52 protein-coding genes and 1 riboswitch are annotated in these 46,672 nt (G+C 71.8%); of the genes, 28 read left to right on the top strand and 24 right to left on the bottom strand.

The genetic code is table 11. The features are described 5' to 3' along the window. Positions 1-82: 82 nt before the first annotated feature. Positions 83-880 (bottom strand): helix-turn-helix domain-containing protein, encoded by a 798-nt coding sequence (locus DLJ59_RS08670; RefSeq protein WP_158630809.1) that lies wholly within the window; start codon positions 878-880, stop codon positions 83-85. A 97-nt stretch (positions 881-977) separates the two neighbouring features. On the opposite strand from DLJ59_RS08670, the gene DLJ59_RS08665 reads away from it, so the two are divergent. From DLJ59_RS08665 to DLJ59_RS08650, 3 genes are all read left to right on the top strand, one after another. Then, positions 978-1,205 carry a hypothetical protein gene (locus DLJ59_RS08665; RefSeq protein ID WP_244235911.1) on the top strand — a complete coding sequence of 76 codons (228 nt, stop codon included), beginning with the start codon at positions 978-980 and terminating at the stop codon, positions 1,203-1,205. After that, positions 1,202-1,381, top strand: a complete 180-nt coding sequence (locus DLJ59_RS08660; RefSeq protein WP_124771979.1) for a hypothetical protein — start codon at positions 1,202-1,204, stop codon at positions 1,379-1,381. The genes DLJ59_RS08665 and DLJ59_RS08660 overlap by 4 nt, the downstream gene beginning before the upstream one ends. A gap of 211 nt (positions 1,382-1,592) precedes the next feature. Continuing rightward, the gene (locus tag DLJ59_RS08650; protein ID WP_124771977.1) at positions 1,593-1,775 is read left to right on the top strand and encodes a hypothetical protein; all 183 of its coding nucleotides are present in this window, start codon (positions 1,593-1,595) and stop codon (positions 1,773-1,775) included. A gap of 52 nt (positions 1,776-1,827) precedes the next feature. Here the strand turns inward: DLJ59_RS08650 and DLJ59_RS08645 are convergent, their stop codons facing one another. Beyond that, the gene (locus DLJ59_RS08645) at positions 1,828-2,727 is read right to left on the bottom strand and encodes a bifunctional 5,10-methylenetetrahydrofolate dehydrogenase/5,10-methenyltetrahydrofolate cyclohydrolase (RefSeq protein WP_124771976.1); all 900 of its coding nucleotides are present in this window, start codon (positions 2,725-2,727) and stop codon (positions 1,828-1,830) included. A 13-nt stretch (positions 2,728-2,740) separates the two neighbouring features. Further along, positions 2,741-2,822: riboswitch (ZMP/ZTP riboswitch) on the bottom strand. 151 nt (positions 2,823-2,973) lie between these two features. On the opposite strand from DLJ59_RS08645, the gene DLJ59_RS08640 reads away from it, so the two are divergent. After that, positions 2,974-3,549, top strand: a complete 576-nt coding sequence (locus DLJ59_RS08640; protein WP_208648599.1) for an RNA polymerase sigma factor — start codon at positions 2,974-2,976, stop codon at positions 3,547-3,549. A gap of 16 nt (positions 3,550-3,565) precedes the next feature. Continuing rightward, positions 3,566-4,531 (top strand): CU044_5270 family protein, encoded by a 966-nt coding sequence (locus DLJ59_RS08635; protein WP_124771975.1) that lies wholly within the window; start codon positions 3,566-3,568, stop codon positions 4,529-4,531. A gap of 35 nt (positions 4,532-4,566) precedes the next feature. On the opposite strand, the gene DLJ59_RS08630 is transcribed toward DLJ59_RS08635, so the two are convergent. Next, positions 4,567-5,679: an FAD-dependent monooxygenase gene (locus DLJ59_RS08630; RefSeq protein ID WP_244235910.1), complete on the bottom strand. Its 1,113-nt coding sequence runs from the start codon at positions 5,677-5,679 to the stop codon at positions 4,567-4,569. A 143-nt stretch (positions 5,680-5,822) separates the two neighbouring features. On the opposite strand from DLJ59_RS08630, the gene DLJ59_RS08625 reads away from it, so the two are divergent. Continuing rightward, the gene (locus DLJ59_RS08625; protein ID WP_124771974.1) at positions 5,823-6,758 is read left to right on the top strand and encodes a DUF2332 domain-containing protein; all 936 of its coding nucleotides are present in this window, start codon (positions 5,823-5,825) and stop codon (positions 6,756-6,758) included. A 13-nt stretch (positions 6,759-6,771) separates the two neighbouring features. On the opposite strand, the gene DLJ59_RS08620 is transcribed toward DLJ59_RS08625, so the two are convergent. From DLJ59_RS08620 to DLJ59_RS08610, 3 genes are read right to left on the bottom strand one after another with little or no spacing between them, the layout of a single operon-like run. Next, positions 6,772-7,713, bottom strand: coding sequence for a MerR family transcriptional regulator (locus tag DLJ59_RS08620; protein WP_124771973.1), 942 nt, complete (start codon positions 7,711-7,713; stop codon positions 6,772-6,774). A gap of 34 nt (positions 7,714-7,747) precedes the next feature. Further along, positions 7,748-8,602 (bottom strand): alpha/beta fold hydrolase, encoded by an 855-nt coding sequence (locus DLJ59_RS08615; RefSeq protein WP_124771972.1) that lies wholly within the window; start codon positions 8,600-8,602, stop codon positions 7,748-7,750. Between the two features lie 3 nt (positions 8,603-8,605). Then, positions 8,606-9,169, bottom strand: coding sequence for a dihydrofolate reductase family protein (locus DLJ59_RS08610; RefSeq protein WP_124771971.1), 564 nt, complete (start codon positions 9,167-9,169; stop codon positions 8,606-8,608). 168 nt (positions 9,170-9,337) lie between these two features. Here DLJ59_RS08610 and DLJ59_RS08605 point away from each other — a divergent pair, with 168 nt between their 5' ends. The 3 genes from DLJ59_RS08605 (at position 9,338) to DLJ59_RS08595 (ending at position 11,262) form a co-directional block, all read left to right on the top strand. Then, on the top strand, positions 9,338-10,327 hold the full coding sequence (locus DLJ59_RS08605) for an asparaginase (protein ID WP_124771970.1): 990 nt from the start codon (positions 9,338-9,340) through the stop codon (positions 10,325-10,327). A 33-nt stretch (positions 10,328-10,360) separates the two neighbouring features. Further along, positions 10,361-10,615, top strand: coding sequence for a DUF5522 domain-containing protein (locus DLJ59_RS08600; protein WP_124771969.1), 255 nt, complete (start codon positions 10,361-10,363; stop codon positions 10,613-10,615). A gap of 98 nt (positions 10,616-10,713) precedes the next feature. Beyond that, positions 10,714-11,262 (top strand): hypothetical protein, encoded by a 549-nt coding sequence (locus tag DLJ59_RS08595; RefSeq protein ID WP_124771968.1) that lies wholly within the window; start codon positions 10,714-10,716, stop codon positions 11,260-11,262. A 19-nt stretch (positions 11,263-11,281) separates the two neighbouring features. Here DLJ59_RS08595 and DLJ59_RS08590 read toward each other — a convergent pair whose 3' ends face one another. Next, positions 11,282-11,971, bottom strand: a complete 690-nt coding sequence (locus DLJ59_RS08590; protein WP_124771967.1) for an iron-dependent transcriptional repressor DtxR — start codon at positions 11,969-11,971, stop codon at positions 11,282-11,284. A 100-nt stretch (positions 11,972-12,071) separates the two neighbouring features. Between DLJ59_RS08590 and DLJ59_RS08585 the strand changes: the two genes are divergently transcribed. The 3 genes from DLJ59_RS08585 to DLJ59_RS08575 are packed head-to-tail and all read left to right on the top strand — an operon-like array spanning position 12,072 to position 16,732. Next, positions 12,072-12,932, top strand: a complete 861-nt coding sequence (locus DLJ59_RS08585; protein WP_124771966.1) for a sulfurtransferase — start codon at positions 12,072-12,074, stop codon at positions 12,930-12,932. A gap of 48 nt (positions 12,933-12,980) precedes the next feature. Beyond that, entirely contained in the window at positions 12,981-14,162 is a 1,182-nt protein-coding gene (locus tag DLJ59_RS08580) for an acetoin utilization protein AcuC (protein WP_124771965.1), read from the top strand. A gap of 14 nt (positions 14,163-14,176) precedes the next feature. Then, positions 14,177-16,732, top strand: coding sequence for a bifunctional acetate--CoA ligase family protein/GNAT family N-acetyltransferase (locus tag DLJ59_RS08575; RefSeq protein ID WP_124771964.1), 2,556 nt, complete (start codon positions 14,177-14,179; stop codon positions 16,730-16,732). Positions 16,733-16,742: 10 nt separating this feature from the next. On the opposite strand, the gene DLJ59_RS08570 is transcribed toward DLJ59_RS08575, so the two are convergent. From DLJ59_RS08570 to sigB, 4 genes are all read right to left on the bottom strand, one after another. Beyond that, a complete protein-coding gene (locus tag DLJ59_RS08570) occupies positions 16,743-17,150 on the bottom strand; it encodes a VOC family protein (protein ID WP_124771963.1) in 408 nt (135 codons plus the stop codon). Between the two features lie 11 nt (positions 17,151-17,161). After that, positions 17,162-17,653 carry an SRPBCC domain-containing protein gene (locus DLJ59_RS08565; protein ID WP_425271402.1) on the bottom strand — a complete coding sequence of 164 codons (492 nt, stop codon included), beginning with the start codon at positions 17,651-17,653 and terminating at the stop codon, positions 17,162-17,164. Then, a complete protein-coding gene (locus tag DLJ59_RS08560; protein WP_425271403.1) occupies positions 17,650-18,066 on the bottom strand; it encodes an ArsR/SmtB family transcription factor in 417 nt (138 codons plus the stop codon). The genes DLJ59_RS08565 and DLJ59_RS08560 overlap by 4 nt, the downstream gene beginning before the upstream one ends. Positions 18,067-18,150: 84 nt before the next feature. Continuing rightward, the gene (gene sigB / locus DLJ59_RS08555; RefSeq protein ID WP_124771961.1) at positions 18,151-19,167 is read right to left on the bottom strand and encodes an RNA polymerase sigma factor SigB; all 1,017 of its coding nucleotides are present in this window, start codon (positions 19,165-19,167) and stop codon (positions 18,151-18,153) included. A 232-nt stretch (positions 19,168-19,399) separates the two neighbouring features. Between sigB and DLJ59_RS08550 the strand changes: the two genes are divergently transcribed. After that, positions 19,400-20,188 carry a sporulation protein gene (locus DLJ59_RS08550; protein WP_124771985.1) on the top strand — a complete coding sequence of 263 codons (789 nt, stop codon included), beginning with the start codon at positions 19,400-19,402 and terminating at the stop codon, positions 20,186-20,188. Between the two features lie 95 nt (positions 20,189-20,283). Here DLJ59_RS08550 and dtd read toward each other — a convergent pair whose 3' ends face one another. Then, positions 20,284-20,706, bottom strand: a complete 423-nt coding sequence (gene dtd / locus DLJ59_RS08545) for a D-aminoacyl-tRNA deacylase (RefSeq protein WP_124771960.1) — start codon at positions 20,704-20,706, stop codon at positions 20,284-20,286. Further along, positions 20,706-22,190 (bottom strand): DUF7782 domain-containing protein, encoded by a 1,485-nt coding sequence (locus DLJ59_RS08540; RefSeq protein ID WP_208648598.1) that lies wholly within the window; start codon positions 22,188-22,190, stop codon positions 20,706-20,708. Before DLJ59_RS08540 ends, dtd begins: the two co-directional genes overlap by 1 nt. A gap of 95 nt (positions 22,191-22,285) precedes the next feature. On the opposite strand from DLJ59_RS08540, the gene DLJ59_RS08535 reads away from it, so the two are divergent. Next, the gene (locus DLJ59_RS08535; RefSeq protein ID WP_124771983.1) at positions 22,286-22,876 is read left to right on the top strand and encodes an HhH-GPD-type base excision DNA repair protein; all 591 of its coding nucleotides are present in this window, start codon (positions 22,286-22,288) and stop codon (positions 22,874-22,876) included. Positions 22,877-22,891: 15 nt separating this feature from the next. Here DLJ59_RS08535 and DLJ59_RS08530 read toward each other — a convergent pair whose 3' ends face one another. Together DLJ59_RS08530 and DLJ59_RS08525 are read right to left on the bottom strand one after the other, a co-directional pair. Next, the gene (locus DLJ59_RS08530) at positions 22,892-23,203 is read right to left on the bottom strand and encodes a hypothetical protein (protein ID WP_124771984.1); all 312 of its coding nucleotides are present in this window, start codon (positions 23,201-23,203) and stop codon (positions 22,892-22,894) included. 14 nt (positions 23,204-23,217) lie between these two features. Then, positions 23,218-23,505, bottom strand: a complete 288-nt coding sequence (locus DLJ59_RS08525; RefSeq protein ID WP_124771959.1) for a hypothetical protein — start codon at positions 23,503-23,505, stop codon at positions 23,218-23,220. Between the two features lie 104 nt (positions 23,506-23,609). Between DLJ59_RS08525 and DLJ59_RS08520 the strand changes: the two genes are divergently transcribed. Then, on the top strand, positions 23,610-23,969 hold the full coding sequence (locus tag DLJ59_RS08520) for a DUF3099 domain-containing protein (RefSeq protein ID WP_030337423.1): 360 nt from the start codon (positions 23,610-23,612) through the stop codon (positions 23,967-23,969). 38 nt (positions 23,970-24,007) lie between these two features. Here the strand turns inward: DLJ59_RS08520 and DLJ59_RS08515 are convergent, their stop codons facing one another. Together DLJ59_RS08515 and DLJ59_RS08510 are read right to left on the bottom strand one after the other, a co-directional pair. Further along, positions 24,008-24,907, bottom strand: a complete 900-nt coding sequence (locus tag DLJ59_RS08515; protein WP_124771958.1) for a carbohydrate kinase family protein — start codon at positions 24,905-24,907, stop codon at positions 24,008-24,010. Further along, positions 24,904-25,839, bottom strand: coding sequence for a pseudouridine-5'-phosphate glycosidase (locus DLJ59_RS08510; RefSeq protein ID WP_124771957.1), 936 nt, complete (start codon positions 25,837-25,839; stop codon positions 24,904-24,906). Before DLJ59_RS08510 ends, DLJ59_RS08515 begins: the two co-directional genes overlap by 4 nt. A gap of 88 nt (positions 25,840-25,927) precedes the next feature. On the opposite strand from DLJ59_RS08510, the gene DLJ59_RS08505 reads away from it, so the two are divergent. The 3 genes from DLJ59_RS08505 (at position 25,928) to DLJ59_RS08495 (ending at position 28,752) form a co-directional block, all read left to right on the top strand. Further along, on the top strand, positions 25,928-26,146 hold the full coding sequence (locus tag DLJ59_RS08505; RefSeq protein WP_007456912.1) for a DUF3039 domain-containing protein: 219 nt from the start codon (positions 25,928-25,930) through the stop codon (positions 26,144-26,146). A gap of 40 nt (positions 26,147-26,186) precedes the next feature. Then, positions 26,187-26,849: a trimeric intracellular cation channel family protein gene (locus tag DLJ59_RS08500; protein WP_124771956.1), complete on the top strand. Its 663-nt coding sequence runs from the start codon at positions 26,187-26,189 to the stop codon at positions 26,847-26,849. Between the two features lie 169 nt (positions 26,850-27,018). Continuing rightward, positions 27,019-28,752: a DEAD/DEAH box helicase gene (locus DLJ59_RS08495; protein WP_124771955.1), complete on the top strand. Its 1,734-nt coding sequence runs from the start codon at positions 27,019-27,021 to the stop codon at positions 28,750-28,752. Positions 28,753-28,938: 186 nt separating this feature from the next. Here DLJ59_RS08495 and DLJ59_RS08490 read toward each other — a convergent pair whose 3' ends face one another. Further along, positions 28,939-29,172, bottom strand: coding sequence for a DUF7455 domain-containing protein (locus DLJ59_RS08490; protein ID WP_030337431.1), 234 nt, complete (start codon positions 29,170-29,172; stop codon positions 28,939-28,941). Between the two features lie 245 nt (positions 29,173-29,417). Beyond that, positions 29,418-31,013 (bottom strand): RNA polymerase sigma factor, encoded by a 1,596-nt coding sequence (locus tag DLJ59_RS08485; protein ID WP_124771954.1) that lies wholly within the window; start codon positions 31,011-31,013, stop codon positions 29,418-29,420. A gap of 662 nt (positions 31,014-31,675) precedes the next feature. Between DLJ59_RS08485 and DLJ59_RS08480 the strand changes: the two genes are divergently transcribed. Further along, complete coding sequence (locus DLJ59_RS08480; protein ID WP_124771953.1) at positions 31,676-32,494, top strand: inositol monophosphatase family protein; 819 nt, start codon at positions 31,676-31,678, stop codon at positions 32,492-32,494. A 60-nt stretch (positions 32,495-32,554) separates the two neighbouring features. Here DLJ59_RS08480 and DLJ59_RS08475 read toward each other — a convergent pair whose 3' ends face one another. Continuing rightward, complete coding sequence (locus DLJ59_RS08475; RefSeq protein ID WP_208648600.1) at positions 32,555-33,067, bottom strand: LytR C-terminal domain-containing protein; 513 nt, start codon at positions 33,065-33,067, stop codon at positions 32,555-32,557. A 433-nt stretch (positions 33,068-33,500) separates the two neighbouring features. Between DLJ59_RS08475 and DLJ59_RS08470 the strand changes: the two genes are divergently transcribed. Both DLJ59_RS08470 and DLJ59_RS08465 read left to right on the top strand, forming a co-directional pair. Next, positions 33,501-33,797 carry a DUF4193 domain-containing protein gene (locus tag DLJ59_RS08470; protein WP_007075406.1) on the top strand — a complete coding sequence of 99 codons (297 nt, stop codon included), beginning with the start codon at positions 33,501-33,503 and terminating at the stop codon, positions 33,795-33,797. A 115-nt stretch (positions 33,798-33,912) separates the two neighbouring features. Further along, a complete protein-coding gene (locus DLJ59_RS08465) occupies positions 33,913-34,764 on the top strand; it encodes a hypothetical protein (protein WP_124771951.1) in 852 nt (283 codons plus the stop codon). A 60-nt stretch (positions 34,765-34,824) separates the two neighbouring features. Here DLJ59_RS08465 and DLJ59_RS08460 read toward each other — a convergent pair whose 3' ends face one another. Next, complete coding sequence (locus DLJ59_RS08460; protein WP_208648597.1) at positions 34,825-35,352, bottom strand: DUF3093 domain-containing protein; 528 nt, start codon at positions 35,350-35,352, stop codon at positions 34,825-34,827. A gap of 90 nt (positions 35,353-35,442) precedes the next feature. On the opposite strand from DLJ59_RS08460, the gene dut reads away from it, so the two are divergent. The 4 genes from dut (at position 35,443) to DLJ59_RS08440 (ending at position 37,871) form a co-directional block, all read left to right on the top strand. Further along, complete coding sequence (gene dut, locus DLJ59_RS08455) at positions 35,443-35,979, top strand: dUTP diphosphatase (RefSeq protein WP_124771949.1); 537 nt, start codon at positions 35,443-35,445, stop codon at positions 35,977-35,979. Positions 35,980-36,004: 25 nt separating this feature from the next. Next, positions 36,005-36,667 carry a DUF3710 domain-containing protein gene (locus tag DLJ59_RS08450; protein ID WP_124771948.1) on the top strand — a complete coding sequence of 221 codons (663 nt, stop codon included), beginning with the start codon at positions 36,005-36,007 and terminating at the stop codon, positions 36,665-36,667. 114 nt (positions 36,668-36,781) lie between these two features. After that, on the top strand, positions 36,782-37,162 hold the full coding sequence (locus tag DLJ59_RS08445) for an OB-fold nucleic acid binding domain-containing protein (RefSeq protein ID WP_124771947.1): 381 nt from the start codon (positions 36,782-36,784) through the stop codon (positions 37,160-37,162). A gap of 25 nt (positions 37,163-37,187) precedes the next feature. Continuing rightward, positions 37,188-37,871 carry a DUF3159 domain-containing protein gene (locus tag DLJ59_RS08440; protein ID WP_124771946.1) on the top strand — a complete coding sequence of 228 codons (684 nt, stop codon included), beginning with the start codon at positions 37,188-37,190 and terminating at the stop codon, positions 37,869-37,871. A gap of 40 nt (positions 37,872-37,911) precedes the next feature. Here DLJ59_RS08440 and DLJ59_RS08435 read toward each other — a convergent pair whose 3' ends face one another. Together DLJ59_RS08435 and DLJ59_RS08430 are read right to left on the bottom strand one after the other, a co-directional pair. Next, entirely contained in the window at positions 37,912-38,601 is a 690-nt protein-coding gene (locus tag DLJ59_RS08435; RefSeq protein WP_124771945.1) for a potassium channel family protein, read from the bottom strand. A gap of 2 nt (positions 38,602-38,603) precedes the next feature. Further along, positions 38,604-39,269 (bottom strand): potassium channel family protein, encoded by a 666-nt coding sequence (locus tag DLJ59_RS08430; protein WP_124771944.1) that lies wholly within the window; start codon positions 39,267-39,269, stop codon positions 38,604-38,606. Positions 39,270-39,433: 164 nt separating this feature from the next. On the opposite strand from DLJ59_RS08430, the gene DLJ59_RS08425 reads away from it, so the two are divergent. Both DLJ59_RS08425 and DLJ59_RS08420 read left to right on the top strand, forming a co-directional pair. Next, complete coding sequence (locus DLJ59_RS08425) at positions 39,434-41,539, top strand: APC family permease (protein ID WP_124771943.1); 2,106 nt, start codon at positions 39,434-39,436, stop codon at positions 41,537-41,539. 88 nt (positions 41,540-41,627) lie between these two features. Beyond that, a complete protein-coding gene (locus tag DLJ59_RS08420; protein WP_124771981.1) occupies positions 41,628-42,869 on the top strand; it encodes a class I SAM-dependent RNA methyltransferase in 1,242 nt (413 codons plus the stop codon). Here DLJ59_RS08420 and DLJ59_RS08415 read toward each other — a convergent pair. Next, complete coding sequence (locus DLJ59_RS08415) at positions 42,866-44,212, bottom strand: hypothetical protein (RefSeq protein ID WP_124771942.1); 1,347 nt, start codon at positions 44,210-44,212, stop codon at positions 42,866-42,868. The genes DLJ59_RS08420 and DLJ59_RS08415 overlap by 4 nt on opposite strands. Positions 44,213-44,664: 452 nt before the next feature. On the opposite strand from DLJ59_RS08415, the gene dxs reads away from it, so the two are divergent. Continuing rightward, positions 44,665-46,611 carry a 1-deoxy-D-xylulose-5-phosphate synthase gene (dxs, locus tag DLJ59_RS08410; protein ID WP_124771941.1) on the top strand — a complete coding sequence of 649 codons (1,947 nt, stop codon included), beginning with the start codon at positions 44,665-44,667 and terminating at the stop codon, positions 46,609-46,611. Positions 46,612-46,672 lie beyond the last annotated feature (61 nt).

Raw genomic sequence — 46,672 nt, 5'->3', positions numbered from 1 at the left:
CCTACCACCGCCGCCGACGCCAACGATCCCTGTCCCGGTTGACCCCTATCGAGTACGAGACCATCATGACCCCATCGGCCAGTCAGGCCGCGTGACTGAAACTGTCACCTATCGGTGCAGCAGACCCCACCGTACAACGCCTCACGTCTTCGCCCTCCGCGTAGAGGTCGCCCGTGAGGCCCTCGATGTAGACCACGCCGGGTCCGTCCGCGAAGTTGAGGATGTGGAAGCTCGTCAGCATCGAGGCGTAGGCGCCCTCGCGGAACGGGATTACCTGAACGCTGACGTTCCAGCGCTTGCTGGCATCCAGCAGGGCGGTGAGCTGATCGGCCATGATGGCAGGCCCGCCGATCTGACGGTGAAGAACTGCCTCGTCGAGCACGGCAACGAGTCGTAGCTTGCCGGCGGCGATCAGCTCTTGCCGCTGCATCCGCACCGCGACCCGTCGCTCCACCGCCTCTGGCGAAGGCTCGAAGGCGTCCTCGCTGGTCATTGCTCGGGCGTAATCCGCAGTTTGGAGCAGCCCCGGGACCACCAAGGTCTCGAAGTTCTGCACCTCCTCGGCTGCCGACTCCAAGCCGATGTACTGGCGGTACGACGACGGTAGGTCGCCGTACTTCGCCCACCAGCCGCGCTGTTTGCCGGTCTTCGCCATCGACAGCAGCGTGTCGCGCAACTCGGCATCGGTGACGCCGTACCGGTCAAGTAGAGCATTCAGCGCTGGGGCCTTGATGCCCACGCGTCCGGCCTCGATACGCCGGAGCGTGCTCGCCGAAACCTCGATGACGTCGGCAGCCTGCTCGGCCGTGACGCTGGCCTCCTCCCGGACCCGGCGGAGCTGTGCGCCGAGCTGGAAGCGAACGAAGGTCGGACTCTCCATGGCCGTCATTGTGCCGCTAGCACCTGGAGCAGGATCACCGAACACGCCCAGGCCTTATGACTGGTCTTCGTTGACTATCTAAAAATGCGCGCGCAAAATGGACGCGCAAGCAGCCGAGTGGAACGGCGGGAAGTCCATGAAGGACCGGGTGCCGTACGACGACTACCTGCTGGCGGTGGCGATGACTCTGGCTCGGCGGCATCGGCCGGTCTGGTCGTGGCAGCGGTGGCGGTGGATCTGCCGATGTGGGGCCGACCTGCCGTGCCGAGCCCAGCACCGCATCCCGATCCGGCGAGGCCACTGGCCAGGGGAGGAGCAGGAGTGACCAAGGATCAGGTCGGACGAATCCTGTCCGTGCACCTGCCCGGTGTCGACGGGCTGTGCGTGGGCTGTCGCTGGTGGTGGGCGCGGCTGTCCCCGTACCCCTGTTATCAGGCGGAATGGGCGGCCCGCTGGCACGCCCGGTCGGTCACCCGGCGCTTCCTGGATGGTCTGCCGTGACCACCCACGGCCCGGTCCTTCCGGTGTGGACCTGCGGTGGCTGCAGTGCCCCTTGGCCCTGCCGGACCCGGCGCACGGAGCTGCGTGCCGAGTTCGAGGGCGCACCCGTGTCGTTGGCCCTCTACATGGGGTCCTACCTGGTCTGGGCGGCCGAGGATCTGACCTGGGTACCCGCCGGGCTGCTGCACCGGCGCTTCCTGGGCTGGGTCCGGTGAGTCTGATCCGGCGGGGAGACGAGCGGTTCCACTACAGCGACAACTCGCACAAGTGGATCCCGCCGGACCCCGACTACGACCAGGAGGTCTGGGACGAGATGGTCCGGCAGCACCAGCTCCAGCACCTGGAGGAGATCTCCAGCCGCAGGAAGCCGGCCCGATCACTTGATGCTGAGTAGTTGTAGACGAGCCGCTCTGACTACTCAGCATCAAGTGATCTTGGTGACCGGGCTACTGGTTCGCTCGTTCGGCGGCGCGTACGGCGTTGCGGAACAGCATCGCGACTGTGGTCGGGCCGACCCCGCCGACCCGGGGGGTAATCGCGCCGGCGACCTCGGCGCACGCTTCGTCCACGTCCGGTAGGAGGCGCCGCCCGTCGTAGCGGACGCCGGCGCCGATGACGACGCCGCCGGGCTTGACGTGCTCAGGCTGCACGATCCCGGGTACGCCGGCGGCGGCGACGAGGATGTCGGCGCGGCGGGTGTAGCGGGCCCAGTCGGGCACGCCGGTGTGTACGACGGTGACGGCCGCGTTGGCGGTCGGGCGCTTCTGGGCGAGCAGCATCGCCAGGGGACGGCCAAGGGTGGCGCCGCGGCCGAGGATGACGACCTCACGACCGGCGACGGGGATCTCGTAGTACGCCAGGAGGGCTTCGATGCCGGCGGGGGTGCACGGCAGCGGGCCGGGCAGGCCGACGGCGAGACGCCCCATGTTGAGCGGGTGCATGCCGTCGACGTCCTTGTCCGGGTCGATGGTCTGCAGCGCCGCGTCGTAGTCCAGGTGCCCCGGAACGGGGTACTGCACGAGCAGTCCGTGCACGGCCGGATCGTTGTTGAACCGGGCGATGGCCTGGTGCAGATCGGCCTGGGTGGCGGTGGCGGGCAGGTGCACGTGCGGGGAGGCGAACCCGAGTGCGGCGGCCTGACGCTGTTTGATGGCGATGTAACCGGCGCTGGCGTCGTCGTCGCCGACGAGGATGGTGGCGAGGCTCGGTGTGATGCCGCGGTCGCGCAGGCGGGTGGCCGCGGCGGCGGTTTCGGCCAGGACGGCTTCGGCCACTGGTGCACCCGGCAGGAGTCGGGCCGTGCCCGACGGGGCGTGGCTCTCGACGGATGGGCTGGTTGTGGTCATGACGGTCCCTCGACGCAGGCGCCCAGGCGGTCGACGCCCGCGAGAGGCTCCCCGATGGTTCCACCATCCCCGTGCCGCCAGTCGCCGGTGCTTCGATAATGCCCCATCACCAGGGCGGTTGCCCACTTGGACCAGCATCGTCGCGTTCAACGCCGGGCAGGAAGCGGCCGTGGTGCGGATGGTTCGGTAACACCGCTGATCCGCCGTACGAAGAAGGGGTGTGAAGGCTACGAGGGGGGACGGCCTGTGAACGAGCCGAGCCGAGCCGATGACGACGACGATATTTCCGGCATCGGGGCCGATCCGGTGGCCTTCGAGGTCTTCTACCGGCGGCACCTGGAGGCGGTGGGCCGGTTCGTGGCGCGACGGGTCGACGATCCGCACCTCGCCGCCGACCTGACCGCCGACGTGTTCCTGGCGGTGATCGAGTCGGCGGCCGGCTACCGGCCGGACCGGGGGAGCCAGATCGGCTGGCTGTACGGGGTGGCCCGCAACGTCATCGGCGACGAGCGGCGTCGGGCGGCCCAACGACTGCGGGTGACCGGCCGACTGGCCGGACGACGTGACCTGGGCCCCGATGACATCGCCCGCATCGAGGAGCGGATCGACGCCGAATCGGCGGCCCGCCGCACCCACTGGGCAATGAGCGAGTTGCCCGAGGGCACCCGAACGCTTGTCGAACTCGTCGCCGTGGACGGCCTCACCGTCGCGGACGCGGCGGCAGTGCTCGCGATGTCACCTGTCGCCGCTCGGGTCCGCCTGCATCGTGCCCGCCGCGTCCTCCGCGCCGTGCTCGCCCGCCCGGTCACCACCCTCGCCTGATGAGACGGAGATGACGATGAACGAGACCGAACGGTCGCCGCAGGGTTTCGAGGAGCAGCTCCTCAGGGATCTGACCGCACACGTCGCCCGGCGGGCCGAGACGGCTTCGGTGGCCCGTCCGGCCGGACGTCGTACCCGGTTCCTGCGCGGTTGGCGCCTCGCCGGGGCGTTCGGGTTGGCGGTCACGCTGACCGCCGGTGCGCTGGCCGTGCAGACCATGAGGCTGGGTGATCAGCCGCCGCCCACGGCCAGCGCCTCGGAGATCTTCCATCTGGCGGCCGACGCGGCCCGGCAGCAGCCGGAGCTAACCGCTCGGCCCGACCAGTACGTCTTCACGGAATCCCTGGCGACGATCCGGGATTTGCCGGACAGCGGCCCGTATCAGACCATTCGGAACCAACTGTGGCAGTCGGCCGGCGGAGTCGCGTACACGCAGGGACGCTACCGACCGGAGACCGATCCGAACGGGTGGGGCGAGCTGAGGGTGCTCCGGATGGGCGATGCCGCCGATCCCACGAAGGAGCTCGACGCGTTCCAGCCGCCCGCGTACCACGGGGACCTGCCCACCGATCCGGACGAACTGCTTCGATACCTTCGGGAACACCCGGTCGACCTGCATCTCCCCGAAGGCGCCGACGAGGAGGCCGTGTACGGGGGCGAGAGCATGGCGTACACCACCGCGTGGTCGATGCTCGACGGCTACCTGCCGCCCCGAGCGCTGGCGGCTCTGTTCCAAGTGCTGGCACGGGAGCCCGGGGCGGTCGTCATATCGGGCGACGTGGTGGACGTCGCCGGCCGGCACGGGGTGGCGATTCGTATGCCCGGCGTGATCGGCGGCAACCTGGATCTCATCTTCGATCGGGACTCCCACGTCTACCTTGGCACCCGTAATTCGGTGGTGCGTAACGGCAAGGAGTCCTTGTACCACGCTGTCGCGCTACTCCGCATCGCCATCGTCGACAGGCCGGGCCAGCTGCCGTGAGCGGCGATGGGCTCGTCCCGGCTGCTTTCGGCCGGTCAGGGCTGGGCGAACAACGGGCCGTAGTTCGAGCGGAACATCTGCTCGCCGAAGCGGCGCATCACCACGTCGCGCAGCGCGGGCGGGAGCCCGGTGGCCTTGTCGCGGCGGTGCGTCTGGCTGAGCACCCAGTCGGTACGCGGGCGGCGTCGCTCCTCGTACCCGCGCAGGGCCTCGGCGATGGATCCGGCGGCGGCCAACGAGGAAGCGAGCACGACCGCGTCCTCCAGGGCCATCGCCGCGCCCTGGGCCATGTTCGGCGAGGTGGCGTGGGCGGCGTCGCCGATCAGCAGCACCGGCCCCCGGGCCCAGGAGTCGAGCACGACCTCCTGGTTCGGCCCCGCGTGCAGGGTGCTGTCGTCGTAGTCGAGGGCCTTGAGCATGGTGGCCACCGGCTCGGTGAACGCCGCGCTCACCTCGTCGCGCCAGCCGGGCCGGTTGGCCACCGGGCCGTCGTTGTAGTAGCAGTACGTCTGCTCGGCGCTGATCGGAATGGTCAGGAACTGCCGACCGCGCCCCAACTGCACCGACCAGACCGGCTCGTCGTCGACGCGGGGGGCGACCCACCGGTACGCGTACTGGCCGAGGTCGCGGGCCGCCTGGTCGTCGAAGGCGAGCCGGCGGACCGTCGAGTGCACCCCGTCCGCGCCGAGCACCAGGTCGTACCGTCCGGTGCTGTTGTCGTCGAACTCGACGGCGACCCGGTCGCCCTCCCGCCGGAGCGCGACCGGCTGGCGGCCCCAGCGGATCGGGGCGTCGCCGACGCCGTCGAGCAGTGCCCGGTGCAGCTGTGCCCGGGGCAACGACACGCACGGCCCGACGCCCTGCCAGAGCGCGGCCACGTCGATGTCGAAGAGGCGACGTCCGCGCTGGTTGGCGCTGCGCTGCCGGGTGATCTCGACGGCGACGTCGGCGACCGGCTCCCGCAGACCGAGAACGTCGAGCATCCGGGTCGCGTTGCCGGTGAGGTAGATCCCGGTGCCGGAGTCGGTCGGCCCGGACGCCCGCTCGACCACGTCGACCGTCGCGCCCCACTCTCGCAGCGCGGCCACCGTCGCCAGTCCGGCGACACCTCCGCCGACGATCAGTACCCGGACACCGTCACCCCGCACGACACGTACCTCCCCGTTGCCCCTGCTCGACCCTGTTGAGCTGCTGCTCAACGCTTCGGCCGCCGCCGCACTCTACGAGCGGGTGAGTCAGCGCACGGGAATGGGGGCTGAATTACCGAGGAATGGGCTGCGACGATGAGGGCATGACGACCGCTGAGGCGTACGCCAAGTTCGGCAGCCGCGAGGCGCGCGGGGTGTCACCCACGTACGAGCGCCTGTCGCAGGCAGTCGCCCACGACGACGACCTGCTGGCCCTGCTGGACGGGCTCCCACCGGCCAAGCGGCAGCCGAATCTGCTGCTCGGCGTCGTCCGCTGGCTCGGTGGCCCGGTCGACGACCCGGTCGCCTTCCACGACTACGTGCTGACGCACTGGCCCGCCATCGAGGCGCAAATGCTCACCCGGGCCACCCAGACGAACGAGGCGGGCCGGTGCGCCGTCCTGCTGCCGGTCCTCGCCGCGCTGCCGCAGCCCCTCGCCCTGCTGGAGGTCGGCGCGTCGGCCGGGCTCTGCCTCTACCCCGACCGGTACGGGTACCGCTACGGCGATCATCAGGTCGGTTCCGGTGAGCCGGTCCTCGACTGCGCGGCCACCGGGTTGGTGCCGCCGGCACGCGTACCCCGGGTGGTGTGGCGCGCCGGCCTGGACCTCAACCCGCTCGACGTGACCGACCCCGACGACGTGTCCTGGTTGGACGCCCTGATCTGGCCGGAACAGGCCCACCGGCGGGCCCGGCTGCGGGCCGCGGCGGCGGTCGCCGCGGCCGACCCGCCGCTGCTGGTCCGCGGCGACCTGGTGGACGACCTGCCGGCGCTGGCCGCGCGGGCGCCGGCCGACGCGACGCTGGTGGTCTTCCACACGTCCGTGCTCTACCAGGTGCCGCGCCCGCGCCGGGACGCGTTCGTCCGGTTGGTCCGCGAGCTGCCGGGACACTGGGTGGCGAACGAGGGGTCGGAGGTGCTGCGGTACGACGCGTTGCCCGAGCCGCCGAACGACGCGCATCACAACGTTCTCGCGCTCGACGGGAAGCCGCTGGCCTGGGCCAGAGGCCACGGCCAGGAGATGACCTGGTTCGGCTGACCGGTCCCTCAGCTCAGGTGGTGGGTTGGGGCATCCGGGCGCGCAGGGCCCGGATGAACCAGTCCACCGCCGGCGCGGTCGCCTCGCCGGTCGACCAGCCGTTGACCACCGCCAACAGGTCGAGGTAGCGGTCCCGGCGGGGATCGTTGGCCGGAACGAGCCGGTCGAGCAACCGCTGGCGCAGGTCGGCGTCGTCCGAGTGACAGTGCAGGCTCGCGTACCGACCGGTGACGGCCGCGACCACCGGGTCGGCGTCCGGGCTGGTCGGGTCGAGACCGGCCGTCAAGGCGGGGGCCACCGCATCCCGGACCACCGCGACGGCGTCCGGGCGGGGCAGCCCCGGGACGTCGTTGTCGGCGGCGTGCTGCCGCGCCAGCAGCCGCATCCGCGCCCGGAATTCGGGGTCCCGGCACACCTCGGCCAGCTCCAGCCACGCCTCGATCTGCCCGGTGGTGGGATCGTCGGGAAGCTCCGGTGTCATCGAGACGATCACCCCCGGGTACGCGGGCTGGTCGCCGAGGCCGGCGAAGACGCTGCCGAGGAAATCCGACACCAGTTGCCCGCGCTCGTGACTGGTGAGCTGGGCCAGCCGATGCAGCTCGTCCACCTCGGTCGGGCCCGACCCGTGCCTCGCCGCCACGGTGAGCACCGCCTGGCGCAGTCGCAGCACCCGGATCTGCACCGCCAACGCCTCGGCGTGCGCGGCGGCCACCTCGGGCAGCGACACCTCCTGGTTCACCACCCGCCGGATGGTGGCCAGGTCCAAACCCAGCTCACGCAACGTGCGGACCAGTTCCAACCGGGCCACGGCCGCCGGGCCGTACCGTCGGTAGCCGGCCGGGCTGCGGTCCGTTGGCGGCACGATCCCGCTGTCGGCGTAGTACCTGATGGTCTTGACACTCAGGCCGGTCCGTCGCGCCAGCTCGCCGATCGTGTGTCGTGTCTCCTCGCTCATGCCCTCACCCTCGCGTCTCCCCCCCGCTGGAGACTCAAGCACCATCCGAGCCGGTGAGGAACGCCGCGACCGTCGCGGTGAACGCCTCGGCGTCGTCGAGCCACGGGTAGTGCCCGGCGCCCGGCTGAACGACCAGCTCCGCGCTGGGGCTCAGCTCGGCGAACCGGGCCACCAGGCCGGGCGGTGCGGCCAGGTCGACAGCACCTGCGAGCAGCAGCACCGGGCCTCGATGTGCGGCGAGCGCCGCACGGGTGGCCGGCGGGTCGAAGGCGCCTTCGGAGCTGAAGATCGCCGCCAGCTCCTCGTTGTGCTGACCGGCCTCAGCGGCCTGGTGGACCTGGGCGGCAGTGTCCCACCGGCCGTACAGGAACGGAGCGATCTCCTGCTGGGAGGTGGGCCCGGCCCGGCCCGCGAGGATGGACTCCACCGCCGCGGCTGCCACCGGAAACCATGGCTCGCCGGCCCGGGCATCGGTGACCTCCTGACGCTGCGCGTCGGTCACCTCCAGCCCGACCGCTCGGATGCTCGGGGTGACCAGCGCGAGTCGGCCCACCCGATCGGGGTGTCGGGTCAGATATCGCAGAGCCAGGTTGGTACCGGCTGAGTGCCCGAGCAGATCCAGCCGGTCGAGGCCCAGGTGGCCGCGCAGCGCCTCCACATCGTCGACCATGCGGTCGCAGCGGCAGGTCGAGACGTCCGCCGGGACCGCCGAGCGGCCGGTGCCCCGCGGGTCGAGGATGACAAGCGTCCGGTGCGCGCCCAGACCGCCGAGGTCACCGAGGTACGCGGAGTCGCGCATCGGCCCGCCCGGCAGGCAGACCAGTGGGTCTCCAACCCCAACTGTCCGATACGCGAGGGTGGTCCCGTCGATCGCGTCGAAGGTGGTCATCGGTCACCGGGCCCGCTCGTGACGGAGCAGGACCACGCCGTTGCCGAAGACGCGGCTCTCCACCAGTCGCAGAGCGGCTGGAGTCTCGGCGTCGGGAAAGAGCCGGCGGCCCCGACCCACCAGCACCGGGTGGACGTAGATCCGGTACTCGTCGATCAGGTCGTGCCGGGCGAACGTCGCGGCCAGGTCAGCCCCGCCGAGTGCCAGGTCGCCGCCCGGTTCGGCGGTGAGCTTGCGGACCTGCTCGACGTCGACCTCGCGCACGATGGTGGCGTTCCAGTCGGCGTGGTCGAGGGTGCGCGAGTAGACGATCTTCGGCATGTCCCGCCAGATGCGGGCGAACTCGCGTTCCGGGCCGCTGGCGCTCGGGTCCTGGTCGGCGGTCGGCCAGTAGGCGGCCATCAACTCGTGGCTGACCCGGCCGCTGAGGAACCCGCCCATCGGGGCGATCACGTCGTTGAAGTGCTGGTGCAACTCCTCGTCGACCTGGTGCCAGCCGATGTCGCCCTCCGGGCCCTCGAAGAACCCGTCCAACGACAGGCTCATCTGCACAACGATCTTCCGCATCGTGTCCCCTCCGTATGCGTCGATGGATGTCGAACCCGATCGTCGTCGGACCGTACGACGAAACGACCGCCCACCGCGACGACGCAGGGGGCATGTTGTCGGATCCCCTGCGGCGGGTACGGTCCCGGGGGCCGCTGCACCGAGCGGCCGAACGGAGGCTCGAAACCCGTGTTCATCGCCCTGATCACCCTCGGCGGCACGATCGCGATGGGCGGCATCGACGCCGGTCGTCCCGGTGTGGTCACCCGGCTCACCGGCGCGGACCTCACCGCCGCCGTGCCCGGCCTGGCCGATCTGGGGGTTCCCGTGGACGTGCGGGACACCCACGCCGTGCCCAGCGCCCACCTCACCGGCCGGCAGCTACTCGCCGTGGTCGACGAGGCGTCCCGAGCGGTGTCCGGCGGCGCGACCGGTGTCGTGGTCACCCAGGGCACCGACACCCTGGAGGAGACGGCGTTCCTGGCCGACATGGTCTGGCCGCACGCCGCCCCGCTGGTCTTCACGGGAGCGATGCGCAACCCCACGCTGGCGGGCGCGGACGGGCCGGCGAATCTGCTCGCGGCGCTGCGGGTGGCCGCCGCCCCGGCCGCCCGTGACCTGGGCGTGCTGGTCGCGGTCAACGACGAGGTGCACGCCGCCCGCTGGCTACGCAAGACGCACAGCACCAGCACCAGCACCTTCGCCTCACCCAACACCGGCCCGCTCGGGCAGGTGATCGAGGGGGAGGTGCGGGTGTTGACCCGGCCGGTACGGCACGAGCCGCTGCCGCCCGTGGACCCGGACCGGCTCGACACGACCCGGGTGGCCCTGTACGTGGTGAGCATGGACGACGACGGGCTGCTGCTGAACGACCTGGACGACACCCACCACGCCCTGGTGGTGGCGGGGTTTGGTGTCGGGCACGTTCCCGCCGTGCTCGCCCCGGTGCTCGAGGGCCTGGCCGAGCGGATGCCGGTCGTGCTCACCTCCCGATCCGGGGCCGGGTCGGTGCTGCGGCACACGTACGGGGCGGTCGGCTCGGAGACCGACCTGCAACGACGCGGCCTGCTCAACGGGGGGCTGCTCGACCCGTACAAGGCCCGGGTGCTGCTGCGCCTGCTGCTCGCCGCGGGTGCCGGCCGAGACGAGGTGGCCGCCGTGCTGGCCCGGCACGGATGAGCCTGGCGGCGGCACCGTCCCTAGACTGCTGCGGTGACCGGAGAGCGACGACCCCTGGCCGACCGGCCGCTCACCGAGCCGCACCCGTGCCGGCTGCCGCCGGAGCACCCCGACCGGGCCCGGATCCTCGCGGCGCACGCCGTCGCGTTGGCCGCCGGTGAGGCCGGTTACCTCGACCCGGCGAGCGGGTTGTTCGTGCTGAGCGCCGCTTTTCTGGCCCGCCGTGGCACGTGCTGCGGACGCGGCTGCCGGCACTGCCCGTACGTGGACGACCCACCGTCGGAATAGGCGTCAGTGGGGGCTTTCGCGCGGCACCGGCACCCCGTACGGTGTCCGACGGACAACTGGCGGGTACCTTCCGCCGTCGGTCGGCGAGAGGGTGGAATGTGCGCGGGCGGATCGTGGTCGCCGGGCTGGCCGGGCTGCTGGTGAGTGGCTGTGCCGACGAGGCGGAACCGGTGACGGCACCGCCACCGGTGCCGAGCGCGGTGGACGTGGCGGCGGCCTCCTCGGGCGGCGCCTGTCGGTTGCTGGACTTCACAGTGATCGAGCAGGTGGTGAAGGCGCGCTTCGACGTGGCGGCGTCCAGCGAACAGGGCGACACCCACACCTGTGTGGTCCGGGCAGCGGGTGCGACCTTGCCGGAGTTGACGCTCAGCGTGACCGAAACCACGATCGACAAGACCAGCTTCGGCGCGGACATGGTGCCGGACAAGGCCGCGAAGGTCACCGGGCTGGGTCAGCAGGCGTACAAGCGGACCACCGCTGCGGCCAGCGGGCGCGGGCCGGTCGCCGAGGTGGGCTGGCTGGCCAGCGACGGACGGCTCGCCACGGTGAGCTGGACCGCAGCCCGTGGCAGTGAGCGTTCGGCGGTGGAGAAGCTCACCGGCGACCTTGTCGTACTGGCCAAGAAGGTGGACACCCGGGCGCTGTGACGCCCGGGCCCACGCCCGGTCAGCTGGCGGCGACGAAGACCCGGGAGGCGACCTCGCGGGGCAGGCGCACCCGGTCGCCGGAGCGGTCGATCGACACCCCGTCGCGCTCCTGGGCCACGGTCACCGTGGCGCCCGGGTCGACACCGGCGGCGTGCAGTTGGCGCAGCACGTCGGCGTCCTTCTGCACGCTCTCGCAGATCCGGCGCACCACGACCGGGCCGGAGAGGCCCGGGAAGGCCAGGTTGCGCTCACCCTCGGCGGCGTCGGTGGTCTCCGCCGCCGGCGAACCCAGCTCCTGCAGGCCCGGGATCGGGTTGCCGTACGGGGAACGGGTCGGACGGTTGAGCAGGTCGTACACCCGCTTCTCCACCGCGTCGCTCATCACGTGCTCCCAGCGGCAGGCCTCCTCGTGGGCCTCCTCGTAGGGCATCCCGATGACGTTGACCAACAGCAGCTCGGCGAGGCGGTGCTTGCGCATCACCGAGACGGCGCTGCCGCGCCCCTGTGCGGTGAGCGTCAGGTGCCGGTCCCCCTCGACGGTGAGCAGGCCGTCGCGCTCCATCCGGGCGACGGTCTGGCTCACTGTGGGGCCACTCTGCTGCAGCCTCTCGGCGATGCGGGCACGCAGCGGTGGCACCCCCTCCTCTTCCAACTCGAGGATGGTGCGCAGGTACATTTCGGTCGTGTCGACCAGGTCGTGAGACTTCATAAGGTCAGCGGCCCTCCGGTGCACGATGGTACCTCGGTGCGCGGTCGGCGGCCGACGCCGAACCGCGTGCCGTCTACGCGAATGGTGTTGGATGGTCGCCATGTCCGGTATCCAGGAGCCGTTGGTCGAGGTCGACACGCTCGTCGCCGAGCTCGACCAGGTCGATCCGCCCACCCTGCTCGACGTCCGCTGGCGGCTCATCGGCCCGCCCGGCCGCGACGACTACCTCACCGGTCACCTGCCCGGGGCGGTCTTCGTCGACCTGGACACCGCGCTCTGTGGGGCGCCGGGCCTCGGCGGTCGGCACCCGCTGCCCGACCCGGCCGCGTTGCAGGCCGCGCTGCGGGCTGCCGGCGTCCGCGCCGGTCACCCCGTGGTGGTGTACGACGGCGGCGACGGCATGGCCGCCGCGCGGGCCTGGTGGACGCTGCGTTGGGCGGGGCACCGTCCGGTGCGCCTGCTGCACGGCGGCTACCCGGCCTGGGTCGCCGCCGGTCGGCCCGTCTCCACCGACGCGCCCACCCCACCCCCCGGTGACGTCGTGGTGCGCCCCGGTGATCTCCCGGTGCTCGACGCCGGGCAGGCCGCCGCGCTGGCCGCCGCTGACGACGCCGTGCTTCTCGACGTACGGGCGGCGCCGCGCTACCGGGGCGAGGTCGAGCCGATCGACCCGGTCGCCGGGCACGTGCCGGGTGCGGCGAACCTGCCCGCCGGGGAGTACGTCGGGCCGGACGGCCGCTTCCTGGCCGCCGAAATGTTGAGCGAGCGGTTCGCCGCCGTCGGGGTGACCGAGGGGCGGGCTGTCGGGGCGTACTGCGGCTCGGGGGTGACCGCCGCGCAGGCGGTGCTCGCGCTGCACCTGGCCGGTCGGCCGGACGCCGCGCTCTACGTTGGATCGTGGAGCAACTGGGTGGCCGACCCGGCCCGCCCGGTCGCCTCCGGGCCGACACCTGGCCGCTGACCAGCGCGTGCGGTGGGCCGGTGCCCGTCCTCGTGCGACGATGGGCTCATGTCCGACGACACGGTGGTGGTGTGGGACGAGTCGCTGCTCGCCTACGACATGGGTGACCATCCACTCGACCCGGTCCGGGTGGAGCTGACCTTCGCGCTCGCCCGCGAGTTGGGCATCCTGGATCGGCCAGGGGTGCGGGTGGTCAAGCCGGAGCCCGCCTCCGACGCCCTGCTCACCCGGGTGCACGAGCCGGCCTACCTCGCCGCGGTGCGCAACGCGCCGCGTGACCCGCTCTTCGCCGGATACGGGCTGGGCACCTCCGACAACCCGGTCTTCGAGGGGATGCACGAGTCCAGCGCGCTCATCGCCGGCGCGACGGTGGCCGCCGCCGAGGCGGTCTGGCGTGGCGACGCCCGGCGGGCGGTGAACGTGGCCGGTGGGCTGCACCACGCGATGTCCGCCCGAGCCTCCGGGTTCTGCGTCTACAACGACCCGGCGGTGGGCATCGCCCGCCTGCTCGACCTGGGCGCCGAGCGGGTCGCGTACGTGGACGTCGACGTGCACCACGGCGACGGAGTGCAGGACATCTTCTGGAACGACCCGCGCGTGCTGACGGTCAGCGTGCACGAGACCCCGCTGGCGCTCTTCCCGGGCACGGGTTTCCCGGACGAGACGGGTGGGCCGGGCGCGCAGGGCACCGCTGTCAACATGCCGTTGCCGCCGGGTGTCGACGACACCGGCTGGCAGCGGGCGTTCCACGCGATCGTGCCGTCGGTGCTGCGCGCGTTCCGGCCGCAGGTGCTGGTCAGTCAGTGCGGCGCCGACGGGCACCGACTGGATCCGCTCGCCGACCTGAACCTGACCGTCGACGGGCAGCGGGCCACCTACCTGGCGCTGCGGGCGCTCGCCGACGAGTTGTGCGACGGCCGGTGGGTGGCCACCGGTGGTGGCGGGTACGCGCTCGTCGAGGTGGTGCCCCGGGCCTGGAGTCACCTGCTGGCAGTGGCCACCGGTGACCCGATCGACCCGGCCACGCTCACCCCACCCGCCTGGCGGGACCTGGTCGCCGCACGCCGGCTGGGCCGGGAGGTGCCGCTGCGGATGACCGACGACGCCGACCCGTCGTACGAGCCGTGGCAGCCGACCGGCGAGCCGAACGCGGTGGACCGGGCGATCGCGGCCACCCGCAAGACGGTCTTCCCGCTGCTCGGGCTCGACCCGCACGATCCGCGGGACTGAGCCGGGCGGTTGCGGTGACCAGCCTGGATCAGCCGGTCGACGTGCTGCTCAGCGACGGCAGCACGGTCCAGTTGCGACCGATCGACCCGGCTGACGCGCCGGGCATCGTGGCGATGCACAGCCGTTTCTCCGAGCGCACCCGCTACCTGCGGTACTTCTCGCCGTACCCGCGCATCCCGGAACGGGATCTGATCCGTTTCGTCACCGTGGACCACCACGACCGGGAGGCGTTCGTGGTGCTGGCCGCCGACCAGATCGTCGCGGTGGGCCGGTACGAGCGGCTCGGCCCGCAGGCGCCCGAGGCGGAGGTGGCCTTCGTGGTGGAGGACGCCTACCAGGGTCGGGGCATCGGCTCGGTGCTGATGGAACACCTGGCCGACGCGGCCCGCCGCAACGACATCATGAGTTTCGTCGCGGAGGTGCTGCCGGCCAACGGGACGATGCTGCGGGTCTTCGCCGACTTCGGCTACCAGGTCCAGCGCGAGTACGCCGACGGCGTGGTCCACCTGAGCTTCCCCATCGCGCCCACCGAGGCCAGCCTGGAGGTGCAGCGCGGCCGGGAACACCGGACCGAGGCCCGCTCGATCGCCCGGCTGCTCGCCCCGCGCGGCATCGTCGTCTACGGTGCGAGCGCCACCGGCCAGGGCGTCGGTGCGGCGGTGCTCGGGCACCTGCGCGACGGCGGGTTCACCGGTGCGGTGGTGCCGGTGCATCCGAGCGCGTCGACGGTGGCGGGCCTCCCCGCGTACCCGTCGGCGGTCGACGCGGGCGCGCCGCTGGACCTGGCGGTCGTGGCGGTTCCGCCGGAGGCGGCGACCGAGGTGGTCGCCGACGCCGCCGCTGCGGGGGTGCACGGCCTGGTGGTCATCTCGGCCGGCTTCGCCGAGGCCGGCCCGGAGGGCGCGGCCAGGCAGCGGGCCCTGGTCCGCGCGGCGCACGCCGCCGGAATGCGGGTCGTCGGCCCGAACTGCCTGGGCGTGGCCAACACCGACCCGACGGTACGCCTCAACGCCACCCTCGCCCCGGCGCTGCCGCCGGCCGGTCGGGTCGGCATCTTCAGTCAGTCCGGTGCGTTCGGGGTGGCGCTGCTCGCCGAGGCGGACCGGCGGGGCCTCGGGCTGTCCAGCTTCGTCTCGGCCGGCAACCGGGCCGACGTCTCCGGAAACGACCTCCTGCAGTACTGGCAGGACGACCCCGGCACCGACGTGATCATGCTCTACCTGGAGACCTTCGGAAACCCCCGCAAGTTCGCCCGGTTGGCCCGGCGGATCGGCCGCGCCAAACCGGTCGTCGCGCTCGCCTCACCGGCCCGCCCGCCGGGGGTCGGTGACGCCGCCGGGCCGGACGAGGTGGCGGTGGCCGCGCTCTTCGCCCAGTCCGGGGTGATCCGGGTGGACACTGTGCCGGAGTTGCTCGACGTGGGTGTGCTGCTGGCCAACCAGCCGTTGCCGGCCGGCGGACGGGTCGGTGTGGTCGGCAACTCCTCGGCCCTCACCGGGCTCGCCGCGACCGCCTGCGTCGGGCACGGCCTCAGCGTGGCCGACGGTTATCCCCGCGACGTCGGGCCGAGCGCGGGTGCCGCCGAGTTCGCCGCAGCTCTCGCCGAAACGGCCGCCGACGAACGGGTGGACGCGCTGGTGGTGGTCTTCGCCCCGCCGCTACCCGGGCAGCTGACCGAGGTGGACGCCGACGTGACCGCCGCGCTGCCGGCCGCCCTCGCGCTGGGCAAGCCGACCGTGGCGACGTTCCTGGTCGGGCGGCTGCCCCCGGGTGTGCCGGCGTACGGCGGCGTGGAGGAGGCGGTCCGCGCGCTTGCCCGCGCGCACCGGTACGCCGAGTGGCTTCGCCGCCCGACCGGGCTGGCACCGCAGTTACCCGACCTCGATCGGGCCGCCGCGCAGGCCGCGCTCCGGGCCGACGCCACCGACCCGGGCGGGCTGCTGGCCGCGTACGGCATCGACGTGGTGGCCTCGGTGCCCGTCGATTCGGCCGACGCGGCGGTCGACGCGGCCGCGCGGCTGGGTTTCCCGGTGGCGCTCAAGGCGGCCGCCCCCGGGCTGCGGCACCGGCTCGACCTCGGCGCGGTCCGGCTCGACCTGTCCGACGAGTCGACCCTCCGTCGCGCGTACGCCGAGCTGGCGGCGACCTTCGGCGCGGACGCGCTGGTCCAGCCGATGGTGCCGCCGGGGGTGGCCTGCGTGGTGGAGGTGGTGGAGGACCCCGCGTTCGGGCCGGTGGTCGGCTTCGGCCTCGGCGGGGTCGCCACCGAGTTGCTCGGTGACCGGGCCTGGCGGGCGGTGCCGCTGACCGACCGGGACGCGGCCGAGCTGGTCGACGAGCCCCGGGCGGCGCCGCTGCTGCGCGGGCACCGGGGGGCCGCGCCGGTCGACCGGGCCGCTCTGGTCGAGCTGCTGCTCCGGGTGGGTCAGCTCGCCGACGAGCAGCCTCGGGTGCGATCACTGACCCTCAACCCGGTGCTCGCCCGCCCGGACGGCCTCTCGGTCCTGCACGCCCAGGTGGGGGTGGGTGGCGTGGTCGCCCGCCCGGACACCGGCCCCCGCCGCCTGTGAGCGTGCCCGGTCAGGCGCGGCTGGAGATCTGCTGGACGCCCCAGGTGTTGCCGTCCGGGTCGGCGAAGAAGACGAAGCCGACATTGTCCAGTGGGTCCGGCACCGGCCGGGGGTTTTGACCCACCACCTGGATGTCGCTGACCTCCACACCCCGTCCGACCAGCTCCTGGTGGGCCCGCTTCAGGTCGGGCACCACCAGTTGCAGGCCCTTGAGTGAGCCGGGCGGCATCTCCGGGATGACGCCCTTACCGATCACGATCGAGCAGCCGGATCCGGGCGGGGTCAGCTGGACGATGCGTGCCTCGTCGCTGATCACCGTGTCGTGGTCCACCGCGAAGCCGAGCTGGTCGGCGTAGAACTTCTTCGCCCGGTCCACATCGGAGACCGGCACGATCACCACTTCGAGCGTCCAGTTCATCGTTGCTCTCCTCATGTCGTCGTTGTCAGGTGTAGGAGTTCGGCGAGCCGTAGGTAGCTCTGCCCGACGCCCCGGGCCATCGAGTAGCGCAGCACGGTGTCCCGCCCCGCCGCGGTGGCGTAGAGCAGGGTGGTGGTGACCGTTGTTCGCCCGGCCACCTCGGAGAACTCGTGGCTGACCAGCGTCTCGCCCGGATAGGACTGATCGTCGAAGAGTTCGGTGTAGACCAGCCGGCGCGGTGGCTCGACGTGCCGGTAGACCCCAGCCTGGACCATCCGCGCGCCCTCCGGGCCCAGGGACACGAACCGCCACCGTCCGCCGACCCGCAGGTCGGTGTCGCACTCGGCCAACCGCCAGCCGCGTGCGCCGTACCACCGAACCAGCAGTTCGGGTTGGGTGAAGGCGGCGAACACCAGCTGCGCGGGTGCCTCGAACAGTCGACTCAACACGACCTCCCGGTCGCCCGGGGCGTGTACGACGAGCGTGTCCTCGATGCCGGTCAACGGACCATCCCGTCCGGCCGGGCGCGCCGACTCTCACCGTCGGTGTGGTCAACTGCTTGGAGTTCGTCGAGCAGGGCGTCGAGGCGCTGGTAGCTCTCCGCCCAGTAGTCGCGGTAGTCGGCGAGCCAGGCCACCGCGTCCCGTAGCGGTTGGGCCTCCAAGCGGCACGGTCGGCGCTGGGCGTCCCGCCCCCGGCTGACGAGGCCAGCGCGTTCCAGCACCCTGAGGTGCTTGGAGATGGCCGGCTGGCTCATCTCGAAGGGCTCCGCCAACTCCGTCACGGTCGCCTCGCTCAGCGCGAGCCGGGCGAGGATGGCCCGCCGGGTCGGGTGGGCGAGCGCCGCGAAGGTCGTGTCCAACAACTCCGCATCCATCGCTAATAACCTCCTGGTTAAATAACCAGTTGGTTTTATCGCAGCCTGAAGCCACCGTCAAGCACCCCGACAGCACGGAAGGCCCCAGCGAACCGCCGGGGCCTTCCGTGGGAACCGGGTGCGTCAGCAGGCGTACGCCTCCAGGCGCTGGGCCCGCTCCGGTGCGCGCAGCTTCAGCAGCGTCACCTTCTCGATCTGCCGGATCCGCTCCCGGGACAGGCCGAACTCCCGGCCAACCTCGTCCAGAGTGCGCTGGCGGCCGTCGTCCAGGCCGAACCGGAGGCGGATGACGGCCTGCTCCCGCTGGGACAGGGTGGAGAGCACGATGCTGACCTCGTTGCGCAGCTCGCCCTGTGCGGCGGTGTCACCCGGCTCGGCGCGCGGGTCCACCGAGGCCACGAAATCGCCGAGCGCGCTCTCACCGTCGTCGCCGACAGCCTGGTCCAGGCTGACCGGCTCCCGGTCGTAGGAAATCAGCTCGATGACCTGGATCTCGGGGATCTCAAGTGCGCGGGCGACCTCGGCGACGGTCGGTTCGCGGCCCAGCGTCACCGCCAGTTCGCGGCGGGCCCGGACCATCCGGTTGACCTGCTCGACCATGTGCACCGGGATGCGGATGGTGCGGGCCTGGTCGGCCATGGCGCGGGTGATGGCCTGCCGGATCCACCAGGTGGCGTACGTGGAGAACTTGTAACCCTTGGCGTAGTCGAACTTCTCCACCGCCCGGATCAGGCCGAGGTTGCCCTCCTGGATCAGGTCGAGAAACGCCATGCCACGGCCGGTGTAGCGCTTGGCGATGCTGACCACCAACCGGAGGTTCGCCTCCAACAGGTGGTCCTTGGCCGCCCGACCCTCCGCGACGATCAGCTCAAGGTCGGCTCGCAGCTCCGCGGAGACCGGGGTGCAGGTGGCCAACTTCTCGTCGGCGAACAGGCCGGCCTCGATGCGCCGGGCCAGGTCGACCTCCTGCGCGGCGGTCAGCAGCTTCGTCCGGCCGATCCCGTTGAGGTAGGCCCGGACCAGGTCGGTGGAGATGCCGCGCTCGTCGGTGGCGTCCAGGTCGACGAGGGACTCGGAGGCCCCGTCAGTGTCGGTCGTGGTGGCCGGGCGCGTCCGGTGTTCCGTCATCTGCAGGACCATCTCTGTCTCTCCCCGTTTCCACGTCTGTGCCGCGTTGCCGGCCCAGTGGTGCCGGTGTGACAACAGCTTGGCGGGCAGGGCGTAAAACGGGAGTGAGGCGATCGGGCACCCGACAGGAATCGGGTCGGATCGCTGGCGCGGTGTGTCGTCCCGCTGTGTGGTTGCCCGGCCCGGCTACGTTGCGGACGGCCGGCCACCTCTGGTCGGCCGAGGACGACAGATGGAGGACGGTGTGGTCTTCAAGCGGCTCATGAAGGCGATGGGCGTGGGCGGTCCGTCGGTGGAGACGGTGCTGGCCAACCCGAACTGCCGGCCGGGCGGCCAGTTGGAGGGCCGCATCCAGGTGATGGGCGGCGACCACCAGGTCGACATCGACCACGTCACCCTCGGCCTGGTCACCCGGGTCGAGGTCGAGAGTGGCGACAACGACTACGACACCACTCAGGAGTTCCACCGCCAGCAGGTCACCGGCGCGTTCCGGCTGGAGCCGGGGCAGCGGTACGACCTTCCGTTCCGCTTCGACGTGCCATGGGAGACACCGGTCACCGAGCTGTACGGGCAGCACCTGCACGGGATGACGATGGGTCTGCGTACCGAGCTGGAGGTGGCCCGCGCGGTCGACAAGGGTGACCTGGACGCCGTGTCGGTGCACCCGCTGCCGGCGCAGGAGCGACTGCTGGACGCGTTGCTGCGGCTGGGCTTCCGGTTCGCCCGCGCCGATGTGGAGCGTGGCCACGTCTACGGCGTACGCCAGACGCTGCCGTTCTACCAGGAGATCGAGTTCCACCCGGCGCCGCAGTACGCCCGCTCGATCAACCAGTTGGAGGTCACCTTCATCGCCGACGCGCAGCAGATGCAGGTGGTTCTGGAGGTCGACAAGCGCGGCGGTGTCTTCACCGAGGGCCGGGACGCCTTTGGCCGGTTCACTGTCGACCACGCCACCGCCGACCGCACCGACTGGACCGCCGAGCTCGACAACTGGCTCCGCCAGGCCCTAACCCGCCGAGGCCTCTTCTCCTAACCCCGTTCCCACGCTCACGCCCACCTCGGTGATCAAGAGGTTTGCGTCATGCCGAGCCCAGATCCTGACGCAAACCTCTTGATCACCACTGTTGGTCAGAGGTCCAGGAGGAGGGTTTGGGGGCCGACGTTGGTGCTCTCGACCAACATGTGGGCGCGGAATCGGCCGGTCTCTACCTTGGCGCCGCGCTGGCGTAACGCGTCGACGACCGCCGTGACCAGCGGCTCGGCCACCTCGGCGGGGGCGGCGGCGGTCCAGCTCGGCCGACGGCCCCTGCGGACGTCGCCGTAGAGGGTGAACTGGCTCACCACCAGGATCGGTGCCCCGGTGTCGGCGGCGGACCGTTCACCGTCCAGGATGCGCACCTCGTGCACCTTGCGGGCCATCGTCTGAGCGGTCTGCTCGGTGTCGGTGTGGGTCACCCCGAGCAGCACCAGCAGGCCGTTCTCGATCGCACCGACGACCTCGCCGTCCACCGTCACACTGGCCTGCCCGACGGTCTGCACCACCGCACGCATCAGGCGCTCACCGGCTCGATGAAGCCCCGCTCCACCAGGTGCGCCACGATCGGGCCGGCGGCCTCGGCCATCTCGTCGGGCTCGACGTCGTGCGCGGCGGCGAGCAGGGCGAGCTGGTCACGTAGCGGAAGTCGGCCGTCGGCGCCACCGACCAGCGCCAGCACCAGCGGGTCGATCTCCTCGGTCCAGCGCAGGCCGTTCGGCATCGCGAGGACCTGCCGGTCCACCCCCCAACCCTCGTCGCCCATGGTGGCCTCCTGCCGCAGCTGGAGGCCCTCGGCGGCCCGGTAGCGCTCGGCGAGTAACGCCTCGGTGTCGCGTACCCGGAGAAAGTCCTGGCGGTCGAACCAGGCGGCGACCTGGTCGCCCAGCGGTGGCTGCACCCGCTGGCGCAGGTCCTCCACCCGGACCACCGGGTCGGTGTGTCCGCCCCGGCGCAGCGACACGATGCCGAAACCGATGCCCTCCACCTTGTGCGCGTCGAACCAGTCCAGCCAGGCCGCCATCCGCTGGGCGTCGGCGGTCTCGCCGACGTCAGTGAGCCACAGGTCGACGTACGCCATCGGGTCGGCCACCTCACGCTGGATCACCCAGGCGTCCAGGCCGGTCCCGGCGAACCAGCCGGCCACCCGCTCGTCCCACTCCTCGCCGGCGACGTGCACCCAGTTCGCCAGGTACTGCATGGTGCCGCCCTCGGTGAGCAGACCCGGGGCGGCGGCGGCCAGTTCGGCTCCGATGGCGTCACCGACCCGGCCGGAGTCGCGGTAGACGTGCGTGGTGGTGCCCGGGCCGACCACGAACGGCGGGTTGCTCACCACCAGGTCGAACCGCCGACCGGCCACCGGGGCGACCAGGTCGCCGCGGAGCAGCTCCCAGTCCTGACCGTTCAGGGCGGCGGTGGTCGCGGCGAAGCGCAGCGCCCGCTCGGAGAGATCGGTGGCGGTCACCGACCGGGCGTGGGTGGCCAGGTGCAGGGCCTGGACGCCGGAGCCGGTGCCCAGGTCCAGTGCGGTGTCGACCGGCCGGCGCATGGTCGCGCCGATCAGGGTGTGGGTCGCCCCGCCGATGCCGAGGACGTGCTCGGCGTGCAGCGGGCGACCCGGGCGGGCACTGGACGGCACGTCGGCCAGCACCCACCAGTCGTCCCCGTACGGCTCCAGGTCCACGCCGGCCCGCAGGCCGGGGCCGTACCGCTCCACCAGCCCACCGGCGAGCGCCTCATCCAGGCTCAGCGGTGCCAGCGCGGCGGCCACCGCCGCCTCCGGCTCGGCCTGGTCGCAGATGAACACCCGGATCAGGGTGCCCAACGAGTCGCCGTCCTCGGTGGCGCGCAGCGCGGCCCGGTAGTCGTTACGGGCGACCGCGGCGGTCGCCTGCGCGCCGAGCCGCTCGGCGATGCCGTGGCTGGTGAAGCCGGTCCGGGTCAGCGCGGTCCGCAGCGCGTCGACGCCGGCGGGGGAGAGCAGCATGTCGTGTTCGTCCACCCCGACATCCTGCCCCCCGTCGCGTCCCGGGGGAGCGTCACCCGCCGGTAGATGTCGGAGCGTCGGTGTCCGCCCGGATCGGTGCGCCGGGCAGGATGGTCGGCATGACGCTCGTACTGCCCATCGACCCGGAGGCCAACCGGCTGCTGGAGCGCAGCCCGCTGGCGCTGCTCATCGGCATGACACTGGACCAACAAATTCCGATGGAGAAGGCGTTCTCCTCGCCGTACGTGCTGGCGCAGCGGCTCGGCCACGACCTGGACGCGGCGGAGCTGGCCGGGTACGACCCGGAGGCCCTGCTCGCCCTCTTCGCCCAGCCGCCCGCACTGCACCGGTTCCCGAAGGCGATGGCGGCTCGGGTGCAGGAGGTCTGCCAGGTGCTGGTGGAGCGCTACGACGGTGACGCGGCGTTGCTCTGGGCCGAGGTCGCGGACGGACCGGAGCTGCTGCGCCGGGTCGCCGCGCTGCCTGGCTTCGGCAAGCAGAAGGCGCAGATCTTCGTGGCTCTGCTCGGCAAGCGGTTCGGGGTGACGCCGCAGGACTGGCGGAAGGCGGCCGGGGACTACGGCGACCCGGGCGCGTACCGGTCGGTGGCCGACGTCACCGACGCCGATTCACTGCGCCGGGTGCGGGAGTTCAAGCAGCAGATGAAGGCGGCCTCCAAGACGAAGGCCACCGGCAGCTGACCGACCGGCTGCCGCTCAGGCGGCGGTGGGATGTGCCAGCGAGGCCAGCGCGCGCCGGACGTCGGCCAGCGAGACGGTCGCCGAGTCGTCCAGGTCGGCCAGGCCGGCTTCGATCCACTGGCGCATCAGCGTGGTGACCCCGATGCCCCGGGCGTCGGCGGCGGCGCGGACCCGCTCGTAGGTGTCCAGTGGCAGCCGCACCGAGCGGCTCACCATCGGCACGTCCGTGTCGGGGGTGGGCAGGTCCACCGCCGGGCTCTCGTCGATCAGGTCGGCGATCCGGTCGTCGCCGCTGTGAAACTGCTTGGTCGCGTCGTTACGGTGCATCGTCACGGCCCCCCTCATCGGCGGTCTCTCCGTACGGCCTCGTCGTAGCGCTTGGACTCGACGTCGCTCAGTTCGCGGGCGGAGAGGATGTCCCAGTCGTTGTCGGTGCCGTCGGCTTCGGCGAGCAGCACGGCCAGTCGGCGGCCCCGGCGGGCGGCGGCGTAGACCACCATCACGTCGTCACCCAGGTGGCGGATGACCCGTCGGGCGCTGTGCAGCGCCTCCCAGACTTCCCCGGGTGTGACGTCGTAGACCCTCAGGTTGGCCAACGCCTCGTCAGTGAAGCTGAACCTGCTGCCCACGTGGCGGAGCGTACCACGCACGTAACACGCGACGGGATGACTCGAAGTTCGCTGATCACGGACCTGCGGTGACAGGATGAGGCGTAACCCCCTCGAGGAGGTCCATGGTGAAGCGTCAGGCGTACCAGCCGATTCTGATCACCGACGCCTCGCGCAGCCAGGACGATCAGCTCAACAGTCGCCAGCGCCGCTATGTCCTGATGATGGGCATCCGGGTGCTGTGCATCATCGTCGGCGCGATCCTGGTCGGTGCGAACGCCCCACTGCTCTGGCTCTGGCTGCCGCTGTGCGGCCTCGGCATGGTGCTCATCCCCTGGCTGGCCGTGCTGCTGGCCAATGACCGGCCGCCAAAGGAAGAGCACCGGCTGGCCAACAGGTTCCACCCCCGCCAACAGGACGACACCCCGCCGATGAGCCTCACCGCCGAGGAGCGCCCGCACAAGGTCATCGACGTCGAACCCTGACCCGCGAGCGGGCCAGGGTTCGAGCAGTCAGGGCAGCGCTACGACTGTGGCCGTGCGCCGGCCGTGGAGACGGCCAGCGCGCCCAGGTCGGTGGCGCGACTCAGTGCCGCGCTCGGGGTGGCACCCGCCAGCCACGCGGTGAGCAGGCCGGCCGCGAAGGCGTCGCCCGCGCCCGTGACGTCCACCACCGCCACCCGGCGGGCCGGAGCCACGCAGACCGGCGTGGTGCGGTCGACCCAGACCGCGCCGGCCGCGCCGCGCTTCACCACGACCCGGCGAGCCGTCGCCGACAGCGCCCGCCCCTGCGCCGCCGGGTCCAGCCCACCGGCCAGCACCGTGGCCTCGTCCGCGTTGACCAGAAGCAGGTCGATGTCGCGTACCCAACTCAGGAACGCCGCCGCGCCGACCCGCCGCAACGGCGCCGCGGAGGCCGCGTCGACGCTGATGGTGAGCCCGCGCTCGCGGGCGGCGGCCAACGCCCGCAGCCCCGCGCCGCGCGACTCGGCGTCCAACAGGGTGTACGCGGACAGGTGCAGATGCCCAGCGTCGGGCGCCGCTGCGAGGGCCCGATCGACGTGCGCGGCGCTCAACCGCAGGTTCGCGCCCCGCTGGCTGACCATGGTGCGCTCGTCGTCGGCGGCCAACACGATGACCGTGCCGGTGGGGACGCCCTCGACCCGCTCGATCGCGCAGTCGACGCCCGCCCGGTCGAGCTCGGCCACCCGGTCCCGCCCGGCGTCGTCGTCACCGACGGCGCCGACGAGCGTGACGTCCACCCGCTGCGCGGCGACCCAGGCGGCGGTGTTGGCCGCCTGCCCGCCGCCGCCGAGACTGATCTCGGCCCGCGTGTCCGAACCGGCCGCGAGCGGCCCGGACAGGACGGCGACCACATCGGTGATCACGTCCCCGACGACGACCATCCGGGCCGGTCGGGTCATGCCGGGACGGCGGTGCCGCCGGACGCCGCGGCGACCGCGATCCGCGCGGCCAGCTCGGCGTTGCGCAGGATGATCCGCACGTTCACCGCCAGGCTCGCGCCCTCGGTGGCCGAGTGGAAGTGCGCGAGCAGGTACGGCGTGACGGCCTTTCCGGTGATCCCGTCCCGCTCCAGCAGGGCCAGACCCTCGGTGAGCGTCCGGTCGTGCAGCTCCGGGTCGAGCTGCTCATCGACCGGCAACGGGTTGGCGATGAGCAGCCCGCCGGTGTGCACGGCGTGCTCGTCCCGGGCGGCGAGCACGGCGGCGACCTGCTCCGGCGAGTCCACCGACCAGTCCAGGTCGAAGCCGGCGTCGGTGAGGTAGAAACCGGGGAACCGGCGGGTGCGGTAACCGACCACCGCTACCCCGAGGGTCTCCAGGCGCTCCAGCGTCGCGCCCACGTCGAGGATCGACTTGACCCCGGCGCAGACCACCGCGATCGGAGTCTGCGCCAGGGTGACCAGGTCCGCCGACTCGTCGAAGGTGTGCGCGGCCTCCCGGTGCACCCCACCCAGCCCGCCGGTGGCGAACACGCCGATACCGGCGGCGGCGGCCACCGCGCTGGTCGCGGCCACCGTGGTCGCGCCGTCCGCGCCGGTCGCGGCGGCCACCGCGAGGTCGCGGACGGAGAGCTTGGTCACGCCGTCGACCGTGGCCAGCCGGGTCAGCTGAGCGTCGTCCAGGCCGACCACCAGCTCGCCCGCGATCATGCCGATCGTCGCCGGAACGGCCCCGGCGTCCCGAACCGTCCGCTCGATCTCCCGGGCCACCCGCAGATTCTCCGGTCGGGGCAGACCGTGCGAGACGATGGTGCTCTCCAGGGCGACGACGGGCCGGCCGCCGCGCAGGGCTTCGGCGACCTCGGTGCCGTAGCTGATGTGAAAGTCAGTCACACGGGCACCGTACGGGGTGGGGCCTCGACCGGGCTCAAGTGGACCCGGCCGTGATGACCTGCCAAACTTGACGGTCGGAGGTGCAGACGTGAGCACAGAGGTTCTCGAGCGTCCAGAGCTGAAGGACGCCGATACCGGTCCCGAGATGTTCCACTACGTCCGCAAGGAGAAGATCGCCGAGAGCGCCGTCATGGGCACTTTCGTCGTCGCTCTCTGCGGGGAGACCTTCCCGGTCACCAAGGCGGCCAAGCCGGGTTCGCCGGTCTGCCCCAAGTGCAAGGAGATCTACGACTCGTACCGCGAGTGAACCTCGGCCGGCGCTCCGGCCGGCGACGTAGCCTGCGGCGGTGACCACCTCCACCGCCCTGCTCATCGCCGACCTGACCGGGGTGGCGGTGTTCGCCGCGTCCGGCGCTTCGGCGGCGGTGGCCAAGCGACTGGACCTGTTCGGCGTCGCGTTCGTCGGCTTCGTGGCCGCCCTCGGCGGTGGGATCCTCCGGGATCTCGTCATCGACGAGGTGCCGCCACTGGCCTTCGCCGACTGGCGGTACGCGGCCACCGCCGCGATCACCGCGCTCGCCGTCTTCTGGCTGCACCCCCAACTGGCCCGACTGCGCACCACCGTGCTGGTGCTGGACGCGGCCGGTCTGGCACTGTTCACCGTCACCGGCACGCTCAAGGCGCTCGACGCCCGGGTGCCGGCGGTCGGGGCCTGCCTGATCGGCATGCTCACCGCGATCGGTGGTGGGCTCGGCCGTGACCTGCTCACCGCCGAGATCCCGGTCGTACTGCGCCGGGAGATCTACGCGCTGGCCGCGCTGGCCGGTTCGGTCCTGGTGGTGCTGCTGTACGCCACCGGGCAGACCGGGCCCGTACCGCTCACCGCCGCCGCCGTCCTGGTCTTCGGGCTGCGCCTGATCGCGCTGCGTCGACGCTGGTCCGCGCCGGTGGCCGGGTTGCGCCCCCCGCGTGCCGATGGGGCGGATCCACGCATCGACCGGCAGTGGTGAGGCGGTCGACAGATGTGACCAGCGTGGCGTCGCCTGGGCCCTGCGGGCCTCGCTGGTTATGCTGAGTCGGCCTTCGCGGCAGCTTCTGCGCGGAGGCGTTTTCATGGGCGGCGGATACTCGTGGCCCTCGCCCGGGGTCCGCCATCGTGCGGTCGGAGAGGAGCTTCGCGTGGCAGCCCGGACGCCGGTGCTAGAGACGTTCCCGGCATTACGCGCCTGGCAGCGCAAAGCCCTGGTGGAGTACCTGCGGCGGCGTAGCGAGGACTTCACAGCGGTCGCCACGCCGGGCGCCGGCAAGACCACCTTCGCCCTGCGGATCGCGGCGGAGCTGCTCGGCGACGGCACCATCGAGGCGGTCACCGTGGTCGCGCCGACCGAGCACCTGAAGAACCAGTGGTCCGAGGCCGCGGCCCGGGTGGGCATTCAGCTCGACGCCGCCTTCCGCAACGCCGACCTGCACTCCGCCGCCGACTTCCACGGCGCAGTCGTCACCTATGCGCAGGTGGGGATGGCGCCGCAGGTGCACCGGCGACGCACCATGACCCGACGCACACTGGTCATCCTCGACGAGATCCACCACGCCGGCGACTCCCGGTCCTGGGGCGACGGGGTGAAGGCCGCCTTCGAACCCGCCGTACGCCGGCTGATGCTCACCGGGACGCCGTTCCGCTCCGACGACAACCCGATCCCGTTCGTCAGCTACGAGCGGGGCGGGGACGGGCTGCTGCGCTCCCGCGCCGACTCGGTGTACGGCTACTCCGACGCCCTGCGCGACGGGGTGGTCCGGCCGGTGCTCTTCCTGGCGTACTCCGGGGAGACCCGCTGGCGTACCAACGCGGGGGAGGAACTGGCGGCCCGCCTGGGTGAGCCGATGACCCAGGACCTGGTGGCGCAGGCGTGGCGTACCGCCCTGGACCCGGCCGGCGACTGGATGCCCCAGGTGCTGCGGGCCGCCGACGCCCGACTCACCGTCCTGCGCAACGCGGGCATGGCCGACGCCGGTGGTCTGATCATCGCCACCGACCAGCAGACCGCCCGCTCGTACGCCAAGCTGATCGAGCAGGTGACCGGCGAGAAGGCCGCCGTGGTGCTCTCCGACGACCAGGGCGCGTCCGCCCGGATCGCGACGTTCGCGGCGTCCGACCAGCGCTGGCTGGTCGCGGTGCGGATGGTGTCCGAGGGGGTCGACATCCCGCGACTGGCGGTCGGGGTCTACGCGACCAGCGCCAGCACGCCGCTCTACTTCGCCCAGGCGATCGGCCGGTTCGTGCGGGCCCGTCGGCCGGGGGAGACCGCGTCGGTCTTCCTGCCCAGCGTGCCGCACCTGCTCGGGTTGGCCAGCGAGATGGAGACCGAGCGCGACCACGTCCTCGGTAAACCCAAGGAAGCCGACGGTTTCGACGACGACCTGCTGGAACGCGCGCAGCGCGACGACCAGGCCAGCGGGGAGTTGGAGAAGCGTTTCGCGGCGCTTTCGGCCACCGCCGAGCTGGACCAGGTGATCTTCGACGGTGCGTCGTTCGGCACCGCGGCCCAGGCCGGCACCCCCGAGGAAGAGGAATACCTCGGCCTGCCCGGCCTGCTCACCGCCGACCAGGTTTCGCTGCTGCTGACCAAGCGGCAGGCCGCACAGCTCGCCGCCCAACGCCGTCGTACGGCCGACGGGGCCTCTCAGTCGGCCGCTGCGCCCACCGCAGCGCCACCGGCACCCATGAGCGCCGCCCAGCGTCGCGTGGCGCTCCGGCGCCAACTGAACGCCTTGGTGGCCGCCCGACACCACCGCACCGGACAGCCGCACGGCAAGATCCATGCCGAGCTACGCCGGCTCTGCGGCGGCCCGCCGAGCGCCCAGGCCACCATCGAGCAGCTTGAGGAACGCATCGCCACGGTGCAGACCCTCTAGGCCCGCCGGTGTCCGTGCCCGCTGCTTGATCAACTCGGCTTCTGGAAAACGCGGTCTACGCGCGAGGTGGAAAGCGCGACTTCCGTGAAACCGAGTGGATCACGGGGGCGCGCGGCGGTTCGGACCGAAAAAGCCGGCCGGAAGCACCCTCGGGGTGTCTCCGGCCGGCTATGTCGGTTTGCGGATTTAGTTCGCCATCAGATCGGCGCCACGCCAGCTGAAATCGGGCTCCGTTGCGAACCGCTCGGTGATCTTCACGAGATCCTCCGCGTACTTGTTCGCGTGGTGCCCGCAGAACACCAACTCGCTCCCACCCGCCAGAGTGATCCGGAGCTTCCCGGCAGCATTGCAGCGGTCGCACCGTTCATCGGCGGCTGGGGGCGCCACCGTCTCGGGCGGCGGCGTGAGGGTCGGGGTCATCGCCTTCCTCCTCTGGTCGTCACCGATGAACAATCTCTTCGGTCGTTGCTCACCTATCGTGCAACACCCTTACTAGGCACTGCCTTCCCTGTGTGCCCGCGGGGGACCGAGGTCACACCTGGAAGGGACAGTGTGCCGTGCACCCAGGGTGCCACGTCAACGATCACATTCGTGCATCCGGACGATCACCATCTGGTGTTGCACACCAGGTGGTCAAAACGACACGTTCGGTTGACGAAACCCGGTCAGTCCAGGTAATCCCGGAGGACCTGCGACCGGGACGGGTGACGCAGCTTGGACATCGTCTTGGACTCGATCTGCCGGATCCGTTCCCGGGTCACCCCGTAGACCTGGCCGATCTCGTCGAGCGTGCGCGGCTGGCCGTCGGTCAGGCCGAAGCGCAGGCGTACCACACCCGCCTCACGCTCGGAGAGCGTCTGTAGCACCTGCTGGAGCTGGTCCTGCAGGAGCGAGAACGACACCGCGTCAACCGCGACCACGGCCTCGGAATCCTCGATGAAGTCACCGAGCTGGCTGTCGCCCTCGTCGCCGATGGTCTGGTCCAGTGAGATCGGCTCCCGAGCGTACTGCTGGATCTCCAGCACCTTCTCGGGTGTGATGTCCATCTCCTTGGCCAGCTCCTCCGGAGTGGGCTCGCGGCCCAGATCCTGGAGCAGCTCACGCTGTATGCGGCCGAGCTTGTTGATGACCTCGACCATGTGCACCGGGATGCGGATGGTGCGGGCCTGGTCGGCCATGGCGCGGGTGATGGCCTGCCGGATCCACCAGGTGGCGTACGTGGAGAACTTGTAGCCCTTGGTGTAGTCGAACTTCTCCACGGCCCGGATCAGGCCGAGGTTGCCCTCCTGGATCAGGTCGAGGAAGGCCATGCCACGGCCGGTGTAGCGCTTGGCCAGCGACACCACCAGTCGGAGGTTCGCCTCCAGGAGGTGGTTCTTGGCCCGCTCGCCGTCCCGGGAGATCCAGCCCAGGTCACGGACCATGTCGCGGACGAGTTTCTCCTCGCCCTCGTCGGCAGCCCGCAGCCGCTCGGCGGCGTAGAGCCCGGCCTCGATCCGCTTGGCCAGCTCCACCTCCTGCTCGGCGTTGAGCAGCGGGACCTTGCCGATCTGCTTCAGGTACGCCCGCACGGAGTCGGCGGAGGCGGTCAGCTCGGCGTCACGTCGCGCCTGCTTGAGGGCCTCGGACTCCTCGTCGTCCCACTCGAAGTCGTTGTCGGTCGCCGAGGCGGCGGCGTCGGTCTCGGCGGCCTGGGCCAGCTCGGCCGGCTCCTCGACCACCACGTCCTCGATCGCGGCGGCCAGCTCCTCCGGGTCGATCTCGCCGTCGGCGCCCTCGCCCTTGGCCTTGCCGACGGCCTTGGTCGGCTTGGCTCCGGCAGCCGCGGCCACCGTCGCCTTCGTGGCTCGGGTCGACCGGGTCGCCTTCGCTGGCGTCGCGTCGGTGCCGGTCGCCTTGCGAGCGGCCACCTTGCGCGGGGCCGAGGTCGACGGGGCGTCGTCGGCGGCGGGCGCCTGCTTCGGGGCCGGCGCGGCGGCCTTCTTGGTGGTCTTGGCTGTGGTGGCCCGGGACGCTGGCGTGGTCGAGCGGGCCGCGGCGACGCGGCGACGGGTGCTCGCCGAGCCGTCCACCACGACGGTCACTCCCGCCTCGGAGAGCGCCCGCAGGATTTTCTTGGCCTGGGCCGGAGTCACCTCGGCGGACTCGACGGTGCGCGCGAGCTGAGCCGACGTGAGCTGGCCACCGGCGCTCTGTGCGTGGGCGATCAGGGTGTCGGTGAGCGAGCGAACGTCGGCGCCGGGCTGGCGGGGTTCTGTCACGAATGACCTTCCGGAGGCGAAGAGCGGGCACGGCGTGTTCGTTCAGCGCAGCGAGGGTTACCGCGCCGGGTGATGTGGTTGAGGGGCCCTCGTGTCACGGTCCGGCCGGTGGTCGGCGGTCCGTGCCGCGTGGGCAGGGGTGAATTGTAACGCCGTCTGCGGCGATCATCCTGCTCCGCACCGCGTACCGCCGGTGGGGACCGTCAGCGCGGCGGAGATATGGACTTCGCGGTAATGATAGCCGCGCATCCGGCGAAGGGTGCCGGTCGTCGAGCCCGGCGGAGCGCAGATCGTGTCCGAACTGCCATCTGAGCAGGCCGGACCAGGTTGGTGCGACGGTTTCCAGGGCGGTTGTGCGGATCACCGAGGCTGCTTGCGGTCCGGCCGGTGGCGTCCCCACCAGGTCGCGGTTGGGCAACGGTTTCGAGTTGAACACGGACGCGGCGGTAAGCACTTAAGCGACATTACCAATCTAAAGGTGCATATTGGCCTAGGTTGGCCGGTCGCGCCGCGAGCGGTGTCGGGTGCCCCTTCGTAGCGATGCCGCGGAGCAAAGATCCTGGTCTGGCATCCTCGCGCGGCGTCGGGAACGATGATCTTCGGAAGCCGGGTCGCCAGCTCCACCCATCCACCTGCACCCGGCGTGCGGAAAGAGGCGAATCATGACCAACTCGGCTACGACGCCAGCGGAGCTGCTGGCCATCGCGCTGGAGGTGGCTCGGGACGCGGCGGACACCGCGTACCGGATGCGCGCCGAGGGGGTCGTCGTCGCCGCCACCAAGAGCACCGTCACCGACGTGGTCACCGCCGCGGACCGGGCGGTCGAACGGCAGATCCTCGACGCGCTGGCCGCGCTGCGCCCCGACGACGCCGTCCTCGGCGAGGAGTACGGCGAGGGGGTCTCCAACGCGGGGCGCAGCGGGGTGCGCTGGATCGTCGACCCGATCGACGGCACGGTGAACTACCTGTACGGGCTGCCGCACTCCGCGGTCTCACTGGCCGCCGAGGTGGACGGGGTGGTGGTTGCCGGCGTCGTGCGCAACGTGAGCACCGGCGACGAGTGGACCGCCACGGCCGGCGGCGGGGCCTGGCGTGACGGTGTCCGGCTGCGCTGCTCCGGCGAGGTCGACCTGGGGCAGGCGCTGGTCGGCACCGGCTTCGGCTACGACGCCGCCCGCCGGGCGCACCAGGCGCAGGTGGTGGCCGGGCTGATCGCACACGTACGGGACATCCGCCGGCTCGGTGCCGCCGCGCTGGACCTCTGCCTGGTCGCCGAGGGGCGGCTCGACGCGTACTTCGAGAAGGGTCTTGCGGCCTGGGACCTGGCGGCGGGGGGTCTGGTGGCTGCCGAGGCGGGGGTTCGGGTCGCCGGCCTGGCCGGTCGGCCGCCGGGGCCGGACCTGGTGGTCGCGGCCCCGCCCGCGCTCTTCGCGCCGCTGCACGATCGGCTGGCCGCGCTGGACGCCTCCGGCGGTCCCTGACCGGCGGGCCAGGCCGGTGCCGGGTCGCCGGCCTGGCGTCGCGGCAGGTCGGTTACGCCGTCACTTGGCGGGTGGGGACGGGCAGGCACCCGGGGGCGCCTCCGGCGGACCCGAGTCGCCGAGTGACTGGTTGACCTCGGTCGTGGTGGCGAGCTGCTGGAAGCGGTTGCCCAGCACCACGTCCACGGTGTCGTCGGTGCGCTTCGGGTCGTAGCCCGGCACGGCGTTGTTGAGGAAGTACGCCTGGAGCAGGTGCGCGGAACCGACACCCTTCGGGCCGAACCGCAGCACCGCGACGCTGTCGACCTTCTTTTCGTTCCCGGTCTTCTTGACCTGGAACTGTCGATTGCTGAACTCGTCGGCGACGGTGTGGGCGAGGCCGGGCTGATCCGTGGCATTGAACACGTTGATCTTGACGTCCTTGCGCTCGCGCAGGGTCAGATCCGCCAGCGGCCAGCCCTCGGGGCAACCCGCCGCGATGCCCGCGTCGCTCTGGGTGTCGCGGACCACGGCGACGACGACGAAGACCAGGGCGATGACCGCCAACAGGCCGACGATGACGAGTGCTCGCACGCGCGCAAAACTCATCAGGGCACTCCCCGGACCTCAGGTGGGTGGTGGCGGCCAGGAACGATCGCTCAGGCCGCCGGCCGTCGAATACGCCGCTGAGGTTAACGGTTGTCCGGCCGTCGCGTGGAAACAGCCCGACATGCCGGCGCGCCGACCGTGAACCGGGTACTACTACCCCTATCTTCGTGTCGCCTGAATCACATTGGGAACAACTTCGCGTGCGGGGGCGTACATCTCAGCCGCAAGGGCGGTATACATGCCTCGCCCAAGGGGGGGTAAGGTTCCGCGCTCGCAGGGGAGTCGCCCCAGCGAGCTCGACCCGTTCGGTCCTCGGGTCGGGTGCCCGACACAAGTGGTGGCCGGCCAGCGGAACCGAAACAGCGTCGTCCGGCGTTACAACCGGAAGCGACAACATCGATATGGGAGAGTGAAACCGATGGCCACCGACTACGACGCCCCGCGTCGCGACGAGGTCGACCTCGGCGAGGACAGCCTGGAAGAGCTCAAGGCACGGCGCGTCGACTCACAGTCGGGCGCGGTGGATGTCGACGAGGCCGAGGTGGCCGAGAGCTTTGAGCTGCCCGGTGCCGATCTGGCCGACGAGGAGCTCACGGTCAAGGTGCTTCCGATGCAGCAGGACGAGTTCCGGTGCGCCCGCTGCTTCCTGGTCCACCACCGTAGCCAGCTGGCGGTCGAGCGCAACGGCGAGCTGATCTGCCGCGAGTGCGTCTGACAATTACGACACGGCGGCGGCCTCCTGAACGGGGCCGCCGCTGCCGGTGTAGGCATGCGGTGGCGGTGGGTACCTGCTTGACTCGTAACGGGTAGCCACAGCACCGGGAGGTCCGATGAGCGATCGAGGCGGCACCACCGATGGCGGCGCGGATGACCTCGGCTCCACCCGTGGCACGGATGACCTCGGTGCCACCCGTGGCACGGATGACCTCGGTGCCACCGTCGCGGCGTTGACCGCGGATGACATCGAGCCGGCCCGGCGCCGCCAACTGCTGACCCGGATGGTCGGGCAGGCCCGTGCGCGGGGCATCTCCGACCTGTTCAAGCCCCGCGCCGCCGTGCGGTGGATGGTCGACACCGTCGCCGAGGTCGCGCCGCACGTGCCGGTACGGAACCTGGACGCGCTGCGTCGGCACTTCCCCGGTCTGGACGACGTCGCCCTGGCCAACAGGCTCATCCGTAACGCGTCGAGGACCACCGCCGCGATCGGCGCGGCCGGCGGGGGCGTCGCCGCCGTCGAGTGGACAGTGGCCCCGACCCTGCTCTCCGCACCGGTGCTGCTCGCCGCCGAGACCGTGGCCGTGGTGGCGGTGGAGCTGAAACTGGTCGGCGAGCTGCACGAGATCCACGGTGTGTCGCTACCGGCCGGCGGCAGCCAGCGGGCGGTCGCCCTGGTGCACTCCTGGGCCACCCAGCGCGGCGTCAACCCGATGGTGCCCGGGGTGGGGGTGGGAGCGGTGCTCGGCACCGCCGCCCGCAAGGAACTTCGCGAGATGCTGCTGCGGCGTTTCGGTCGCAACCTCACCACACTCGGGCCGTTTCTGACCGGCGCGGCGGTGGCCAGCTTCCTGAACCGCCGGGCCACCCAGCAGATGGCCGAGCAGCTCCAGATTGACCTGCGTCGGCGGGGCATCGCCCGCCCCGCGCCACCGGCGGCCCTCCCGGGCCCGCCGACCGGCACCTGAGCGGGCCTCAGCCCGTCTGAGCGGGTCGTAGCCGTCTGAGCGGGCCTCAGCCCGTCCGGATCAGCGCGGCTCGCCCGCCGTGGGGTGGGAGGCCGCCAGGGCGTCCCGTGCGGTCAGCACCGCCTCGGCCAGCTCGACCGGGTGCCGGGTGCTCACCACCCAGAACGGGGTCGGGTCCGCCGGATCGTCGAGGATCACCTGCACGGCGCCGCCGATCCACGGTCGCTGCACCACGAAGGCGAGCGGGTCCGCGCCGACGCCGAGCACCTCACGTCGGCCGGCCACGTCCAGCGGCACCACGTCGGCCACGAAACGTACCGGCAGGCGGGCGTCGTCCACCCGCAACTCGGCGTCGGTCACCCCGATCCGGATCCGGCCCAGCCACCACAGCCCGGCCGCGGTCAGCGGCACCAGCACGGCGAACGGCAGCCAGGCACGGACGCCGGAGGCGCCCATCCAGATCTCGACGGCCAGCAACGCGGCGGCCACCAGCCCGGCCAGCCACAGCCACCAGGGCAGATCCAACCGCTCGGTGTACGCCGGGCGGGCGACGCCGGGCGGCTGATCGGCTGACGGAGAGGGCGACATGCTCACTCCTGCGAGGGTACGGCGCACGGCGGCTCGACGAACCGGCAGGATGGCAGGGTCACCCCGCGAACCGGACGGAAGAGGGGACCCGTGACCGACGTCGTACCCGTGCCCGTACAGCTGCTCGACCCGGAACTGCCGCTGCCCACGTACGCCCATCCCGGCGACGCCGGGGCCGACCTGGTGGCGGCCGCGGACGTGGAGCTGCCGCCCGGCGGTCGTGCCCTGGTGCCCACCGGCGTGGCCATCGCGCTGCCGGAGGGGTATGTGGGCCTGGTCCATCCCCGCTCCGGTCTGGCCGCCAGGCTCGGCGTGACGGTGCTCAACGCGCCCGGTACGGTCGACGCCGGCTACCGGGGTGAGATCTTGGTCAACCTGATCAATCATGATCGGGATGTGCCGGCGAAGATCTCCCGCGGCGACCGGATCGCGCAGCTCGTGGTCCAGCGGGTCGCGCGGGCGCGGTTCGAGCCGGTGGTCGAGCTGCCCGCGTCCCGGCGCGGGACCGGTGGGCACGGGTCCACCGGTGGGCACGCCGGGCTGGTGCCGTCGCCGACGGGCCAGGACCGGGTCGAGCGGCGGCCGAACGAGCCGGGCCGCGGGCAGACGGAAGAGGTGGCAGGGTGAGTGTGAACAGCGGAGGGCAGGCGCAGTGATCTTCTCCCGAAAGCGGGCCGACGCCGAGCGGCAGACCCGTGACGAGCGGGCCACCCAGGTCCCCGACCAGGGCGATGCGGCGCCGGCGCTGGAGCGCGGCCCGTACGACATCTCCGAGAGCTACGACGACATCCAGCGACTCGACCTGGGCAGCCTGCACATCCCGGCGATCGCCGACGTCGAGGTGCGGGTGCAGGCCGACCCGCAGGGTGTGATCCAGCAGGTGGTGCTGGTGCACGGCGACAACGCGCTCCAGTTGGGCGTCTTCGCCGCCCCCCGGTCCGAGGGGATCTGGGACGAGGTGCGCGAGGAGATCCGGCAGTCGCTGCTCCGCGACGGCGCGAGCGCGCAGGAGGTCGCCGGCGAGTACGGCCCGGAGCTGCACGCCCAGGTGCCGACCCCGGACGGCCCGACGAACCTGCGGTTCGTCGGAATCGACGGGCCGCGCTGGATGGTCCGTGGCGTGTTCCAGGGTCCGGTGGCCACCGACCCGGCCATGGCCGGGCCGCTCGTCGAGTGCCTGGACGGCCTGGTGGTCGACCGTGGGCAGGAGGCGAAGCCGGTCCGCGAGCCGCTGCCGCTGCGGTTGCCCCGGGAGGTCGCCGATCAGGCCGGGGCCGAGGCGGACGACGCCGCCGCCGCACCGCGTCAGGTCTGATCCGCGCGCACCGGCCCGCCGGAACCAGCCCTGTCGGCGTACGCTGGCGGCACGGTTCCGGCGCCGCCGGGGCCGGCCGGGGACGGCGAGCGTGGAGAGGGTGACGCGGAGGTCATGACGACCGACGAGAGCAGGGTGTCGCTGCGGCGCATCCTGCAGAGGTTCACCGCCAGCGAGGCCGAGATCGACGCGCAGGAGCTGCGCCGGGAGAGCGCCGAGTGCGGCGGGGTCCCCGCCCAGCAGTGCTCCCGGGGTCAACTGGTCTCGGTCGCCGGTCGGCTGCGCACGGTGGTCTACACACCGCGCACGAATCTGCCCACCCTTGAGGCTGACCTGTACGACGGCAGTGACGTGGTCACCCTCGTCTGGCTGGGTCGACGGCACATCGCCGGGATCGAGCCGGGCCGGCACCTGACCGCCCGTGGCCGGGTGGCGGTGCGCGACGACCGCAAGGTCATCTACAACCCCTACTACGAGCTGGACTCGCCCAAGTGACGGCACTGCGGACGGAAGGCCGGCGATGACGACGGGACAGGACCGGGCGGCACAGCCCGAGACGGGCCCTCAGGACGAGGAGCAACTGCCGACGATCGCCGAGCAGATGGCCGACCAGCTCGGCGGCTGGCGCGGGCTGGTTGAGTCCAGCATCCCGGTCGTGGTCTTCGTCCTCGCCAACATCATCGGCGAGCTGCGGCCGGCGGTGATCGCCTCGGTCTCCGTCGCGGTGCTGATCGCCGGCGTGCGGTTGGCACAACGCCGGCCGATCCGGCACGCCGTCAACGGGCTCTTCGGCGTCGGTGTCGGCGCGGCCATCGCGTGGCGCACCGGCAACGAGCGTGACTTCTACCTCCCCGGCATCCTCTACGGCATCGGGTACGGCGTCGCCCTGCTGATCTCGGCCGCGATCCGGCAGCCGCTGGTGGGCTGGATCTGGTCGGTGTTGGTCGCCAAGGGCCGTTCGGAGTGGCGCTCCGACCCGAAGCTGGTCCGCACCTTCACCCAGCTGACCGTGCTCTGGGGTGTGGTGTGGCTGGCCAAGGTGGGCGTGCAGGCGGGGCTCTACCTGGCCCACCAGGACACCGCGCTGGGCGTGGCCCGGCTGGCGTTGGGCTACCCGCCGTACGCGCTGCTGTTGCTGATCACGGTCTGGACGGTGCGCCGGGTCACCCGGGAGTCGTCGCCGGCCCCGCTGCCCAGCGCCTGAGCGAGGCCGAGCCACCCGGACGCTCGGCGCGCCCCTCGGGTCAGCGTGAGCCGCGGGTCCGTTCGACGCTGTCCGGCCCGAGGATCACCGCGCGGACCTCGTCCTCCACCTCGGCGGTGCAGACGAAGATCAGCTCGTCGCCGGCCTCGATCGGGTCGTCCGGGCTCGGCACCAGGACCCGCTTGCCGCGCAGGATCGCCACCAGGGCGGAGTCACGGGGCAGCGGCACGGCGTGGATCGGTTGACCGACATAGGGGGCGGTCGGCGGCAGGGTGATCTCGACCAGGTTCGCCTCGCCCTGCCGGAAGGTCATCAGCCGGACCAGGTCGCCGACGGTGACCGCCTCTTCGACGAGCGCGGCCATCACCCGCGGCTTGCTCACCGCGACGTCCACGCCCCACTGTTCGGTGAAGAGCCACTCGTTCTCGGCCCGGTTGACCCGGGCGACCACCCGGGGCACCGCGAACTCGGTCTTGGCCAGCAGCGACAGCACCAGGTTGGTCTTGTCGTCGCCGGTCGCCGCGACCACGACGTCGCAACCGGCGACGTCGGCCTCCTCCAGGCTGGTCAGCTCGCACGCGTCGGCCAGCACCCACTCGGCGGCGGGCACCCGGTCCGGGCGCAGCATCTTGGGTTGGCGCTCGATCAGCATCACCTGGTGGCCGTTGTCGATCAGCTCCTGGGCGATCGAGCGGCCCACGTTGCCCGCGCCCGCGATGGCGACTCGCATGGTCAGTGCCCTCCTTCCGGCGCCGTTGCCGCCACCGACGTGACCGTCGCCACGATGTCGTCGCTGACCAGCATGAACACCTGGTCACCCTCCTGCAGGACGGTGGAGCCGGTGGGAAGCGTGCCGATGCCGAAGCGGATCAGGTAGGCGACCCGGGCTCCGGACGCGTCCTCCAGCGTCCGCACCGGTCGGCCGATCCAGTCCTTGTGTACGGGCACCTCGACGATCGACACGGTGCTCGTGGGGTCGCGGAAGATCTCCACGTTGCCCTCCGGCACCAGGTGTCGCAGCATCCGGTCCGCCGTCCACCGCACGGTCGCCACGGTGGGGATGCCCAGCCGCTCGTAGACCTGCGCACGGCGCTGGTCGTAGATGCGGGCCGCGACCCGGGACACGCCGAACGTCTCGCGGGCCAACCGGGCCGAGATGATGTTGGAGTTGTCGCCGCTCGACACCGCCGCGAAGGCGTCCGCGCGTTCGATGCCGGCCTGCCGGAGCACCTCGCCGTCGAAACCGGCCCCGGTCACCGTGATCCCGGCGAAGTCGGGACCGAGCCGGCGGAAGGCGTCGGCGTCCTGGTCGATCACCGACACCGAGTGCCCTCGGGACTCCAGGCTGTGGGCGAGGGTCGACCCGACCCGACCACACCCCATGATCACGACGTGCACGCTGTCCCTCCCAAGGTGCGCACCACTCCCGATGCCGGTGGCCTTCCGAGTGCGAGCCTGCCACGTCCCGACCGCGAGCGGGGACCGACCGTACCCCGCCGTCTCAAGCAGCGACGATCGCCCACCCCCGCGCCCCCGCCGCAGTGGTCGTACCCTTGGCGTTCGTGGCCAGTCCCACCTCGCTGCTGAAGCGGCTTCTGCTCGGTCGACCGTTCCGGTCCGACCGGCTGCAGCACACCCTCCTGCCGAAGCGCATCGCGCTGCCCGTGTTCGCCTCCGACGCGCTGTCCAGCGTCGCGTACGCGCCCGACGAGATCCTGCTGACCCTCTCCATCGCCGGTGCCTCCGCGTACTTCTTCTCGCCGTGGATCGCCCTGGCCGTGGTCGTGGTCATGCTCACGGTGGTGGCCAGCTATCGGCAGAACGTGCACGCCTACCCGTCCGGTGGCGGCGACTACGAGGTGGCCACCGTCAACCTGGGCCCGAAGTTCGGCGTCGGGGTGGCCAGCGCGTTGCTGGTCGACTACGTGCTCACGGTGGCGGTGTCGGTCTCCTCCGGGGTGGCCAACCTGGGCTCGGTGGTGCCGTTCGTGGCCACCCACAAGGTCCTGATCGCGGTGAGCGCGGTGGTCCTGCTGAGCGCTGTCAACCTGCGCGGTCTGCGCGAGTCGGGCACCGCGTTCGCCATCCCCACCTACGGCTTCGTCATCGTGATGGGCGGGATGCTGCTCACCGGGCTGTTCCGGGTGTTCGTGCTGGGTGACGAGCTCCGCGCGCCCAGCGCCGACCTGGTCATCCAGGCCGAGCACAGCGTGACCGGTTTCGCGCTCATCTTCCTGCTGCTGCGGACGTTCAGCTCGGGCGCCGCCGCGCTCACCGGGGTGGAGGCGATCTCCAACGGGGTGCCGGCGTTCAAGGCGCCGAAGAGCCGCAACGCCGCCACCACCCTGCTGCTGCTCGGCAGCATCTCGGTGAGCATGCTGGTCGGGATCATCTGGCTGGCCCGGCTGACCCACCTGCAGTTCGTCGAGGATCCGAGCCTCCAGATCGTCGCCGGCCCAGAGGGGTACGTGCAGAAGACGGTCACCACCCAGCTCGGCGAGACGGTCTTCGGCTCCGGGTCGATCCTGCTCTACGTGGTGGCCGGGATGACCGCCCTCATCCTGTTCCTGGCCGCGAACACCGCGTTCAACGGCTTCCCGGTGCTCGGCTCGATCCTCGCCCAGGACCGCTACCTGCCCCGGCAGTTCCACACCCGGGGCGACCGGCTGGCCTTCTCCAACGGCATCGTCTTCCTCGCCCTCTTCGCGATCGTGCTGATCGTCGGTTTCCAGGCCGAGGTGACCCGACTCATCCAGCTCTACATCGTCGGCGTCTTCGTCTCGTTCACCGTCTCCCAGGCCGGCATGATCCGGCACTGGAACCGGCACCTGCGTACCGAGCGGGACCCGGAGGCGCGCCGCCGGATGCACCGGTCCCGGGCCATCAACACGTTCGGCGCGGGCCTGACGGGCGCGGTGTTGGTGATCGTCCTGATCACCAAGTTCCTGCTCGGCGCGTGGATCGCGATCGCCGCGATGGCGGTGATCTACGTGTTGATGCTGGCCATCCGCCGGCACTACGACCGGATCGCCGTGGAGCTGACCCCGCCGGACGAAGGCCGGGCTGTGCTGCCCGCCCGCAACCACGCGATCGTGCTGGTCAGCAAGCTGCACCAGCCGACGCTGCGGGCCATCGCCTACGCCCGCGCCACCCGCCCCGACACGTTGACCGCGGTCACGGTCAACGTGGATGAGACGGACACCCGGGAGCTGCAGGCCGAATGGGAGCGCCGGGAGATGGCCATTCCGCTCACCGTGATCGACTCGCCGTACCGGGAGATCACCCGTCCGATCCTGGACTTCGTCGCCTCCACCCGCCGCAAGTCGCCCCGGGACGTGGTCACCGTGTTCATTCCCGAGTACGTGGTCGGGCGGTGGTGGGAGAACCTGCTGCACAACCAGAGCGCCCTGCGCCTCAAGGGCCGGCTGCTCTTCGAACCGGGGGTGATGGTGGTCAGCGTGCCGTGGCAGCTCGCGTCGACAGCGAGCAAGAACCTGGACCGGCTGGACGCCACGCTGTCCCGGACCCCGGCGCGGGGGCCGCGGCGCACCGTGCCGCCGCTGGTCTCAGCGCCACCGGCGGGCTCAGCCGCACCGGTGGTCTCCGCGCCGTCCGGCGAGGGTGAGCAGTCAGGAAGCAGCGGGACGAGGGAGAACACCAGTGACTGAGCCGGGCGGTCCGCGGACCGCGACACCTCGGACGCCGACGTCGTCCACCTCGGCGGCCTCGTCCGCATCGCCGGCCTTCGAGCGGGGCCTGGCCGAGGCGGACCGGGTCGAGCTGACCGTCGACGCGGTCGCCCCCGGCGGGCACTGTGTCGCCCGGGTGGACGGGCAGGTGCTCTTCGTCCGGCACGCGCTGCCGGGTGAACGGGTCATCGCCGAGGTCACCGAGGTGCACAAGGGGTTCGTCCGGGCCGACGCGGTGACCGTGCTGGAGCCCTCACCGGACCGGGTCGAGCCGCCCTGCCCGTACGCGAAGCCGGGCGCCTGCGGTGGCTGCGACCTGCAACACGTGGCCCCCGCCGCGCAGCTGGCCTGGAAGACCGCCGTGGTGCGCGAGCAGCTGACCCGGCTCGGTGGGCTCACCGACGCCGAACTCGACGGGCTCGGCGTCCGGGTCGAGGCGCTGCCCGGCGGGCTGCTGGGTTGGCGCTCGCGGGTCCGCTACGCGGTCGACGCCGCGGACCGGGCCGGTCTGCTCAAGCACCGCTCCCACGAGGTGGTGCCGATCGACCGCTGCCGGATCGCGCACCCGGCCATCCAGCAACTGCCGGTGCTCACCCCCTCCGGCGCGCGCTGGCCGGCTGCCGAGGCGGTGGAGACCGTCGCCAGCACCGGCGGGGACGTGACCGTCACTGAGCTCCGCGACGGGGTGCCCACCCCGGTCAGTGGCCCGACCGAGGTCCGCGAGGTCGCCGCCGGACGAGACTGGACGCTGCCCGCGTCCGCGTTCTGGCAGGTGCACCCGGCGGCGACCGACACGCTGTCCACGGCCGTGCTGGAGTTGCTCGACCCGCAGCCGGGCGAGGTGGCCTGGGACCTCTACGGCGGCGCTGGGCTGTTCGCCGCCGGGCTGGCCACCCGGGTCGGCTCGACCGGCCGGGTGACGCTGGTGGAGGCCGCAGCGCAGGGTGTCGCTGCCGCCCGGCAGAACCTGGCCGACCTGCCCCGCGTCGAGGTGGTCTCGGCCCGGGTGGAGACCGCGCTGGCCCGTCGACGGATCACCGGCCCGGTCGACGTGGTGGTGCTCGACCCGCCGCGCACCGGGGCCGGCGCCCCGGTGGTCCGCGCGTTGGCCGCCGCCAGCCCACGGGCGATCGCGTACGTGGCCTGCGACCCGGCCGCGTTCGCCCGGGACGTGCGCACCTTCGCCGAGCTCGGGTGGCGGCTGGCGGCGCTGCGTGGTTTCGACCTATTCCCGATGACTCAGCACGTCGAGCTGGTGGCGTTGCTGGTCCCGGGTTCGTCCGAGCCTGAGACCAGCGACATCACCTAGGGCCGTCTGCCCGCTCCCACCAGTCTCGGGGCGACCGCCGGCGGGACGCGGTGGCGCCCCTCGCCGGGCCGCTGCCACCAGGTGGTGGCAGCGGCGGGCCGGGCGACGACGAGCAGGAGCCCGAGCAGCAGCCACACGATCGTCGCGCACCGGTTGGCGGTGATCGCGGGCAGCCCGAACGACGCCCCGACGACGGCCAGGACCAGACCACCGGCCAGCACCGACTCGGGGCGGGCACTGCGTCCGTGCAGCCAGCCGACGAACAGGGCGGCCAGGAGCGCTGTGTGCAGGACGACGCCGATCACACCTGCGATCACGAGGGCTTCCACCCAGCCGTTGTCGTAGGGCAGTTGCAACCCGCGTACACCCGCGCCCGTCATCGGTGAAATGTCGAATGCTGCCCCCACCACCTCATTGAGCGATGAGTGTTCGCCGAAACGGCCGGCCGTGTAGAGGGTGACCTGGTCGCCCTGGCCGGCGCCGGGCAGTAGCCGCAGGAGAAAGTCCCGGCCGTCCCACCGCTCCAGCACGTCGAGCTGGGTCAGGAGGCCCACCGAGACGGCGGTGAGGGCGAGCGACCACATGCGGCGCCGCCGGCCGGGCACCAACAGGATCTGCGCGAGCGCGATCGGCGCGCCCACCAGCAGGAAGATCTTCGACACCGACAGGGTGCCGCCGATGGTCAGCGCCGCCACCGACACGGTGAACTTCGGAATATGGTCCCGGTACAGGTAGATGGCGGCGAGGAGCGCGACCGAGTACAACAGGCCAGCCTCGGCGGGCTGGTTGAAGATCCCGGAATAGCGGCCCATTCGTTCGGCCCGGTCCGCGACGCTCTCCCCCTCACCGAACAGCCGGAAGAGGGCGAGCACGGTGGTGGAGTTGCTGCTGATCGAGTAGATCGCCACGACCGTGTTGGCGGCCATCGCCCACACCGTCACGATGCACACGGAGCGCAGCAGGGCGGCCGGGTTCGCCCCGGAGCCGACCAGCATCGCCAGGACGAGGACGACCGCCAGGGGCAGGAGCAGGCTGTCGTAGCCGCCCGTCAGGCTGCCCACCGAATGAAGGGTGGGGTTCAGCGGTGGGAAGACGACGCCGATGGTGGCCACCCCGACCACGGCGAGATGCAGCGCGACCACGACGCCGCCCGCGGTGGTGAGACTGACGCGCGACCACAGACCCAGCGCGCAGAGCAGCACGGCGGCGCCATAGACCGCCACCTGCTCGGTCCGGATCCCGCCAGCCAGGTACGGGCCGAACACCGACATCGTGATCAGCACGACGGCGGCGCGGCCCCACCTCGTCGCCGTGCCCGACCCGGCGGTGTCAACATGAGTCACGTCAGGCAAACGAGCCACCGCAGAGGGCGACACCTCGGTCGGTGACGGTTCCTCCGATCGTGGCAGGCAGCGCGGCGGCTCGCTCCGTGCGAGCGGGGCGCGCCACCGCCGCCAACCGGACATGGTCGGGCTGCTGGCCCCCGGGCCGTAGGCCATCGGCTGACAGCGCTCCGCGATCGCCGACTCCTCGGGTCCGAGTAGTTCCTGTGCCACCGGACGTCCTCCTGCATGGTCAGGAAGCCGAACCAGGCGCGCCGCTCACGATCGTTCAGCCGTTCAGCCGTTCAGCCGTTCAGCCGTCCTCGCTCCGTACGGGTGCCGGCGTACGGCGGTGGCCCGACCGACCGGCCGGCTGCGGATCCGCCTCTGACCGGGGGCTCAGCTGGAGGGTGCGGGTGTGCCCGGCTCGGGCCGAGCTGCGGAGTGCCGGGCGGCCGATAGACTCTCCGGTCATGAGTGTTGAAGAGGACACGGCCAACCACGGCCGGCTGCTGGGGACGGTTCGCGGTCCGCAGGACGTCAAGCGGATGTCCGGCGAGGAGCTGGACGTCCTCGCCGCCGAGATCCGGGACTTCCTGATCACCAAGGTGTCCCGTACCGGCGGGCACGTCGGGCCCAACCTCGGTGTGGTCGAGCTGACGCTCGCCATGCATCGCGTCTTCGACTCCCCCCGGGACCGGCTCCTGTTCGACACCGGCCACCAGGCGTACGTACACAAGATCATTACCGGGCGTCAGGCCGGCTTCGACAAGCTCCGCCAGCGCGGTGGCCTCTCCGGCTACCCCAGCCAGGCCGAGAGCGAGCACGACCTCATCGAGAACTCGCACGCTTCCACCGCGCTGTCCTACGCCGATGGCCTCGCCAAGGCGTACGCCCTGCGGGGTGAGGCGCGCAGCGTCGTGGCCGTGGTCGGCGACGGCGCGCTGACCGGCGGCATGTGCTGGGAGGCGCTGAACAACATCGCCACCGCCGGCAACTCGCTGGTCATCGTGGTCAACGACAACGGCCGGTCGTACTCGCCCACCATCGGCGGGCTGGCCGACCACCTCTCCTCGCTGCGCCTCAACCCCGGCTACGAGAAGGTCCTCGACACCGTCAAGGACGCCCTCGGCTCCACCCCACTGGTCGGCAAGCCCATGTACGAGGTGCTGCACGCCGTCAAGAAGGGCATCAAGGACGCGGTCGCCCCGCAGGCCATGTTCGAGGATCTCGGCATCAAGTACGTGGGCCCGGTGGACGGGCACGACGTGGCGGCGGTCGAGGCGGCCCTGCGCGCGGCGAAGAACTTCGGCGGCCCGGTGATCGTGCACGCGGTCACCCGCAAGGGCTACGGCTACCGCCCCGCCGAGGAGGACGAGGCGGACTGCCTGCACGGCCCCGGCGGCGCCTTCGACGTGGAGACCGGCGCGCTGCTGGCCGCCCCGGCGGTGAAGTGGACCCACGTGTTCGCCGACGAGCTGCTGGCCATCGCCGACGAGCGCCCGGACGTGGTGGGCATCACCGCCGCGATGGCCGAGCCGACCGGCATCGCCAAGCTGGCCCGCAAATACCCCGAGCGGGTGTACGACGTGGGCATCGCCGAGCAGCACGCCGCCACCTCGGCGGCCGGGTTGGCGCTCGGCGGTCTGCACCCGGTGGTCGCCGTCTACGCCACCTTCCTCAACCGCGCCTTCGACCAGGTCCTGCTGGACGTGGCGATGCACAAGCTGCCGGTGACCTTCGTGCTGGACCGGGCGGGCATCACCGGCCCGGACGGGCCGAGCCACTACGGCATCTGGGACATGTCGGTCTTCGGGGTGGTGCCGGGGCTGCGGATCGCCGCTCCCCGCGACGCCGCCACCCTGCGCGAGGAGTTGCGCGAGGCGATGGCCGTCGACGACGGCCCCACCGTGGTGCGGTTCCCGACCGGGGCGGTCGCCGCGGACCTGCCGGCGCTGCGCCGGGTCGGCCCGGTCGACGTGCTGGCCGAGTCCGCCCGTACCGACGTGCTGCTCGTCGCCGTCGGTTCCTTCGGCCAGCTGGGCATGGAGGTGGCCGCCCGGGTCGCCGAGCAGGGCTACGGGGTCACTGTCGTCGACCCCCGCTGGGTACGTCCGGTCCCGGCGGAACTGGTCGAGCTGGCCGCCCGCCACCGGCTGGTGGTCAGCGTCGAGGACGGCGTCCGGGTCGGCGGGGTGGGCGACGCGCTCGCCCAGGCGATGCGGGACGCCGACGTTCGGGTGCCGCTCAAGGACCTGGGTGTGCCGGCCGACTGGCACCCGCACGGCACCCGCGCGCAGATCCTCGCCGACCTTGGTCTGACCGCCCAGGATGTGGCCCGCAACGTCACCGGTTGGATCTCCAGCCTGGACGCCACCCCGGACCGCCTCACCCCCAGCGACGCGGCCGCGCAGAACTGACAACAACGAACGACGGCGGGTGTCCCGAGGGACACCCGCCGTCGTCGTCCCATCCCAACCC

This window comes from Micromonospora inaquosa, assembly GCF_003857055.1.
Lineage (GTDB): Bacteria > Actinomycetota > Actinomycetes > Mycobacteriales > Micromonosporaceae > Micromonospora > Micromonospora inaquosa.
Note: the sequence above shows the minus strand (reverse complement) of the source record. Positions and strands in the feature narration are given on the sequence as shown.

What these genes read in the sequence shown, in the direction of transcription:
- dxs (WP_124771941.1), top strand. Translation starts at nt 44,665, where the DNA reads ATGAGTGTTGAAGAGGACACGGCCAACCACGGCCGGCTGCTGGGGACG.
- DLJ59_RS08570 (WP_124771963.1), bottom strand. Translation starts at nt 17,150, where the DNA reads ATGAACTGGACGCTCGAAGTGGTGATCGTGCCGGTCTCCGATGTGGAC.
- DLJ59_RS08465 (WP_124771951.1), top strand. Translation starts at nt 33,913, where the DNA reads ATGAGCGATCGAGGCGGCACCACCGATGGCGGCGCGGATGACCTCGGC.
- DLJ59_RS08480 (WP_124771953.1), top strand. Translation starts at nt 31,676, where the DNA reads ATGACCAACTCGGCTACGACGCCAGCGGAGCTGCTGGCCATCGCGCTG.
- DLJ59_RS08580 (WP_124771965.1), top strand. Translation starts at nt 12,981, where the DNA reads ATGTCCGACGACACGGTGGTGGTGTGGGACGAGTCGCTGCTCGCCTAC.
- dtd (WP_124771960.1), bottom strand. Translation starts at nt 20,706, where the DNA reads ATGCGTGCGGTGGTGCAGACCGTCGGGCAGGCCAGTGTGACGGTGGAC.
- DLJ59_RS08585 (WP_124771966.1), top strand. Translation starts at nt 12,072, where the DNA reads ATGTCCGGTATCCAGGAGCCGTTGGTCGAGGTCGACACGCTCGTCGCC.
- DLJ59_RS08590 (WP_124771967.1), bottom strand. Translation starts at nt 11,971, where the DNA reads ATGAAGTCTCACGACCTGGTCGACACGACCGAAATGTACCTGCGCACC.
- sigB (WP_124771961.1), bottom strand. Translation starts at nt 19,167, where the DNA reads ATGGTCCTGCAGATGACGGAACACCGGACGCGCCCGGCCACCACGACC.
- DLJ59_RS08515 (WP_124771958.1), bottom strand. Translation starts at nt 24,907, where the DNA reads ATGACCCGACCGGCCCGGATGGTCGTCGTCGGGGACGTGATCACCGAT.
- DLJ59_RS08615 (WP_124771972.1), bottom strand. Translation starts at nt 8,602, where the DNA reads ATGACCACCTTCGACGCGATCGACGGGACCACCCTCGCGTATCGGACA.
- DLJ59_RS08610 (WP_124771971.1), bottom strand. Translation starts at nt 9,169, where the DNA reads ATGCGGAAGATCGTTGTGCAGATGAGCCTGTCGTTGGACGGGTTCTTC.
- DLJ59_RS08625 (WP_124771974.1), top strand. Translation starts at nt 5,823, where the DNA reads ATGACGACCGCTGAGGCGTACGCCAAGTTCGGCAGCCGCGAGGCGCGC.
- DLJ59_RS08435 (WP_124771945.1), bottom strand. Translation starts at nt 38,601, where the DNA reads ATGCGAGTCGCCATCGCGGGCGCGGGCAACGTGGGCCGCTCGATCGCC.
- DLJ59_RS08535 (WP_124771983.1), top strand. Translation starts at nt 22,286, where the DNA reads ATGGTCGGCATGACGCTCGTACTGCCCATCGACCCGGAGGCCAACCGG.
- DLJ59_RS08490 (WP_030337431.1), bottom strand. Translation starts at nt 29,172, where the DNA reads ATGACCCCGACCCTCACGCCGCCGCCCGAGACGGTGGCGCCCCCAGCC.
- DLJ59_RS08470 (WP_007075406.1), top strand. Translation starts at nt 33,501, where the DNA reads ATGGCCACCGACTACGACGCCCCGCGTCGCGACGAGGTCGACCTCGGC.
- DLJ59_RS08635 (WP_124771975.1), top strand. Translation starts at nt 3,566, where the DNA reads ATGAACGAGACCGAACGGTCGCCGCAGGGTTTCGAGGAGCAGCTCCTC.
- DLJ59_RS08460 (WP_208648597.1), bottom strand. Translation starts at nt 35,352, where the DNA reads ATGTCGCCCTCTCCGTCAGCCGATCAGCCGCCCGGCGTCGCCCGCCCG.
- DLJ59_RS08445 (WP_124771947.1), top strand. Translation starts at nt 36,782, where the DNA reads ATGACGACCGACGAGAGCAGGGTGTCGCTGCGGCGCATCCTGCAGAGG.
- DLJ59_RS08665 (WP_244235911.1), top strand. Translation starts at nt 978, where the DNA reads ATGGACGCGCAAGCAGCCGAGTGGAACGGCGGGAAGTCCATGAAGGAC.
- DLJ59_RS08670 (WP_158630809.1), bottom strand. Translation starts at nt 880, where the DNA reads ATGGAGAGTCCGACCTTCGTTCGCTTCCAGCTCGGCGCACAGCTCCGC.
- DLJ59_RS08645 (WP_124771976.1), bottom strand. Translation starts at nt 2,727, where the DNA reads ATGACCACAACCAGCCCATCCGTCGAGAGCCACGCCCCGTCGGGCACG.
- DLJ59_RS08440 (WP_124771946.1), top strand. Translation starts at nt 37,188, where the DNA reads ATGACGACGGGACAGGACCGGGCGGCACAGCCCGAGACGGGCCCTCAG.
- DLJ59_RS08530 (WP_124771984.1), bottom strand. Translation starts at nt 23,203, where the DNA reads ATGCACCGTAACGACGCGACCAAGCAGTTTCACAGCGGCGACGACCGG.
- DLJ59_RS08620 (WP_124771973.1), bottom strand. Translation starts at nt 7,713, where the DNA reads ATGAGCGAGGAGACACGACACACGATCGGCGAGCTGGCGCGACGGACC.
- DLJ59_RS08520 (WP_030337423.1), top strand. Translation starts at nt 23,610, where the DNA reads ATGGTGAAGCGTCAGGCGTACCAGCCGATTCTGATCACCGACGCCTCG.